This window comes from Salinibacterium sp. UTAS2018 (assembly GCF_004118935.1).
Classification (GTDB): domain Bacteria; phylum Actinomycetota; class Actinomycetes; order Actinomycetales; family Microbacteriaceae; genus Rhodoglobus.
Window position 1 is genome coordinate 458,034 of the sequence record NZ_CP035375.1, and the last position, 55,504, is coordinate 513,537.

Annotated in this window: 60 protein-coding genes, 1 tRNA gene and 1 pseudogene (2 of these 62 only partly in view); 21 read left to right on the forward strand and 41 right to left on the reverse strand. The window is 60.1% G+C overall.

The genetic code is table 11. From position 1 onward, the window contains the following. From glpK to ESZ53_RS02225, 12 genes are all read right to left on the reverse strand, one after another. Positions 1-861, reverse strand: partial view of a glycerol kinase GlpK gene (gene glpK, locus ESZ53_RS02170; RefSeq protein ID WP_129071334.1) — the 5' portion only. 648 nt of this gene lie to the left of the window's left edge; 861 of the gene's 1,509 nt are visible here — the first part of the coding sequence; it begins with the start codon at positions 859-861; its stop codon lies off the left edge, out of view. Between the two features lie 23 nt (positions 862-884). Next, the gene (locus ESZ53_RS02175) at positions 885-1,256 is read right to left on the reverse strand and encodes a YchJ family protein (protein WP_129071335.1); all 372 of its coding nucleotides are present in this window, start codon (positions 1,254-1,256) and stop codon (positions 885-887) included. Between the two features lie 130 nt (positions 1,257-1,386). Further along, positions 1,387-1,833, reverse strand: coding sequence for a pyridoxamine 5'-phosphate oxidase family protein (locus tag ESZ53_RS02180; RefSeq protein WP_129071336.1), 447 nt, complete (start codon positions 1,831-1,833; stop codon positions 1,387-1,389). Beyond that, the gene (locus ESZ53_RS02185; RefSeq protein WP_129071337.1) at positions 1,823-2,896 is read right to left on the reverse strand and encodes a 2,3-butanediol dehydrogenase; all 1,074 of its coding nucleotides are present in this window, start codon (positions 2,894-2,896) and stop codon (positions 1,823-1,825) included. Before ESZ53_RS02185 ends, ESZ53_RS02180 begins: the two co-directional genes overlap by 11 nt. A gap of 65 nt (positions 2,897-2,961) precedes the next feature. Beyond that, entirely contained in the window at positions 2,962-4,383 is a 1,422-nt protein-coding gene (locus ESZ53_RS02190) for an NAD(P)(+) transhydrogenase (Re/Si-specific) subunit beta (RefSeq protein WP_129071338.1), read from the reverse strand. Beyond that, on the reverse strand, positions 4,380-4,706 hold the full coding sequence (locus tag ESZ53_RS02195; RefSeq protein ID WP_129071339.1) for an NAD(P) transhydrogenase subunit alpha: 327 nt from the start codon (positions 4,704-4,706) through the stop codon (positions 4,380-4,382). The genes ESZ53_RS02190 and ESZ53_RS02195 overlap by 4 nt, the downstream gene beginning before the upstream one ends. Continuing rightward, positions 4,703-5,899, reverse strand: a complete 1,197-nt coding sequence (locus tag ESZ53_RS02200) for an NAD(P) transhydrogenase subunit alpha (RefSeq protein WP_129071340.1) — start codon at positions 5,897-5,899, stop codon at positions 4,703-4,705. Before ESZ53_RS02200 ends, ESZ53_RS02195 begins: the two co-directional genes overlap by 4 nt. Before the next feature lie 107 nt (positions 5,900-6,006). Then, the gene (locus tag ESZ53_RS02205; RefSeq protein WP_129071341.1) at positions 6,007-6,747 is read right to left on the reverse strand and encodes a GAF and ANTAR domain-containing protein; all 741 of its coding nucleotides are present in this window, start codon (positions 6,745-6,747) and stop codon (positions 6,007-6,009) included. 29 nt (positions 6,748-6,776) lie between these two features. After that, the gene (locus ESZ53_RS02210; RefSeq protein ID WP_129071342.1) at positions 6,777-7,460 is read right to left on the reverse strand and encodes a GAF and ANTAR domain-containing protein; all 684 of its coding nucleotides are present in this window, start codon (positions 7,458-7,460) and stop codon (positions 6,777-6,779) included. Between the two features lie 113 nt (positions 7,461-7,573). Continuing rightward, positions 7,574-8,209 carry a DUF305 domain-containing protein gene (locus ESZ53_RS02215; protein ID WP_129071343.1) on the reverse strand — a complete coding sequence of 212 codons (636 nt, stop codon included), beginning with the start codon at positions 8,207-8,209 and terminating at the stop codon, positions 7,574-7,576. Continuing rightward, the gene (locus ESZ53_RS02220; protein WP_129071344.1) at positions 8,206-9,132 is read right to left on the reverse strand and encodes a YHYH protein; all 927 of its coding nucleotides are present in this window, start codon (positions 9,130-9,132) and stop codon (positions 8,206-8,208) included. The genes ESZ53_RS02215 and ESZ53_RS02220 overlap by 4 nt, the downstream gene beginning before the upstream one ends. Positions 9,133-9,185: 53 nt before the next feature. Further along, positions 9,186-9,572 (reverse strand): DUF805 domain-containing protein, encoded by a 387-nt coding sequence (locus tag ESZ53_RS02225; protein WP_129071345.1) that lies wholly within the window; start codon positions 9,570-9,572, stop codon positions 9,186-9,188. A gap of 237 nt (positions 9,573-9,809) precedes the next feature. Here ESZ53_RS02225 and ESZ53_RS02230 point away from each other — a divergent pair, with 237 nt between their 5' ends. Next, positions 9,810-10,214 carry a VOC family protein gene (locus tag ESZ53_RS02230; RefSeq protein WP_129071346.1) on the forward strand — a complete coding sequence of 135 codons (405 nt, stop codon included), beginning with the start codon at positions 9,810-9,812 and terminating at the stop codon, positions 10,212-10,214. A gap of 53 nt (positions 10,215-10,267) precedes the next feature. Here ESZ53_RS02230 and ESZ53_RS02235 read toward each other — a convergent pair. The 4 genes and pseudogenes from ESZ53_RS02235 to ESZ53_RS02250 all read right to left on the reverse strand — a co-directional run bounded on the left by ESZ53_RS02235 (position 10,268) and on the right by ESZ53_RS02250 (position 14,364). Further along, a pseudogene (locus ESZ53_RS02235) lies at positions 10,268-12,657 on the reverse strand (ATP-binding cassette domain-containing protein). A 114-nt stretch (positions 12,658-12,771) separates the two neighbouring features. After that, on the reverse strand, positions 12,772-13,068 hold the full coding sequence (locus ESZ53_RS02240; RefSeq protein ID WP_129071347.1) for a transcriptional regulator: 297 nt from the start codon (positions 13,066-13,068) through the stop codon (positions 12,772-12,774). Next, a complete protein-coding gene (locus ESZ53_RS02245; protein WP_129071348.1) occupies positions 13,065-14,027 on the reverse strand; it encodes a hypothetical protein in 963 nt (320 codons plus the stop codon). Before ESZ53_RS02245 ends, ESZ53_RS02240 begins: the two co-directional genes overlap by 4 nt. A gap of 55 nt (positions 14,028-14,082) precedes the next feature. Beyond that, positions 14,083-14,364, reverse strand: a complete 282-nt coding sequence (locus ESZ53_RS02250; RefSeq protein ID WP_129071349.1) for a hypothetical protein — start codon at positions 14,362-14,364, stop codon at positions 14,083-14,085. Positions 14,365-14,479: 115 nt separating this feature from the next. Between ESZ53_RS02250 and ESZ53_RS02255 the strand changes: the two genes are divergently transcribed. The 7 genes from ESZ53_RS02255 (at position 14,480) to ESZ53_RS02285 (ending at position 22,735) form a co-directional block, all read left to right on the forward strand. Next, on the forward strand, positions 14,480-15,355 hold the full coding sequence (locus ESZ53_RS02255; RefSeq protein WP_168187173.1) for a LysR family transcriptional regulator: 876 nt from the start codon (positions 14,480-14,482) through the stop codon (positions 15,353-15,355). A 221-nt stretch (positions 15,356-15,576) separates the two neighbouring features. Next, on the forward strand, positions 15,577-18,528 hold the full coding sequence (locus ESZ53_RS02260) for a lamin tail domain-containing protein (RefSeq protein ID WP_168187174.1): 2,952 nt from the start codon (positions 15,577-15,579) through the stop codon (positions 18,526-18,528). Positions 18,529-18,624: 96 nt separating this feature from the next. Next, the gene (locus ESZ53_RS02265; protein ID WP_129071352.1) at positions 18,625-18,828 is read left to right on the forward strand and encodes a hypothetical protein; all 204 of its coding nucleotides are present in this window, start codon (positions 18,625-18,627) and stop codon (positions 18,826-18,828) included. 272 nt (positions 18,829-19,100) lie between these two features. Then, positions 19,101-19,289: a hypothetical protein gene (locus ESZ53_RS02270; protein WP_129071353.1), complete on the forward strand. Its 189-nt coding sequence runs from the start codon at positions 19,101-19,103 to the stop codon at positions 19,287-19,289. Positions 19,290-19,342: 53 nt separating this feature from the next. Then, a complete protein-coding gene (locus tag ESZ53_RS02275; RefSeq protein ID WP_129071354.1) occupies positions 19,343-20,734 on the forward strand; it encodes an NAD-dependent succinate-semialdehyde dehydrogenase in 1,392 nt (463 codons plus the stop codon). 107 nt (positions 20,735-20,841) lie between these two features. Continuing rightward, positions 20,842-21,840: a zinc-dependent alcohol dehydrogenase family protein gene (locus ESZ53_RS02280; RefSeq protein ID WP_371683542.1), complete on the forward strand. Its 999-nt coding sequence runs from the start codon at positions 20,842-20,844 to the stop codon at positions 21,838-21,840. A gap of 112 nt (positions 21,841-21,952) precedes the next feature. Next, positions 21,953-22,735, forward strand: coding sequence for an SDR family oxidoreductase (locus ESZ53_RS02285; protein WP_129071355.1), 783 nt, complete (start codon positions 21,953-21,955; stop codon positions 22,733-22,735). A 63-nt stretch (positions 22,736-22,798) separates the two neighbouring features. Here the strand turns inward: ESZ53_RS02285 and ESZ53_RS14275 are convergent, their stop codons facing one another. From ESZ53_RS14275 to ESZ53_RS02295, 3 genes are all read right to left on the reverse strand, one after another. After that, positions 22,799-22,936 carry a hypothetical protein gene (locus ESZ53_RS14275; protein WP_168187175.1) on the reverse strand — a complete coding sequence of 46 codons (138 nt, stop codon included), beginning with the start codon at positions 22,934-22,936 and terminating at the stop codon, positions 22,799-22,801. 131 nt (positions 22,937-23,067) lie between these two features. Further along, positions 23,068-23,397: a hypothetical protein gene (locus tag ESZ53_RS02290; protein ID WP_129071356.1), complete on the reverse strand. Its 330-nt coding sequence runs from the start codon at positions 23,395-23,397 to the stop codon at positions 23,068-23,070. A 304-nt stretch (positions 23,398-23,701) separates the two neighbouring features. Further along, positions 23,702-24,187, reverse strand: coding sequence for a heme-degrading domain-containing protein (locus ESZ53_RS02295; RefSeq protein ID WP_129071357.1), 486 nt, complete (start codon positions 24,185-24,187; stop codon positions 23,702-23,704). 73 nt (positions 24,188-24,260) lie between these two features. Between ESZ53_RS02295 and ESZ53_RS02300 the strand changes: the two genes are divergently transcribed. After that, complete coding sequence (locus tag ESZ53_RS02300) at positions 24,261-25,256, forward strand: D-glucuronyl C5-epimerase family protein (protein ID WP_129071358.1); 996 nt, start codon at positions 24,261-24,263, stop codon at positions 25,254-25,256. A gap of 20 nt (positions 25,257-25,276) precedes the next feature. Here the strand turns inward: ESZ53_RS02300 and ESZ53_RS02305 are convergent, their stop codons facing one another. Both ESZ53_RS02305 and ESZ53_RS02310 read right to left on the reverse strand, forming a co-directional pair. Continuing rightward, complete coding sequence (locus ESZ53_RS02305; protein WP_129071359.1) at positions 25,277-25,723, reverse strand: NUDIX hydrolase; 447 nt, start codon at positions 25,721-25,723, stop codon at positions 25,277-25,279. Between the two features lie 10 nt (positions 25,724-25,733). Further along, a complete protein-coding gene (locus tag ESZ53_RS02310; protein WP_129071360.1) occupies positions 25,734-26,510 on the reverse strand; it encodes an SDR family oxidoreductase in 777 nt (258 codons plus the stop codon). A gap of 101 nt (positions 26,511-26,611) precedes the next feature. Here ESZ53_RS02310 and ESZ53_RS02315 point away from each other — a divergent pair, with 101 nt between their 5' ends. The 4 genes from ESZ53_RS02315 (at position 26,612) to ESZ53_RS02330 (ending at position 29,314) form a co-directional block, all read left to right on the forward strand. Next, positions 26,612-27,136, forward strand: coding sequence for an NfeD family protein (locus ESZ53_RS02315; RefSeq protein WP_129071361.1), 525 nt, complete (start codon positions 26,612-26,614; stop codon positions 27,134-27,136). Beyond that, positions 27,133-28,047 (forward strand): SPFH domain-containing protein, encoded by a 915-nt coding sequence (locus ESZ53_RS02320; RefSeq protein ID WP_129071362.1) that lies wholly within the window; start codon positions 27,133-27,135, stop codon positions 28,045-28,047. The genes ESZ53_RS02315 and ESZ53_RS02320 overlap by 4 nt, the downstream gene beginning before the upstream one ends. Further along, complete coding sequence (locus ESZ53_RS02325; RefSeq protein WP_129071363.1) at positions 28,022-28,804, forward strand: glycerophosphodiester phosphodiesterase family protein; 783 nt, start codon at positions 28,022-28,024, stop codon at positions 28,802-28,804. Before ESZ53_RS02320 ends, ESZ53_RS02325 begins: the two co-directional genes overlap by 26 nt. A 144-nt stretch (positions 28,805-28,948) precedes the next feature. Continuing rightward, positions 28,949-29,314 (forward strand): RNA polymerase-binding protein RbpA, encoded by a 366-nt coding sequence (locus ESZ53_RS02330; RefSeq protein ID WP_129071364.1) that lies wholly within the window; start codon positions 28,949-28,951, stop codon positions 29,312-29,314. On the opposite strand, the gene ESZ53_RS02335 is transcribed toward ESZ53_RS02330, so the two are convergent. From ESZ53_RS02335 to ESZ53_RS02390, 12 genes are all read right to left on the reverse strand, one after another. Continuing rightward, complete coding sequence (locus ESZ53_RS02335; RefSeq protein WP_129071365.1) at positions 29,311-30,036, reverse strand: polyprenol monophosphomannose synthase; 726 nt, start codon at positions 30,034-30,036, stop codon at positions 29,311-29,313. The two genes, ESZ53_RS02330 and ESZ53_RS02335, sit on opposite strands and share 4 nt — an antisense overlap. Then, positions 30,029-31,594 carry an apolipoprotein N-acyltransferase gene (lnt, locus tag ESZ53_RS02340; RefSeq protein WP_129073461.1) on the reverse strand — a complete coding sequence of 522 codons (1,566 nt, stop codon included), beginning with the start codon at positions 31,592-31,594 and terminating at the stop codon, positions 30,029-30,031. The genes ESZ53_RS02335 and lnt overlap by 8 nt, the downstream gene beginning before the upstream one ends. A 12-nt stretch (positions 31,595-31,606) precedes the next feature. After that, positions 31,607-34,039, reverse strand: a complete 2,433-nt coding sequence (locus tag ESZ53_RS02345; RefSeq protein WP_129071366.1) for an RNA helicase — start codon at positions 34,037-34,039, stop codon at positions 31,607-31,609. 25 nt (positions 34,040-34,064) lie between these two features. Next, the gene (tatC, locus tag ESZ53_RS02350) at positions 34,065-34,823 is read right to left on the reverse strand and encodes a twin-arginine translocase subunit TatC (RefSeq protein ID WP_129071367.1); all 759 of its coding nucleotides are present in this window, start codon (positions 34,821-34,823) and stop codon (positions 34,065-34,067) included. A gap of 50 nt (positions 34,824-34,873) precedes the next feature. After that, entirely contained in the window at positions 34,874-35,089 is a 216-nt protein-coding gene (tatA, locus tag ESZ53_RS02355; protein ID WP_129071368.1) for a Sec-independent protein translocase subunit TatA, read from the reverse strand. Positions 35,090-35,178: 89 nt separating this feature from the next. Beyond that, complete coding sequence (locus ESZ53_RS02360) at positions 35,179-35,538, reverse strand: hypothetical protein (protein ID WP_129071369.1); 360 nt, start codon at positions 35,536-35,538, stop codon at positions 35,179-35,181. Then, complete coding sequence (locus ESZ53_RS02365) at positions 35,539-35,886, reverse strand: hypothetical protein (RefSeq protein ID WP_129071370.1); 348 nt, start codon at positions 35,884-35,886, stop codon at positions 35,539-35,541. 8 nt (positions 35,887-35,894) lie between these two features. After that, entirely contained in the window at positions 35,895-36,878 is a 984-nt protein-coding gene (locus ESZ53_RS02370) for a YafY family protein (RefSeq protein WP_129071371.1), read from the reverse strand. After that, positions 36,871-37,854, reverse strand: a complete 984-nt coding sequence (locus ESZ53_RS02375) for a YafY family protein (RefSeq protein WP_129071372.1) — start codon at positions 37,852-37,854, stop codon at positions 36,871-36,873. Before ESZ53_RS02375 ends, ESZ53_RS02370 begins: the two co-directional genes overlap by 8 nt. A 47-nt stretch (positions 37,855-37,901) precedes the next feature. Then, positions 37,902-38,903, reverse strand: a complete 1,002-nt coding sequence (locus ESZ53_RS02380) for an FKBP-type peptidyl-prolyl cis-trans isomerase (RefSeq protein ID WP_246837357.1) — start codon at positions 38,901-38,903, stop codon at positions 37,902-37,904. A 10-nt stretch (positions 38,904-38,913) separates the two neighbouring features. Further along, entirely contained in the window at positions 38,914-39,900 is a 987-nt protein-coding gene (locus tag ESZ53_RS02385) for a tRNA (adenine-N1)-methyltransferase (protein WP_129071373.1), read from the reverse strand. After that, positions 39,897-40,568: an HAD family phosphatase gene (locus ESZ53_RS02390; protein ID WP_246837358.1), complete on the reverse strand. Its 672-nt coding sequence runs from the start codon at positions 40,566-40,568 to the stop codon at positions 39,897-39,899. Before ESZ53_RS02390 ends, ESZ53_RS02385 begins: the two co-directional genes overlap by 4 nt. A 64-nt stretch (positions 40,569-40,632) precedes the next feature. On the opposite strand from ESZ53_RS02390, the gene ESZ53_RS02395 reads away from it, so the two are divergent. Continuing rightward, positions 40,633-41,568, forward strand: coding sequence for a proteasome assembly chaperone family protein (locus ESZ53_RS02395; RefSeq protein WP_129071374.1), 936 nt, complete (start codon positions 40,633-40,635; stop codon positions 41,566-41,568). 51 nt (positions 41,569-41,619) lie between these two features. Here the strand turns inward: ESZ53_RS02395 and ESZ53_RS02400 are convergent, their stop codons facing one another. Together ESZ53_RS02400 and ESZ53_RS02405 are read right to left on the reverse strand one after the other, a co-directional pair. Next, positions 41,620-42,471 carry an undecaprenyl-diphosphate phosphatase gene (locus ESZ53_RS02400; protein WP_129071375.1) on the reverse strand — a complete coding sequence of 284 codons (852 nt, stop codon included), beginning with the start codon at positions 42,469-42,471 and terminating at the stop codon, positions 41,620-41,622. 24 nt (positions 42,472-42,495) lie between these two features. Then, positions 42,496-43,827, reverse strand: coding sequence for a M20/M25/M40 family metallo-hydrolase (locus ESZ53_RS02405; protein WP_129071376.1), 1,332 nt, complete (start codon positions 43,825-43,827; stop codon positions 42,496-42,498). 152 nt (positions 43,828-43,979) lie between these two features. Between ESZ53_RS02405 and ESZ53_RS02410 the strand changes: the two genes are divergently transcribed. The 4 genes from ESZ53_RS02410 to ESZ53_RS02425 all read left to right on the forward strand — a co-directional run bounded on the left by ESZ53_RS02410 (position 43,980) and on the right by ESZ53_RS02425 (position 48,381). Next, a tRNA-Leu gene (locus tag ESZ53_RS02410) sits at positions 43,980-44,063 on the forward strand. A gap of 252 nt (positions 44,064-44,315) precedes the next feature. Beyond that, entirely contained in the window at positions 44,316-44,882 is a 567-nt protein-coding gene (locus ESZ53_RS02415; protein WP_129071377.1) for a PadR family transcriptional regulator, read from the forward strand. A 36-nt stretch (positions 44,883-44,918) separates the two neighbouring features. Next, positions 44,919-46,619: an AarF/ABC1/UbiB kinase family protein gene (locus tag ESZ53_RS02420; protein WP_129071378.1), complete on the forward strand. Its 1,701-nt coding sequence runs from the start codon at positions 44,919-44,921 to the stop codon at positions 46,617-46,619. A gap of 244 nt (positions 46,620-46,863) precedes the next feature. Next, positions 46,864-48,381, forward strand: coding sequence for a SulP family inorganic anion transporter (locus ESZ53_RS02425; protein ID WP_129071379.1), 1,518 nt, complete (start codon positions 46,864-46,866; stop codon positions 48,379-48,381). A 64-nt stretch (positions 48,382-48,445) separates the two neighbouring features. On the opposite strand, the gene ESZ53_RS02430 is transcribed toward ESZ53_RS02425, so the two are convergent. From ESZ53_RS02430 to ESZ53_RS02440, 3 genes are all read right to left on the reverse strand, one after another. Beyond that, positions 48,446-49,165, reverse strand: coding sequence for an endonuclease/exonuclease/phosphatase family protein (locus ESZ53_RS02430; protein ID WP_129073464.1), 720 nt, complete (start codon positions 49,163-49,165; stop codon positions 48,446-48,448). Positions 49,166-49,203: 38 nt separating this feature from the next. After that, positions 49,204-50,481 (reverse strand): APC family permease, encoded by a 1,278-nt coding sequence (locus ESZ53_RS02435; RefSeq protein WP_129071380.1) that lies wholly within the window; start codon positions 50,479-50,481, stop codon positions 49,204-49,206. Between the two features lie 93 nt (positions 50,482-50,574). Further along, positions 50,575-51,513, reverse strand: coding sequence for a DnaJ domain-containing protein (locus ESZ53_RS02440; RefSeq protein WP_129071381.1), 939 nt, complete (start codon positions 51,511-51,513; stop codon positions 50,575-50,577). A 121-nt stretch (positions 51,514-51,634) separates the two neighbouring features. On the opposite strand from ESZ53_RS02440, the gene ESZ53_RS02445 reads away from it, so the two are divergent. Together ESZ53_RS02445 and ESZ53_RS02450 are read left to right on the forward strand one after the other, a co-directional pair. Then, positions 51,635-52,120: a glutathione peroxidase gene (locus ESZ53_RS02445; RefSeq protein ID WP_129071382.1), complete on the forward strand. Its 486-nt coding sequence runs from the start codon at positions 51,635-51,637 to the stop codon at positions 52,118-52,120. A gap of 11 nt (positions 52,121-52,131) precedes the next feature. Further along, positions 52,132-52,416: a GNAT family N-acetyltransferase gene (locus ESZ53_RS02450; protein WP_129071383.1), complete on the forward strand. Its 285-nt coding sequence runs from the start codon at positions 52,132-52,134 to the stop codon at positions 52,414-52,416. A 34-nt stretch (positions 52,417-52,450) separates the two neighbouring features. Here the strand turns inward: ESZ53_RS02450 and ESZ53_RS02455 are convergent, their stop codons facing one another. Together ESZ53_RS02455 and ESZ53_RS02460 are read right to left on the reverse strand one after the other, a co-directional pair. Then, a complete protein-coding gene (locus ESZ53_RS02455) occupies positions 52,451-54,022 on the reverse strand; it encodes a transporter (RefSeq protein ID WP_129071384.1) in 1,572 nt (523 codons plus the stop codon). After that, a complete protein-coding gene (locus ESZ53_RS02460; protein ID WP_129071385.1) occupies positions 54,004-54,777 on the reverse strand; it encodes an ABC transporter ATP-binding protein in 774 nt (257 codons plus the stop codon). Before ESZ53_RS02460 ends, ESZ53_RS02455 begins: the two co-directional genes overlap by 19 nt. A gap of 123 nt (positions 54,778-54,900) precedes the next feature. Here ESZ53_RS02460 and ESZ53_RS02465 point away from each other — a divergent pair, with 123 nt between their 5' ends. Beyond that, positions 54,901-55,422 (forward strand): RNase H family protein, encoded by a 522-nt coding sequence (locus ESZ53_RS02465; RefSeq protein WP_129071386.1) that lies wholly within the window; start codon positions 54,901-54,903, stop codon positions 55,420-55,422. A gap of 71 nt (positions 55,423-55,493) precedes the next feature. On the opposite strand, the gene ESZ53_RS02470 is transcribed toward ESZ53_RS02465, so the two are convergent. Further along, a protein-coding gene (locus tag ESZ53_RS02470) for a M18 family aminopeptidase (protein ID WP_129071387.1) crosses the window boundary here: on the reverse strand, positions 55,494-55,504 show its end. The gene runs 1,288 nt beyond the window's last position; the window shows 11 of its 1,299 coding nt (coding positions 1,289-1,299); its start codon lies off the right edge, out of view; its stop codon occupies positions 55,494-55,496.

A 55,504-nucleotide genomic window follows, 5' to 3' on the forward strand; every position in this document is an offset into this window, starting at 1 on the left:
CGTGATGAGTCCGTTGTCGGAGTGCACGATATCGGTGCCCGTGTTGGTGAGGAGGAAGTTTCCGGTGCCATAGGTGTTTTTCGATTCGCCGGCGTCGAAGGCAGCTTGACCGAATGTCGCAGCCTGCTGATCACCCAAGATCCCTGCGACCGGTACTTCGCGCAACAGACTCGAGCTCGACACAGTGCCGTAGACCTCAGACGAGCTGCGGATGTCGGGCATGAGCGAGGCGGGAATGCCCAGTTCGGCGAGAATGTCTTCGCTCCACGTGCGCGACTCGAGATCCATCAGCAGCGTGCGGCTCGCGTTCGTGACGTCAGTGGCGTGCACTCCGCCGTCGGGGCCGCCGGTGAGATTCCAGAGCACCCAGGTATCGGGGGTTCCGAAAGCGAGCTCGCCCGCCTCGGCCCGCTCGCGCACTCCCTCGACGTTGTCGAGCATCCAGACGATCTTGGAAGCTGAGAAATACGTCGCTAGGGGAAGCCCGGTGATTTTCTTGAACTTGTCGGTGTCGCCATCGGCGATGCGGTCGATGATGGCTTGAGTGCGAGTGTCTTGCCAGACGATGGCGTTGTAGACGGGCTCACCGGTGGCCCGATCCCAGATGATGGCCGTTTCGCGCTGGTTGGTGATGCCGACCGCGGCGATGCTGTGCCGCGTGATGTTTGCCTTGGAGAGCGCTTGACCGATGACCTCGCGCGTGTTGTTCCAGATTTGGGTGGCGTTGTGCTCGACCCAACCCGCCCTGGGGAAAATCTGATCGTGCTCCAGCTGGCCCGAGGTGACCGGCTTGCCATCGTGATCGAAAATGATCGCACGGGTACTCGTGGTGCCCTGATCAATCGAGAGTATGTAGTTCACCGGTTCTCCTTGGTTCTCACTCATTAGACAGCATCGACGTAGAGCCAGGCGCCATTTTCGCGCACGAAACTGCTGTTTTCGTGTTGCTGGCCAGCGATGCCGTCGCTGCGATAGTGAGCTCGAAATTCGACCGTGCCCCGCGAATCGAACATGCTGCCGCCGGTGCGCGCGACGATATCGAGGCGGAACCAGCGCACGTTCGTATCGAGTTCGAGCGTTACCGGGCGCGTAGACGGATGCCACGTCTTCAGCAGGTACTCGGTCTCACCGAGAGCGTAGGCGCTGTAGCGGGACCGCATCAGCCGTTCAGCGGTGGGTGCAAGTGCCTCGCCGCGGTGAAAGCGGCTGCAGCAATCGTCGTAGGTTTCCAACGACTGACAGGGGCATGCTTTCATCCCCCCAGCGTAACCAGTTGTGGAGTGCCGTGCGTTTAGTCGTTCTCGTCGGCCTCACCGTCGCCGGACGTGGGAGTGGTGAGCTCACAAGTGCCGTTGTGGTCCACGCAGAAGAGCAATTCTGTTGCCATTAGCTGTGTCCTATCGGTAGGCGGCGCTCAAAGAGGCGGCCGCGGATGGATTCTGGTTCGATCAGGATGTAGACGAAGGACTCGATCGGCACCCAATCGGGCAGCGTCTTGAGAGCTTGAGCCGTTACCTGCGAGGCGTCATCGAGTACTGTCGCCAGCCCTCGAACTACGACGCTCCACACGTCATCCGGAGTCTTCACGTCAACTTCGAACGCGACATGCATGTTCTCAGTAAGTTCGTGAAGTTTTGAGCCCGATGCGGTGCGAAACAGGATTGTTTTCTTGTCGCAGTAATAGTTGACCGGGAAGATATCCGGACGCCCCTCATTGCTGAGAGCGAGATGGCCGAAGCTCTTGCTGGCAAGCAGATCCAGGCTTGCCTGATCGGACAACTCGATGACGGGCCCCTGCGGGGACCAGCCGGCTTCACTCATGTCATGAGACATTGCTGACCTCCGGGCGAACGATGATTTTGACGGCAGTTTCTTTGTGATCTATCAACGTCATGAAACCCTCGTCGATGAGTTTGTCGAGGTGGATCCGACCCGTGATGAACGGCTCCAGATTGACCTTGCCGTCTTGAACGAGCTTGATGGTTGCAGGGTGATCGTGCGCGTAGGCAATGGTTCCGCGCAGATCGATCTCCTTGAGCACCAGTTTTTGCATATCGAGCTGTGCCGGGTGACCCCAGATGGAGACGTTGACAATCACTCCAGTGGGCTTCACCGCATCGAAGAGCTGATCGAGCACCGCGTTGATGCTCGAGCACTCGAATGCGACGTCGGCGCCCACTCCGTTGGTCAGTTCCATGACCTTGGCTACGGCATCCTCAACACTGGGATCGATCACGTGATCGGCGACCCCCGTAGAGAGCGCCATTTCGCGGCGCGCTGTGCCTGGCTCAGACATGATGACGGTGATTCCCTCGGCGGAGAGCACGGCGGCGAGCAGGAGACCGATCGGGCCACCGCCACCGATAAAAGCAGTATCTCCGGCTTTCGCGCCACTGCGAACGAACGCGTGATGGCCGACAGCAAGGGGTTCAATGAGCGCGGCCTGATCGAGGGGGATGTCTCCGATGGGGTGAACCCAGCGACGTTCGACGACGATCTTTTCGCTCAAACCGCCGCCTCCGCCAGCCAGCCCGATGAAGCCCATTTTCGTGCAGAGATTATAGTTACCGGCGCGACAGGGGGCGCACTCGCCGCACACAAAGTACGGTTCAACGACAACGTTCTCTCCGACTGTGAGATCGGTGACTCCTTCGCCAAGAGCCGTGATTGTTCCTGAGAATTCGTGGCCCATGGTCACGGGAACTTCTTCGTGAGTCAGCGGGTGCGGATGCCCAGCCGCCGGGATGAAGATTGGGCCTTCGAGATACTCGTGAAGGTCGGTGCCGCAGATGCCGCACCATGCGACATCGATAGCGACTGCGCCGGGGCGAAGCTCTGGTTCCGGAATGTCATCGATGCGGATGTCTTTGCGTCCGTGGAAACGTGCTGCCTTCATGGTTTTCTTCTTTCTGTACGGAGAGCGGATGGAGACAAAACGAAGCCGGGCGGCTCCTGCTCGGTTTAGGCCGAGACATACTCTTTGACAGCGACGGTGATGTCCTTGAGCGCCTTCTTAGCGTCAGCAAAGAGCATCCCCGTCTTGGGATCGGTGAACAGCGGGTTCGTGATGCCCGCATAGCCAGGCCGCATCGAGCGCTTGATGACGACAACGGCTTTGGCATGATCGGCGTCGAGAATGGGCATTCCGGAGACGGCATTGCCCGGCTTGCGAGCATCCGGGTTGCAGACGTCGTTGGCGCCGATTACAAGAGCGACATCGCAGTTGTCGAACGCTGCATTTGCCTCGTCGAGCTGGAGCATTTGTTCGTAGGGCACGTTGGCTTCGGCCAGCAGCACATTCATGTGGCCTGGCATACGGCCGGCAACTGGGTGAATCGCATACTTGACGTCGATGTTGTGCGCCATGAGCAGGGCGGCGAGTTCCGCAACTTCGTGTTGGGCTTGGGCGGCGGCGAGTCCGTAGCCGGGAACGATCAGCACGTGTTGCGCATAGGCGAGCTGAATCGCGACATCATCGGAGGTGAGGCTCCTCACATTGGTGAGATCCTCATCCGCGGGACCTGCCGTCGCCGTAGTCTCGCCGGTGCCGAAGCCTCCGACGATGATCGAGAGTACGGAACGATTCATCGCTTGCGCCATTTGCAGCGTCAGGATGGTGCCCGCTGCGCCGACCAAGGCACCCGCGATGATGAGCGCCTGATTGTCGATCGCAAAGCCAGCCATGGCCACGGCGAGGCCGGTCAGGGCGTTGAGGAGCGAAACGACGACGGGAGCATCGGCGCCACCAATCGCCAGCACCATAAGAATGCCGAGGATGAGTGCGGTCACGAGCACGACCAAGAGCAACAGCGTGTTGTGGGGAAGCATCACTGCCGCGACGCTCGCACCGAGCGCGATCAACGCGACCAGCGCATTGAGCAGACGTGAGCCGGGGAATGTGACGGGATTACCGGGGATGATGCCCTGGAGCTTTCCCGCCGCGATCAGCGAGCCGGAGAAAGTAATCGAGCCGATCAGGACATCGAGAACAACAGGGATAGAGACCGTCAATTCAAGAGGATCTGAACTCGTCGCGAGAATGAACGCGGCGAAGGCGATTGCGGCAGCCGCGCTACCTCCGACGGCGTTGAACACGCTCACGAGCTGAGGGACATCGGTCATTTTGACGGTACGAGCGCGATAGACCCCGAACACTGCACCGACGAGCACGCCTGCGGTGAGGGCAACCCACGCAATCCATTCGCCGCCGTCGACAACGAGGGCGAGCACAATCGTCGCGAGGACCGCAATAACCATGCCGATAGCAGAGATGCGGTTACCGTTTCGGGCAGTCGCGGGCGCCCGCATCATGTGGAGCCCCACGACGAAGAGCGATGCCGAAAGTAGATAGAGAATTCCGACGAGGAACTGGAAACCGGTCATGATGCGTCCTCCGTTGTGGTGGTGTCAGCTTTTTTAGGAGGTGTGGGCCGTGTGAACATTTTCAGAATCCGGTCAGTGACGACATAGCCTCCGAATACGTTCGCGGCAGCGAAGGCGCCCGCAATGAAGGTCAGGATGTAGCCGGTAGGGGAGTCAGCGAGCGATGCCGTGACAACCGCACCAGCGATTACGACCCCGTGGATGGCGTTAGATCCCGACATCATCGGGGTGTGCAGGGTCGAGGGAATCTTGCCGATCACTTCGACGCCCACGAGAAGCGCGAGTACGAAGATCGCGAGGTTGCTGTACAAGGTTTCCATCAGTTGGCCTGAGCTTTCACAGTTTCGGTGGAGTCGAGGGAATCAAGGTTGAGGGCTGTGCGTACCGCCGCATTCGTCACATCTCCCGCATGGCAAACGACGATGGCTTTGTGCACGTCGTCAGCCGGATCGATCGCGATGGTGCCCGCGGGGGCGAGTGCTTCGACGACAGCGGTGATGTTGCGGCCATACATTAGCGAGGACGAGGCAGGAAGATCGGCGGCGAGGTTGCCACCGCCGACCACGACGACACCGTTCGCCGTCGTGAAAGTCTCCCCATCGATTGAGCCGAAGACATTTCCACCCTTGTCGCTCGCACCGAGGTCGACGCAGACGGTACCGGGCTTCAACTCGGCGAGAGTGTCTTGCGAGACCAGCAGCGGGGGAGTGCGGCCCGGCACTTTTGCGGTCGTGATGATGATGTCGAAGGCGACGAGAGCATCCGCAAGTTCTTTCTGTTGGATCGCTTGCTCTTCGGCGGTCATTGCGCGGGCGTAGCCGCCTTCACCAGCGCCGGCCGCAACGGACGACGTGAGGAACTTGGCGCCGAGCGATTCAACTTCGGTGTGGGAGGCTGCGCGAACGTCGTAGCCGGTGACCACGGCACCGAGGCGTTTGGTCGTGGCAATGGCCTGGAGCCCAGCAACACCGGTACCAATCACGATCGCCTTCGCAGGAGTCGCGGTTCCGGATGCTGTAATCATCATGGGCAAGTAGCGACCGAATTTTTCGGCGGCCACGATGCCCGCTCGATATCCTGCCGCGCTCGACTGAGAGCTGAGCGCATCCATCGACTGGGCACGACTCAGAGTCCGGGGAAGCAATCCGAGCGCCACGAGCGTGAGCCCTTGAGCCGCCAACGTAGAGACTCGGTCGAGGTTATTGAGAGGGTCAAGAAGCCCAATGACAGCGCTGCCCGACGAAAGAGCGTTAGTGACGTCTGACGCGGGGAGGGATAGGGCGGCGAGTGCATCGCACGACGCGATGATCTCAGATCGCGCGGCGAGAGTGGCCCCGGCGGAGAGGTAGCTCTCATCGGTAAAGCTCGCGTCTGAACCGCACCCGGCTTCAATAAGCACCGAGAACCCTGCCTGAACGAGCTGCTTGGTGGCGCTCGGGTCGAGAGCGACGCGGTGCTCACGCGAGGTTTTTTCGGAGAGAACCCCGATGGTCAGGCTTGTATCTGAGTTGGCCATTGCCATCCTTGGTCGAAACGGAACAAATTCCGCTGCCAAGGTCTGGAGCAACTAGTTAAAGCGTACACCCGGGTTCGCCGCCCGAATCTGAATAGATGCTGAGAGGGTTAGCCTCTGGTCGCCGCGGCGACAATGTGTTGCACCGTGATCTCGCGTCGGCTCACCATCTCTGACGCCGCCCGTAGCGTGAGATTGCAGTCCCGGGAGTATTTGCGGAGGAGAACGAACGCGTCATCCATGCTGAGCGATAGCCCATTCGCGATTACTCCCTTGGCCTGCTCAATGGCAATTCGACTGTTCAGAGCGTTCTGCAACTGCTCTTCGACGACCTGCGCTTGGTGAAGGGCTCGCTCGTGAGTGATTCCGATTGTCGCAACGTCGGCGAGGGCCTGAGCCACAGCCGCATCGCGTGAACTGACCGCTTCACTCGCCGCACGAAAGAGGTTCATCGTGCCGATAACCCTGCCGTGAACTTTCATTGGGATCGACAACAGCGAATTGAACCCCTGATCAACGGCATTAGCACAAAATTCGGGCCACGCCACTGACGTAGAAATATCGTTGATGGCGACCGCTTCTCCTGTGCGAAAACACTCGATGCATGGGCCTGCTGCGTCAGCGAGCTGCATACTCTCCAGCATCATCGCCGCTTCGCTTGTCGACGTCATGAGTTGGAGATCATCAGCATCATCGACCATCACTAGGCCGCCGGCATCCATGCGCACAATCTCTGCGCACCGTTCCACAAAGGTGTGGAGAACATCCACCATGTCGTGTTCGGCGGTAAGCGTTTCTGCAACGGTAACGAACGCTGCACTGATCTGGGCCTCGCGCGTTGTGCCGTCCATCTGATCCTTCTTTCCTGCGGGGGAGGTGATTATTCGGTGACGGGATCGAACTCAAGCACGCGCGTAACTATGTCACGTGCTACATCATCGACGGGGCGACCAGTAGAGAATGCATGGGCTTGCAGCCGGGCAAAGGCATCCGGAGCGGAGAGACCTAACTGCGAAATAATGATGCCCGTGGCCTGATGGACTTCGCGCCGAAGGGCTGGTGCTTGTTCAGTCTCTGGCGAACTGTGTCGTTGAGCAGCGTGAAGTGCCCATTCAGCGGCCGTGAGCGCTACATTATTCGCCATGCTTTGAGCATTCGAAACGAAATCGGCATCGGCCGAGCGAGGCGTGGTTGTGCTCAAGTTGACTGCTCCGACGACGGCGTTGCCGAGCACGAGCGGAAAACTGAAAACTCCGCGGACACCGAGCTCGCGCGCGGCATTCTGGAAAACGGGCCATCCTGTCTCAGAGTCCTGCTCGAGATCAGGCCACAACACGGGGGAGCGGCTAGAAAGTACTTGCCGCGCTGGTCCCTCACCAAGCTCAAATTGAAGAGCATCCAATCGTGCAGCAAGGCGGCCATTGACGGAGACGGTCAATTGGTTTCCGTATTCATCGATGACTGAAATTGCCACGCCGGTGACGTTGAGCGTCGTTGCGAAAGGCGAGCAGAGGCAATCGTCAGCTGGCGCCGGTGTTGCTGAAACTTCTGGATTCGAAAGCATAATGGCCTTCAACGAGATGGTCACTCAATCAAGAACTCAGGCAGGGTGTGGACGAGTTGGGAAAGTGCTTACCTTCCGGGTGAGAGTTTATCACCGCGAAAGAGAACGCCCGGCTAAAGATAGGTAGTTGAGAGTAGCTGATCGATGATGCCGATTTCATAGGTTTGGATGACCTGCATGCGTTCAGCAGTTGCTCGCACAGTGCTCACGGCGGCGTGTTCGTTCGCATAAGCGGCCATGTGAACGCCGCCGACGTGGTGGGCGCGCATGAGGTTTAGAAACAGTCGGCCCTGCGCCATCCCTGTGGTGGTGGAAAGGGAGGTCATTTGCTCGTCGGTCGCGAGCCCGGTCATATCGGCAGCCGGCATTTCCATCCCCATCCATGCCATCACTGTCTCGGGAGGCGCAGTGCTCTCGCCCCACACGGTAAGCCAGGTGTGCATCACTCCTCGCTCGAACGATTGATTTTGCAGGATGTCGGCGGCCAGTGCTTGAACAGAGTCGCCATTGTCGCGTCCGATCACGCGCTGGCACATGGCGAGGGCCTGCTCATGGTGCAACGCCATGTCTTTAAAGAAGCCGATATCAGTGTCGCTGGGCGTGTCTTCGGCGGCGCTTGCGTCCTCGGTAGCGGTAGAGGTCGCGCAGGCGGCGAGTGCTGAGCCGGCTGCGGCGAGTATCCCGAACGCGAGAAAGCTGCGGCGGGCGGGATTCACCGCACCTGCCACACGCTCTGTCGCCGGGATCATGCCGGGCCACCACCGGGAGCGGCGGCGTTGTTACCGCTCAGAGCGTCATCCGCAACATCACCGTGGTAGCAACCGAGGAAGTACGGGAACGTAGGGGTGGCGTAGTAACGGTACTGTCCGTCGCTGTCGACACGTCCGTTGCATTCGTCGAGGTCGCCAGAGCCTTCGACATAGCTGTGGGCGGCCCAGGTGTCGGTGGCGAATTGTGATTCGTCGGTGAGTTCCCAACTGCTCGTGAGCTGAGTCGTTTTACTGCACTCGTCATCCGAGCACACGATGCCGGACATGATGGGGTAGCCGTCAGCGGCCCAGCCCACGACGAGTGATTCACCGGTTTCTACCTCGTCAGCGTCATAGAGACAATCGACACCATCCGCGTAGCCAAACCAATGGATGTGGAAGTCGGTTGGACCGCTGTGGCTGCCGCAGACCGAAAGGGCACCCTCGAGGGACTGCACATCTCCGCCGGTGCCTTCTGTAGGCCCGTAGATCGGTACTCCGTTGACCGCAACGCCGAGGGCACCAAGATAGGGCACAGCGCTTGGCTCGTCTGCTTCGGTAGGGGTGACCGGGATGGTCATGGTCAATTCGGAAACTTTGGGCGATCCTGGTGTGGTCGCGATGTAGAGATAGTCGGGGATGCTGTTGCTGGTGATCGTGAGGGTGTCGCCATCGCAGACTGCCGCGAGTTCCGGGTCAACCAGATCAGGATTAGCGCTCTCGACGTCACGCAGCGTCGCTGCCATCGCGTCACAGTCACCGTTCGACGCGGCAAAAGTTGCCGTGTTTGCGGTCGTGGCGCTCTCGGTTGCCTCGACCGTAGGCGTGCTGGTTTCAGCGTCAGTGCTCTCGGCAGCCGTACAGCCGGCGAGAGCAAGGAGCAGCACGCTCGCCGCGGCCAGTGTGGAAAGTCGTCGTCCCATGGTTTCTCCTAATCGTGAGGAGAATCATGGTGGCGATGGTTCCTATGAAAAGCTTATGGAGCGGCTGGGGGCTGGGGGTGAACGCTCGGTTGTTGCTGCCACGCGATGCCTGGCTGGGACAGTAAGACAATAAGAACCACGAGACCAGCAACCGGCACGAGGATCCAGAAGATATTGCCCCAGTGGCGGCCGGTATCGCGGAGTCGGCGCACCGTGACAGCAAGCTGCGGCAGCAGCAGTGCGAGAGACCAGGCGCTGCTCAAGCCCATCGAGAATCCGACATTGGCCATGTCGGTTCCGGCAAAAGGATCGAGCGAACCGGCGATTGCCGTTGTGATGAACGAAAACAGAGCGAACCACCAGTATTCGGGACGACCGGCGACGCCACCGAACTCCGCGTACTTGCGAAAGACGGTGGTGATGGATTCGAAGAATGTCATGGATGCTCCAGCGTGATGGCGGTTAGCGGCAAGCTTACGGCGTCGGTTCGGCGGCGCACTAGAGATACTGATGGGAGACCTGGCGGGGTGCCTCTTCCTGAGGAGTTGATGAAGACAGCAGCGGTCGGCGGACCGGAGGCGTAGCCTTGCACTCGAACGGCTTACTGGCGTTCGTTGAAGTCGCCAGAGGGGTTCGCCAAACGGCCGTCCCCTGCCGACGTTCGGCGAGGAGCTATCGTGCGTCTCTCATCTGCAGTCACTTTTGTTTCGGACCTCGATCGATCTGTTGCGTTCTATTGCGAGCTGCTGCAGGTGACGTGCACTATCCGCAGCGAATCGGCGGCGCTGTTGGTTGGCCCCGATAACTATGAGTTGTACTTGCGCGGTAAACACGCCCAACCGAGCCGGGTACTCGGATCGGTCGGCATCCAGTATCTAATCTGGAGCGCCGACAGCATGGATGAACTTCAGCGCTGTGAAGATGTCTTGCGGAGGGAGTCCACCCACGTGCGCCGTGAACGGTTGGACGACTACGACGTAGTTGAGGGGCGCGACCCCGACCATCTAGCGATCATGGTGGTGTTCCCGGGGCCCGATGAATCGGTGCGGCACAGCATCATCCCGAGGATCTACAGCTGGTAGCGCGGCACGCAAAAATGCGGTGTGCTGCGAGCGCGGCGAGCGTTGCGGGCTGGCTAGTCCTCCTGCGCTACGTAGGCCGCGAGGTGCTGTGCCGTGAGCGTTGACTTCGCGGCGACAAGGTCGGCAGGAGTGCCCTCGAAAACGATCGAACCGCCGTCGTTTCCGGCACCGGGGCCGAGGTCGACGATCCAGTCCGCGTGCGCCATGACCGCTTGGTGGTGCTCAACGACAATCACAGACTTTCCCGAATCGACGAGCCGGTCGAGCAGACCGAGCAGCCGCTCGACATCGGCCAGGTGCAGACCGGTGGTTGGTTCATCCAAAACGTAAACGTCACCCTTATCGGCCATTTGGGTGGCGAGCTTGAGGCGTTGGCGTTCGCCGCCCGAGAGCGTGGGGAGCGGCTGGCCTAGCCGCAGGTAGCCGAGCCCAACATCGACGAGTCGGTCGAGAATGGCGTGGGCGGCGGGAGTGCGAGCCTCGCCTTCGCCGAAGAACGCTTCGGCCTCGGCAACGGACATTCCGAGAACTTCACTGATGTCGTGCCCGCCGAGCTTGTACTCGAGCACGGAGGCCAGGAAGCGCTTGCCCTCGCACACCTCACACGGAGTGGAGACGGTCGCCATGACGCCGAGGTCGGTGTAAATCACGCCGGCGCCGTTGCAGTTGGGACAGGCGCCTTCGGAGTTGGCGCTGAACAGCGCAGGTTTCACCCCGTTGGCCTTCGCGAACGCCTTGCGAATGGGCTCGAGTAGCCCGGTGTAGGTAGCGGGGTTGCTGCGGCGTGATCCCTTGATGGCGGCTTGATCGACAGAGACGACTCCGTCGCGGGGTATTACTGATCCGTGGATGAGCGAGCTTTTGCCCGACCCCGCAACCCCCGTCACGACGACGAGGGTGCCGAGCGGGATGTCGATATCGACATTCTTGAGATTGTGGGTGTCGGCGCCACGAATCTTCATGACACCCGTGGGGGAGCGCACCTCACTCTTCACCGAGACCCGGTCGTCGATGTGGTGGCCGGTGACGGTATCGCTCTGGCGCAACTCGGCGAAGCTGCCCTCGAAGCAAATCTGACCGCCCTCCGTGCCCGCGCCTGGTCCGAGGTCGACGATGTGGTCGGCAATCGAGATGGTTTCCGGCTTGTGTTCGACAACGAGCACGGTGTTGCCCTTGTCACGCAGGCGAAACAGGAGTTCGTTCATCCGCTGAATATCGTGCGGGTGGAGGCCAATGGTGGGCTCATCGAAGACGTAGGTGATGTCGGTGAGCGACGAACTGAGGTGGCGGATCATTTTGGTGCGTTGGGCTTCACCGCCCGAGAGCGTGCCGGCGGGCCGGTCGAGCGAGAGGTAACCGAGGCCGATCTCCACGAACGAGTCCAGTGTCTGTTGCAGTGCTTCGAGCAGCGGCGCAACGGAGGGTTCTTTGAGACCACGCACCCACTCGGCGAGGTCGCTGATTTGCATGGCACAGGCATCCGCAATGTTGATGCCGGCGATCTTGGATGCTCGAGCGCCCTCGTTGAGCCGAGTGCCCCGCAGTCGGCGCAGGCCGTGAATGTGACGGCCCGATCGACGAACGCCCGGATGTGCGGCTGCATCGCTTCGCGGTCTTTCGACAGCATCGACTTCTGAATCTTGGGGATCAAACCCTCGTAGGTCATGTTGATCGCCTGCATCTTGACCTTGACCGGCTCTTTGTAGAGAAAATCGTGCAACTCAGTCTTGGTGTACTTCTTGATGGGCTTGTCGGGGTCGAGAAAGCCTGACTCGGTGAAGATGCGCACCATCCAACCATCAGCCGTGTAGTTCGGGATGGTGAGGGCGCCCTCGGCGAGCGATTTGCTGTCGTCGTAGAGCTGGGTGAGATCGATGTCGTTGACGGTGCCGCGACCTTCGCACGTGGGGCACATACCGCCGGTAATGCTGAACTCGCGACGCTCTTTGGTTGTGACGCCGCCCTTCTCGAAGGTGACTGCGCCGGCGCCGGAGATGGATGCCACGTTGAACGAGAATGCCTGCGGTGAGCCCACGTGGGGATCGCCGAGCCGGCTGAACACGATGCGCAGCAGGGCATTGGCATCGGTCGCGGTACCGACAGTGGCGCGAGCGTTCGAGCCCATGCGTTCTTGGTCGACTATGATCGCCGTCGTGAGGCCCTCAAGTACATCGACGTCGGGGCGTGCGAGCGAGGGCATGAACCCCTGCAAAAACGCGCTGTAGGTCTCGTTGATCATGCGCTGCGACTCGGCTGCGATCGTGCCAAAGACGAGCGAACTCTTGCCTGAGCCCGAGACACCAGTGAAGACCGTGAGCCGGCGCTTCGGGATGTCGACGCTCACGTCGGTGAGATTGTTCTCGCGAGCGCCGCGCACCCGTATGAGGTCGTGGCTATCCGCCGCGTGGGCGCTGGGGGAGGCGGGGGTGCTCGTGCTGGCCATGGTGGGTGTCTCCCTGAGGGTGCGGATGTCGCGGCTCTGCGAAATCGCGGATGCTATCGACCATTATGGTGACATCGGGGCCCTCGAATGCGTTGACCTGTGGCAGTTGGTCGACTAATTGGGGGCCGTAATGGCGCGCAACGCCAGTAAATGCCGCTCGTACGATCGGTAGCCAGCTGCTGTCGACGTCACCCAGGTGCGGGGGCGATTACCGACGGTCCCTTTGATCGCTTTCGCGTAGCCTGCATCCACTAGGTAGCTGATCGCTTTGCTGAGGGCGGAGTCTTCAACCTCGAGCAGCGTCTTGAGTGTGGCGAAGTCGATCTCATTGCTGCGCCCGAGCGCTGCCATGAGGGAGAGCCTCACGGGCGTGAGGAACGCGTCATCCAACTGATGGCGGGGATGCTTCATGACGCATCCGGCGCAGGCGCTGGCACTTTGGCTGGCTCTGCGGCGAGGGGCGTTGCGTCGACAGGCTCTTCAATCGCGGCTGCCGGCAGCGCGGCGGCCACGAGCATGATCGCGAATACTGCGATTCCTGACATCACAGAGACTGCGGGGGAGACGGAGACCGACAGCGGGTTGAGCACGGCGAACAGGAAGAGCGTGCTGGTTGCCAGCGCGAATGCTGTCCACTGAATCCAGCCCCATTCGTAGCCGGCACGCGGCAGCGTCCAGGGGGATTCGTTCAGAACGAAGGCGAGCATGATGCCCGCGAGTGCCGCGAGCATCACGAGCATCGAGACGATCACATTGGTGCCGGATGCGACGAGCAACCCAGCAACCGCCCCCATGATTGCCGTAGTAATCTGCACGGGCCTACTGAGGCGCGCGTACGCCGTCGGCGCGTGATTCTGAGGGGTAGGTGCGCGCACCAATTGAACTATCGCTGGGGCAACAAGCGGAATGAGCACGGTCAGGGCCACCAGCACGATGAGCCAACTGGGGTAGAGAACGTCGAACACCGACAGGCCAGAGAGAACGAACATGCCGAGAAGCGCCACACCCAGGGGAATCCAGATGAGGCGCGGCAGCGCTGTGCGGATGCCGAACCGTTCGCGAGCGCCGGTGGCCAAGGCGCTGAAGGCCAGTATGGGCACGATGAGGAGCGACGTCTGCGAAAAATTACCGGGGTTATTCTCGCCTGCCGTGCCGGCATCCGCGGAGAACGCGAACAGAAAGACCGCTATGTAGATCGGAGTCATCAGCCCGGCCCAAAGCTGGAACCACGCGAAGCCGCGTGAGGGGCCCCGCTGCTGAACGGAATCCCGCACGTCGGCGTGCTGCTCAAGCAGTTGAGAAGCGTCTTTGATGGTCGGGGCCAGGCTGGTGTTGGCGATGCTGGGGGAGTCGTGAGATTCACTTTCCATGTGGAAAGCGTAACAGAAATGAGTTTTGCACGAATACGTCGCACGGTCGTGGGGGCTACACCTCGTCGTAAATGCGCACCTCGGGAGCTGCGTCGAGTAACGGACTTAGTTCGCGCACGACATCATTCGTGAACAGCTCGCTCGCGAGGTAAGCGTTGGCGTTTTCGGCAGTGTCGAAGACGTGCAGTACTTGCACGTCTTCGGAGCGGATGAGGAGCTGCTTCGATGTTGCCCCCGCCGCACCGTCGAGAAATTCTTGCTTGTACTTGGCATACACGGCTGCGGCGGCCGCGCGATTCTCGTCAGAGACAACGAGAGTGATCTGTAACTGCGCCATAATAATTCCTTTGATCAGGCGGCTCCCGATGAGGGCTCCGAGCTCGTAGAACCTATGATTGCAAGCAAGCGGGTTCGCGTGAACCCGCAACTTGATCATGGGGGCTATAAAGAAAATGTATGGCGAATCGATCACCGTTGTGCAGCTCGCTTATGTTCGGGCCGCCGCTCACTTCGGTTCCTTCTCGCAGGCGGCACTCTCTCTCGGCGTTACCCAGCCCGCACTGTCGGTGGGGATTGCTACCCTCGAGCGCACGATTGGAACGCAGCTCTTCGATCGCTCACCCAGTGGGGTGGCGGTCACCACGCTGGGACGCACGATTCTGCCTCACGTTCTCCACATGCTCGGCTCAGTGGAAAGCATCGCGCACGAGATTGCGAGTGCTCGCGATAGCGCTCCACCGCTCCGCGTTGGCGTGTCTCCACTCCTCGCGTCGTCGCTCATTGGTCGAGCGCTCGAGGCGGCGAGTCGTGAACAGCTGGGTGCTCTCGTTCTTCGCGAAGACAACATGGTTCCACTTCGAGAAGCCCTTGCGCAACGAGAATTGGACGTTCTGTTCATTCCCTCGGTCGCACCCGCCGGGCAATTCGCAAACCGCGTTCTCGAGAGCGAAGCCCTGCACTACTTGCCGTCGGGCGCCGCTCGGGGCAATGGCGAGGCGATTGAGTTCTCGACGCTCGCCGCTCAGGCGCTCGTCTTGGTCGGTGACGCCTGTGGGCTCACCACATTCACCGAGGCGCTATTCACAGAGTCGAACCGCCCCTTGTCGCGTTACGCCGGAGAGGCTGACAGCTACCGCACGCTGCAGAAGTGGGGCGAGCTTGGGCTGGGAGGGGTTTTGCTTCCGCGATCGCAGTTCTCTCCGGATGCGCGATCCCAGCCGGTGCTCCGGGAGGGAACCCCGTTGCTCATCAGTTACGAAGCAGTCTGGAATCCGCATTCTCCCCGTAGTTCCACTGTGGTGTCGTTGCTCGACGCGATGAGCGACTAACGCGGCTGCGCCAGACGCACGGTCGAGCACCGCGTCGTTAGCTCGCGTTCACCCGCGGTTTACACGGTTCCCCAAGACTGCGCTTGCCTCGCCACCCGGACGGGCATCCATCGACGAAGCCTTGAAGGGCATTCCTCATGCGCAGACGGCCCCTTGCCGCCCTGATCACTTCCCTTGCTCTGGCAGTACCGCTGGTAGCTCTGCCGGCGGTAGGAGCCCCAGTGCCTGCTATCGCAGCGGCAGTGCCGAGCATCCTCATCAACGAAGTCGAGTCGAACGGCGATGACTTCGACTGGGTCGAGCTCATTAACACGGGAACAGAATCAGTGGATGTCTCGGGGTGGGTCCTCAAGGATGACAAAGACGACCGCACACTGACCCTCCCTGTCGACTCTTCGATTCTGGCTGGTGGGTACCTGGCGGTCGACGTGAACGATGACGCTAACCCAGACAACTTCGGACTAGGCAAGGCAGACACCGCGCGGGTTTTTCTTGCCGACGGGGTGACTCTGGTCGATTCGTACGCCTGGGACGGACACGCTACGGTCACCTATGGGCGTTGCGCAAACGGTACCGGGGAGTTCCGCGACACGGTGGCTTCGACCAAGGGCGCGGCGAACGCTTGCGAGATCACTGCGGATGCCGCGGTGCGAATCAATGAGATCGAATCGAGCGGTGAGGCTGCTGATTGGATCGAACTCACGAACATTTCTAACTTCACTGTTGATGTCTCGGGCCTCGTTCTCAAGGACGATAAGGACAGTGGCACCGACGAGATCCCGAGTGGAACGACGATCGAACCAGGCGCTTTCTATGCGTTCGAGCCATCGTTCGGTTTAGGCAGTTCGGATGCCGCGCGCGTCTTCCAGACCGACGGAGCGACGCGGATCGACAGCTACAGCTGGACTACCCATGCGAGCAGCAGCTACGGTCGCTGCCCAGACGGCGTCGGTGAGTTCGCGACGACGAACAGCACCACTCGAGGGGCTGCCAACGATTGTGGTGCGGCTGAACTCCCGGGTGTTCGCATTAACGAAATCGAATCGAACGGTGACGCGACCGACTGGGTCGAACTCGTCAACAGCGGCAGCAGCGCGGTCGACATCTCCGGCTGGATCATTCAGGACAACGACGACAGTCACCTCGCACGCATCCCCGCCGCCACGGTTCTTGCTGCGGGAGACTTCTACGTCTTCGACCAGCCCACCTTGAGCTTCGGGCTCGGTACGGCAGACTCGGTGCGCGTCTTTGCGGCCGACGGCTTCACCGCGATCGACTCGCGTAGCTGGAGTGGCCATTCGCCTACGACGCTTGGAGTGTGCGGCGCGGATTTTGGTGACACGACCAGTGCGACAAAGGGCGCAGCCAACGACTGTAGCCCGCCGATCCGTATCAACGAGGTCGAGTCCAGTGGCGATTCCAGCGACTGGATCGAACTGAAAAACAACGGTTCTGATGAAGCGGATGTCTCGGGGTTCATCCTCAAGGACAACGACGACAGTCACGTCTTTACTCTTGCTGCCGGCACCACCATTGCCGCGGGCGATTATCTCGTGGTCGAGCCTGACTTTGGGCTCGGCGGGGGAGATTCGGCACGACTTTTCAGCCCTGACGGTGTCACGCTCGTGGATAGCTACGTGTGGACCTCGCACGCCATCACGACCTACGCGCGCTGCCCCGACGGAACGGGCGACTTCGAGACGTCGAAGGCATCGACCAAGGGTGCTGCGAACAGTTGCGTTGGCGAACTCGAAACCGCGCCGTGGCCGGGCGGCTCGACCGTCACTGCGGTCAACGAGCTAGACGAGTTCAGCGACAATATGAGCGGGCTCGCTTTCGAAGCCGCGCCTTCTGGAGACGTGTTGTGGGCTGCCAAGAACGGGCCAGGCTCGCTCTACAAGCTCGTCTTTGACGGCGCTAACTGGGTGCCTGCGACGAGCGACTCGTGGAGCGATAGCAAGCGCCTGCACTACTCCGATGGATCCGGCGATGTGGATGCCGAAGGCGTCGCGTTGACGGCGGCGGGAGCATCCGAGGGGGTTTTCATCGCCAGCGAGCGCGACAACTCCAACAGTGGTGTTAGCCGCCCAACGATTCTTCGCTACGACGTCTCGGGTTCCGCCTCGGAGCTGACGGCTAGCCAGGAATGGAACCTCACGGCCGACCTGCCGGTTACTGCAGCAAACTCGGGGCTCGAGGGCATCGCGTGGATTCCCGACAGCTACCTCGTGGCTGAAGGATTCATCGACGAGAGTACTAACGCTCTCTATAGCCCCGCGACGTACGCAGATCACGGCGACGGACTCTTCTTCGTTGGTCTCGAAGCCAACGGCGCGATCTACGCCTACGCGCTGGACCAAACCTCCGGCTCGTATCAGCGCGTTGCGACGATCGAGAGTGGTTTCGTTGGCGTGATGGAGCTCGAGTTCGATGCCGCGCTGGGTGCACTTTGGGCCGTCTGCGACGACACGTGTGAGGGACGCAGCGCACTGCTCGAGATCGTCCAGGATGGTGCCGCCAAGGGCTTGTTCGAAGTCGCCACCGTCTTTGAGCGTCCCTCTGGCATGCTGAATCTCAACAACGAGGGCTTCGCTGTGGTGCCGCACTCGGAGTGTGTCTCCGATTCTACGAACGTTTACTGGTCGGATGACTCGAACACGGGCGGCATCGCGCTGCGGTCAGGCACCGTCGACTGCACCGTGACGACGGATCCCACAGACTCGACCGACCCAACCATTCCGACGACTCCCGTTGCAGTACCGGCCGCGAGCCTCGTAGAGGCGAACCGAGGTGCGATCACAGCACCGGCAAGCGCGAAACCCGGAGAAACGATCACGATCACTATGGGCGCGTCACCTGCTGGCACTGTCGTGAACACGTGGATTTACTCCACGCCGACTCTGCTGGGATCGCCCACAGTCAGCGCCGCCGGCACCGTCTCAGCCACCCTTCCATTGGCGCTGTCACCCGGTGCTCACCGGTTGGTAGTGACCGCGACAGATGGCTCGTTAATCGGTTGGGCCGATATCACGATCACTGCACTGGAAGCAGGTTCGCTCGCGTTCACCGGTTCAGGATCACCGTTACCGATTCAGCTGCCGTTGATGATGCTCATCGCTGGATTCGCGATGGTCATGATTCGTCGCCGCGAGGCGGGCGTTTCGCCCCGGTAAAGAATCGCGCTTGTTTCTGGCTCCCTGGCGGCGTTCAATAGACGCAGACGCGCGAGGTCGCTCGCGGGCAATCGCTTTACTGAGGAAGGCCGCACCATGAATTCAGATTCCACCGACTCCGGATTCGAATATCCGAATGACGCAATCGATGCCGATGAGCTGGTGACCAACGATGCCGTCGCTGGCGAACCAGTAGTTCCTTTCGCGAAGGAGGGAGCGCCCGAAGGCTCGGAGCTCCGCGAAGTGTCCCCGGTGTATGACGAGCATGACCTCAATTCGGAGGATGGGCCACGCGACTGAGAAGAGAAGTGGTAGCAAACTAAGCAACTACGGGGTGGGACAGCACCCTGCACGGCCAGGCTCGACGTGAGTCCGTATCCGGGAAACCGGTGCGGCACGCCGAGTCTTTTTTGTGCGCTTTCGCGGCGCCGTAAAGGCGCGGAGAGAACTCAGCACGTATTTTCTGGCAATTTACCGAAACTGGAAAAAGTCGGTGGCGGTGAGGAGTAGCGTTGCTTCTGTTGCTCCAGTCCTCGGCAGCGAATATCTTTCGCTATCGCCAGAGGAATGTTATGACCGCAGCACTCGCCGCCCCAGTTTTAGCGCTTCGCGTAGACCCTCGTATGGAGTCCGCGAAAGCTGATTCGCGGTCCCTTCTCGCCGCGCCGGCGGCCACTCTCGTCCCGACCGAGCTGCTCGGGATGTTCGGCGACGTGCGCGCCGTCTTCCGGTTTCCACCCGTGCTGGTTCCTGCGACCTGATTGGCAGCAGCGTTCCCGCCTCGCAATAAAAAACACACGAAAGGATCCCCATAATGGCGTACCAAACCATTAACCCGTATACGAATGAAGTAGTCGCGACGTTCCCCGATGCAACGGTTCAGGAAGTCGACGAGGCCATCACGGCGGCGCATCAAGCGTTCCTGTCTTGGCGTGAAACTCCGTACTCAACTCGGATGGCGGTGCTCGCCAAAGCCGCGAAGCTTCTGCGGGCAGACAAGCGTCGCTACGCAGAACTGCTCACTCTGGAAATGGGAAAGGTGATCGCCGAGGCCGAGGCTGAGGTGGATCTGTCGGCCGACATCCTCGAGTACTACGCGGAACGTGGTGGCGCATTGCTCGAGACGGAGAAAGTTCCGGTCGCGTATGCCGCGGAAGGTGAAGTCGAGATTGTGAATGAGCCGCTTGGTGTTCTCCTTACCGTCGAGCCCTGGAACTTCCCGTACTACCAAGTTGTTCGTGTTGCGGCACCGCAGTTAGTGGCAGGCAACACGATCTTGCTCAAACACGCGAGCAACGTTCCTCAGTCAGCGGCGATGTTCGATGACCTGTTTGCGCGCGCCGGACTTCCTGCCGGCGGATTCAAGAACCTTTTTCTTCCGCACAACCTCACTGAGCACGTGATCGCTGACCCTCGCGTTCGCGGCGTAGCGCTCACGGGGAGCGAAGAAGCGGGCTCGATTATCGCCGCCTACGCGGCGAAAGCAGTCAAGAAGAGCACCCTCGAGCTCGGTGGCTCCGACGCATTTGTTGTTCTTGAGGACGCTGATATGGAGAAGACAGTCGAGTGGGCCGTGTTCGGTCGCCACTGGAACGCCGGTCAGGTCTGTGTTTCGGCGAAGCGAATGATCGTGGTCGATGCGGTCTTCGATGAGTTCCTTGAGAAGTATCGTGCCGGTGTTGCAGCGTTGAAGGCAGGCGACCCGATGGACCCGACAACGGCGCTTGCACCGTTGTCATCTCAGGCTGCTGCCGACAAGCTCGCAGGGCAGGTGAAGGACGCGATCGCTGGGGGAGCGAAGGCCGAAACCCTCGGTGCCCCCGTGCCATCGACCGGAGCGTTCTACCAGCCGACGATCCTCACCGAGATGGACTCGAAGAACCCGTGCTACTACCAAGAGTTCTTCGGACCGGTATCCATCGTTATCCGAGTTAAGGATGAAGCCGAGGCGATCGCTGTCGCCAACGATTCGCCCTTTGGCTTAGGAGGTTCCGTCTTCACGAAGGACACCGTTAACGGTGAAAAGGTCGCCAGGAAGATCGACACGGGCATGGTCTACGTCAACCACCCGACAATGGTGAAGGCCGACATTCCCTTCGGTGGTGTCAAGCACTCCGGCTACGGTCACGAACTGACCAACCTCGGTATTCAAGAATTCGTAAACAAAAAGGTCATCGACGTCGTGGACATTAACGCGGCGTTCTGATCCCTACCTCGGGTGGCCAGCTCCGGTCCGTGGGCTGGCCGTCCGGTCAAACGAGTGGGAACTCGTGTGCGCGCGTCCCACTCTGAATCGCGAAGTGGGAGCATCCGATGGAACAGATGAAGGCGTGGAGCACAGGAGCGTCGCCAGGAGCCATCAGTCTTGGTTCGAAGGCGAAACCTCTCCCTCATCCCGATGAAGTCGTCGTGCGAGTGATCGTGTGCGGGCTCTGCCGCACTGATCTTCATGTGGTCGACCAAGAACTTCAACCCCACGCGCCTCACGTAACGCCGGGTCACCAGATAGTGGGTACGGTGGTTGCCCTTGGTGACCAAGTGAAACAACTGAATGTCGGCGATACCGTGGGCGTTGCTTGGCTGCGACGCACGTGTGGCGTGTGTGAGTGGTGCCGGAGTGGGCGCGAGAATCTCTGCCCGCACTCTGAATACACCGGGTGGGATGCCGATGGTGGTTTTGCTGAATACGCCACTGTTCCTGAAGCGTTCGCCTACCTTCTTCCTGCCAACGTCAATGCGATTGAGGTCGCACCGTTACTCTGTGCCGGCATCATTGGCTACCGGGCGCTCTCCCGGGCGGCATTGCCCGATGGCGGAAAGCTCGGAATTTATGGCTATGGTTCGAGCGGCCATATCACCGCCCAGATTGCTCAGGCCGCCGGCGCGACGATCTACGCGATGACTCGTGGGGTAGCAAACCAGGACTTGGCGCGAAGTATCGGCTCGGCCTTCGTCGGTGACGAAACCGAAGCACCGCCAGACGAACTGGATGCCGCAATCGTGTTTGCACCGGTGGGGGAGTTCGTACCGGTAGCGCTAGCCGCGACGAAACGTGGCGGAACAGTGGTGCTAGCGGGCATCCATATGACTGACATTCCTGCCATGAACTATCAGGCTGTCCTCTTTAACGAGCGAGATTTGCGCACGGTGACCGCCAATACCCGTGCCGATGGCGCCGCTTTCCTCACTCTTGCCCACAACTTAGCAATCCGCCCGACGGTCACTACGTATCCGTTCGAGAACGTCGACACAGCGATTTCAGATCTCCGCAGCGGCCACGCATCGGGCTCCATCGTCATAACGATGGCGTAGGTCCAGACCCTGATTTGCTCACGGCATCATTGTCATCCGTTGAGCCGGCGCTCAGCTTCGAACCGTATAGTCAAACTTGTATAAAGATTAGTCTCCACTCGAAAGGTTACTCATGAATCGCTTCTCAGATCGCGTCATTCTCATCACTGGTGGGGGATCCGGCCTCGGCCGTGCCGCTGCCGTTCGTCTTGCTTCGGAAGGCGCGAAACTGTCGCTCGTCGACATCTCGGAGGCTGGCCTGGCTGACTCAGTGAAAGCAGTGGCTGAAGCTGCTCCTGACGCCGAGGTGCTGACAGTCGTTGCTGACGTTTCCGAGGAAGCGGATGTAGACCGCTACGTAGCAGAGACGATCGCTCGCTTTGAGCGCATCGATGGCTTCTTCAACAACGCTGGCATCGAAGGCAAGCAGAACCTCACGGAGAACTTCTCCGCAGAGGAGTTCGACAAGGTCGTCGCCATCAATCTGCGCGGCGTGTTCTTGGGTCTCGAGAAAGTTCTCAAGATCATGCGTGAACAGGGATCCGGCATGGTCGTGAACACGGCCAGCGTCGGTGGCATCCGTGGAATCGGAAACCAGTCCGGTTACGCCGCGGCCAAGCACGGCGTTGTGGGGCTCACCCGCAACTCGGGTATTGAATACGCTGAGCACGGCATCCGGATCAACGCCATTGCTCCAGGTGCCATCTGGACGCCCATGGTCGAAAACTCGATGAAGCAGCTGGATGCTGAGAACCCGCGTGGAGCCGCCGAGCAGTTCATCCAGGGCAACCCAACGAAGCGCTTCGGTGAAGCTCCCGAGATCGCTGCAGTCGTGGCGTTCCTGCTGAGCGATGACGCGAGTTACGTCAACGCGACCGTTCTGCCCATCGATGGCGGTCAGTCATATAAGTACTAAAAGGGCAGGGGAGTGGGCGGTTCGGTGAGCCGCCTGCTCCCTTTTCGGCAGCAAGCATGAGAACTATTCAGTACTAGCTATGTCGTCCGATTCACGTTCTTCGGCGGCCAGCAAAATGCCGTCGCGAACGGCGCTGCGGATGACACCGTGGAGCACGTACAGGAACACGCCGATAAGAACGACGGCGATAACGAAATCCATTCTGGGTTCTTTTCGTTGGCTTCTCCGCCAGCTGTTCACGCTGGCGGTGCGAGGAGCCAGTTTTTCGCTAAGCTGACATAATGTGCATTATCGGATACTGATGTAGTCCGGCCCGAGCGGGGCGAATCCCATCATTCTGGCGGCAGTTCAGTGACGGTAACCGCCCACGGCTGATTCTCCGTCAACGAGACGGAAACCGAATAGCTCGTCGACGCGTCGACGACTAAGTCATCTTTGTGGGCGGCATCCTCAGCGTTCGTTCTGCACACGCGCGATGTTTCGATGTCGTCGTCGAGGGCAATCGTGATTCTTCCGAATCCGATGCAGTCGGAATAAATGGCGATGCGCCCCGTCGTTGGGGTGAAGGCCGAGGTGTCGATGAATTCGTTCTCGTTGGAGCTCTGGGCCAATACGCGCTCACCGTCCACATCGAACTCGATCAGCATGAGATTTTCTGACATAACGTGAGGTGTATCGCCGTCGCCCGTGTTCGCTCCCGCCTCCGCGTCTGTGCTCGACTTCGAGCTCGTGCCGGATGGTTCAGGGCTGTCAGTAGTGCTGAGATCGTCGGTTGAGGTGCAGCCAGCGAGGGTAACGAAAGCCAGCAGTGCCAGCGCAGCGACGGCTCCCCTGCGCGCAGAGCTCGTGCCGCTCCCCTGGCTCGAGATGGTGCACCTCGGGCCGCGGGGAGAGGTTCGAGGTTCGCTCACAAATACAAGCCTACCCAGAAATAAAGACAATATCTCGCATTGAGGGGCGAGCGGCCTAAGAGGTCAGTTTCCGGCTATCCAAAAAGCGAGCGAGTGCTTCCGCTGCCGCCTGGTGATCGAGTACGTCCGGCTCCCCCGACATCGTGAGCGTGCCGACGACCGTGCCGTCCACGCGCAACGGAATCGAACCTCCGTGTGCCTTGAATGTCTCATGGTCGACGTCGCTGCGGTCTTCGAACGCGGCACCAGCGGCCAGATGGCGGAGTTTCACCAGCAGTGACGGCTCCTCAAACCTCACCGCAACCGCAGCCTTGCCAGTGAGCCAAGGGTCATTGTCCGGGTTAGTGTCCTTGAGCTTTGCCTTGAAAACGACATCGCCGTCGAGCACGATCTCTACGGCGAGATTGAGTTCCCGCTCTTTGATGACCTGAACGGCGAATAGCCCTAACGCCACGGCATCGTCGTTCGAGAGACGAATGCAATCGACGAGGTTCAGGTACTCGAGATCGGCCACGGTGTAGTGAGGCAGGGAGCGGGTCATTTCTCAAGTGTAGGAGTCGAAAGCAGTGCACAGTCCTCCGGCGGGATAGTGAGGAAACCTGTATTCTTAGCGTATGACCCGAAAGCGTCGAGCACCTCGTGCGCTTCTTGGTACTTCGTTCGCCCTCGCTCTCCTCGTTCTCGCCGGCTGTTCAGCCGTGCCCACACCGACAGACACCGCGGCACTAACCCCGCCCTCAGTCGAAGAATGGTCGTGGGCCACCACTGGCTGGTCGCTCAATACTGAAGCCGATGCACCGTACATGGATCGGCCCCCGGCAAATCTCACGTCTCGTGATCTCGATGACACCGGGCTCGCTATCTATTACGAACGCAACTCCGACAAGGTGCGGGCGGATCATCCTGTGGTCTACGCGCAGTATGGAATATCTGCGTTAATCGAATACGAGCGTACGGGGCAAAAACAGTGGCTCGAGCGGGCGGCCCGGCAGGCGGAGCAGCTCGTTACGATGCATACCGAGCGTGGTGACGGCTGGTGGTATCCGTACTCATTCGACTGGACCTACGACGACCGAACTCTCACCGCTCCGTGGTGGTCCGGAATGGCGCAAGGCCAGGCGTTGAGCTTGTTCTCGCGACTCGCACAGGTGACGGGCGACGAGCAATGGGCAACCGCTGCAGATCACACCTGGGCTAGCTTTCGGCAGGAGCCATCGGCATCCGAACCGTGGTCAACCTTCATCGATGATGAGCATCTCTGGTTCGAAGAATACGCGGGAGACCAACCCCCGCTCATGGTGCTTAACGGGCAGATTTTCGCAATTTTTGGTCTCTACGACTACTGGCGCTTAACCCAAGATCCCGAAGTTGCCCGATACGTAGACGGTGGAGCGACTACGGTGCTGAGCATCATGCCGGAGATCCGTAACGCCGGAGATATTTCCTACTACTGCGTGCAAGTCGACTTTTGTGCGCGCGCGCGTTGGCAGGATCAGAAGTACCACGCGATCCATTCATGGCAGCTGAACACGCTAGCGAAGCTCACGGGTGACCCGCAGTTCAGCGAGTGGGCAGATCAGCTCGAATCTGACTGGCAGCCCGCGGCGTAGCCACGCAGCTGGCGACAGCCTCAGGCTCCCAGCCGCATACGTATCAGTTGCTCGAGCTCGGCAGGCTCGTAGCGATCGGATGTCGATCTCAATTCGTCGCGAGTCCACCAGCGATACTCGAGCACGTCGACACGCTCGTCGTCTGTCCACAACTCCTGTGACGGCACGAAGGCATCGACTTCAGCCTCGTAAAACACGGCGTGACCGGTGTCATGGTTCGCCCTGTCCCACTCGGTGACGAAATCGTGCGTCCACACGGGCTCGCCAAGATCGCCGATCTCGAGACCTGTCTCTTCCCGAAGTTCCCGCACGGCGGCGTCGTGATGCGACTCCCCCGCGTCTACTCCTCCGCCCGGTGTTAGCCAGCGCGCAATACCGCTCGTGTCGGGTGCCTTCGTCAGAAACAGCAGGAATCGCTGCTCACGGTCGAACAGCAGCACGCGGCTGGTGGCCCGGTTCACCGGCATCCGAAGACCGCTACTTGTTGAGAAAGTCGGAGACGTTGCCGACGTAGCGGGTGTTGTTCTCTGGAACGGGGTCAACGGCGGCAGAAGCGACCTCTGCCGCGAATTCGCTCACGTTGTACAGGCGGCCGGCGGCCTCCTTGCGTGCCTCGATCGCGCCGGGGTTCGCACGCTGTAGCAGGGTTGCCGTGATGGTGCCTTCGATCATGTCGCCTGAGACGACAACGAAACCGATGCCCTGTGCTTCGAGTTCGGGGATCAATTCGCGCAGTGCATCTTCGCCAGCACGCTTGCTCAGTGCGACCGGAACATACTCGGGCATGGTTTCCACAGTGCGGATGAAGTGGGCCTGATGGCTCGTCACAAATACGACGCGCGAACCCTCGTGCAGCAGCGGCATCATGGTCTTCAAGAAGTTGACCTGGGCGTCACGGTTGAGCTGCATGGCGTAGTCCTCAGCCATACCGCCCTCCATGCCGCCGGATGCGTTGAGCACCAGAATCTCGAGGCCCCCGAACTCTTCCTTGACGGTCGCGAAAAGGGCAGAGACAGTCTCGGGGTCGGTGAGGTCAGCACCGATAGCAATGCCGGAACCGTCGGTTTCGTTGAGCTGGGTTACTAGCTTGAGGGCTCGAGACTCTTTGTTGCGGTAGTTCACGGCAACGCGAGCACCCGCCTGCGCAAAGTAGGCGGCAGTGTCGGCGCCGATCCCCCGCGAAGATCCAGTGATGAGCGCGCGAGCGCCATCGAGCGAGTGAGCGGCCAGAGGATTCGAATTATCGCTATTCACGCTTCGACTTTAGCGGTCGAAGGAGCGCTCTGCAGTGATCTAAGTGCTAGCGTCGTGAATGAAGATTTGTTGAACAGCGCAACGATGAAGGGCGCCAGCTAATGCTCGTAGACCTCACCCAATATTTGTGGATTCTGTGGCTGGCGCTTGTTGTGCTCTTCATCGTCATCGAAGTGCTGACTCTCGAGTTCACTTTCCTCATGATCGCGGCCGGCTCGCTCATCGGCGGTCTCGGCTCCAATCTCTTGGGGTGGCCGTGGTACGTGCAGATCGCGTTGGCGGCTGCCATTGCGGGCCTCCTGATTTTCACGATCAGGCCTGTGTTGCTGATGAACCTCGAAAAGGGCGCCGATCCGGCGAAGAGCAATGTCGAGGCGCTGTACGAACTCGGTGGCTTTGTCACCGCGTCTTTCACGAAGGGCATCGGCGAAGTCAAGCTCGACAACGGCGAGACTTGGACCGCGCGCATCGGTGACGGTGCTGCTCCCTCCACAATGCCCGTAGGAAAGCGAATTTCTGTGCTGGCAATCGAAGGTGCCATTGCGGTCGTCGTTCTTGAGAAAACCCACCCCAGCACCACCAAGCCTCGAGCGACTACGCAGCCGCCGAGAAAGGAAGAAAAGTGACTGATCCCGCTAGCTTCGTAGGCCAGATATTCGTGGTGATTCTGCTCGTTATTCTTGCCATTTTCGTTATCGTTACGCTGTTCCGCGCGATTCGCATTGTGCCGCAGGCGCGCGCCGGCGTAGTTGAGCGCCTGGGAAAGTACCGCAAAACGCTGTTGCCGGGGCTCAATATCCTCGTACCTTTTATCGATCGGATGTTGCCTCTCATCGATTTGCGTGAGCAGGTCGTCTCGTTCCCTCCGCAGCCGGTCATCACCGAAGACAACCTCGTTGTCTCGATCGACACCGTGGTGTTCTTCCAAGTGACGGATGCGCGCGCTGCGACGTACGAGATCGGTAACTACCTTGGAGCCGTCGAACAGCTGACGACCACGACGTTGCGAAACGTAGTGGGTGGCCTCAATCTCGAGCAGGCGCTCACGAGTCGCGACAACATCAACTCGCAGCTGCGAGTCGTTCTCGACGAAGCCACCGGCAAGTGGGGCATTCGTGTTGGACGTGTTGAGCTCAAGGCCATCGACCCGCCCCTCTCGATTCAAGACTCGATGGAAAAGCAAATGCGAGCCGAGCGTGACCGCCGTGCGCAGATTTTGACCGCTGAAGGAACCAAGCAGGCCGCCATTCTCGAAGCAGAGGGCTCGCGTCAGGCCGCCATTCTCGAGGCTGAGGGTGAAGCCAAAGCTGCGGTGCTCCGCGCCGACGGTGAAGCTGCCGCAATCAAAACTGTCTTCGCGGCGATTCACGAAGGCGATCCCGACCCGAAGCTGTTGGCGTACGAGTACCTCCAGACGCTGCCTAAGATTGCAGAAGGTGACTCCAACAAGATGTGGATCATCCCGTCAGAACTGACGGAAGCGCTCAAGGGCATTGGTGAAGGATTCTTTAGTGGCAAGGGACCAGTCGCGCGCTAGCGCCAACTCGTCGTATCTCTCCCCCGCAGGCCCCCGCGTTTTTGCACATCGGGGGCTTGCGCTCGACGCACCCGAAAATACGATGCTTGCCTTCGCGAAAGCGGTCGCTGCAGGGGTGCAGTTCGTCGAGACGGATGTTCACGTCAGTTTCGACGGAGTAGCCGTCGTGGCGCACGACCCCAGTCTCAGTCGCGTCGCCGGCCGCGCTATCAAAGTCGAACAACTCACGATGGCGGAGCTGCGGCGCATCGACCTGGGTGATGGCCAAGGTTTTTGCGCCCTCGCCGACGCGCTCGACGCATTTCCCGAAACGCGCTTCAACGTCGACGTCAAGATTAAGGGCGCTGTCCTACCCGTCTCGCGTGCAATTCGTGACCTCAAGGCGGTAGATCGGGTTCTCGTCACCTCGTTCGACGAAGCCCGCCGTGCCGCGACGGTCGAGCAATTACCGGGAATCGCGAGCTCAGCATCAGCCCGACGCTTCCTGATGGCACTCGTCAGCGCGAAGGCGGGCATCTCGCCTGCCATGAGGCGCGCACTTTCTGGGCTCGTTGCCATCCAAGTGCCAGAGAAAGCGCTAGGGTTGCGGGTGACCACTCAGCGGATGATTTCACGCGTGCACGATCTCGGACTAGAGATGCATGTCTGGACTATCAATGAACCGCAGCGAATGCGTCACCTGCTCGACCTCGGCGTCGATGGAATCGTCACCGATCGAGCAGACCTCGCCCTCGAAGTTGTGAAATCGCGCGCCTAGCAAGACCGCGCACATTTCGCTTCATGGCAGCGGGAATTGTTAGTAAATGCTGACAACTCGCTGTGAAGACTGCACGCTTGGAAGCATACGTTCAGCAAGAGGGTTTATTACTTGTAGAAACCGCGAATTGAAGGAGGCCACACGATGGCAGATCGCAGCTTGCGCGGCATGAGACTTGGTACCCAGAGCCTACAGAGCGAAGAGGGTGTCGAGTTTTCCCCGCGGAAAAAGAGCGTGTACAAGGCGGTCGACGGCAACACTTTTGAAGTGATGTTCTCGTCTGACGCTGAAGTTCCCCAGCAGTGGCTTGACGCCAAGACGGGTCAAGAGGGAACACTCCTCGATGACAACGGCGAGCTGGTAGAACTCGACGAGGTCGACGTGAAGGTTCCCCGTAGCCACTGGGACATGCTTCTCGAGCGACGCACTCGCCCAGAACTCGAAGAGCTTCTTCAAGAACGCCTCGACTTCTTGCGCGCCCGTCGCGGTCAGCAGAAGATCGGCGCCTAACGACGTACTGAACTCAGGGTCGCCGCTATTCCCCAGCCGGTGACCCTGAGTAGTGCTTCTGCAACAATCCCTGCATGCATTTTTGACCGGCCCGTTGAGCGCTCAACGAAGGTGATCGGATGCTCCGCCACTCGGTAGCCCGCACGTTCGAAGTTCCAGGCCAGCTCTACTTGAAAGCAGTATCCCTGCGACGAAACACCGTCGAGGCCAAGCTCTCTCAACGCGCTCGCACGAAACACTCGAAAGCCGGCGGTGAGATCTCGGATGTCGGAGTGAAGGACGCGCCGCGCATAGCTATTTCCTGCCTGCGAAATGCTGTGGCGATACCAGGGCCAGTTCTTGACTGATCCGCCAAGCACCCAGCGGGATCCTATGACAAGGTCGTTGCCCGCTTTAGCCAGTGCAATCATCGCGGGTAGCTCCACCGGGTCATGAGAGCCGTCGGCATCTATTTCGACGATGTAGTCGTACCCGCGTTCGAGGGCGAGCGCGAAACCGGCAAGGTAGGCCGTTCCCAGTCCGTCTTTAGCGGGGCGGTGAAGCACCGAAACGCCCGGATCGGCAGCCGCAAGCTCCTCAGCCCGCTCGCCCGTGCCGTCGGGGCTGGAGTCGTCCACCACGAGAACGTGCGCACGCGGCACAGCCTGACGTAGACGGCCGACGATCGAGGAAATGTTCTCGATCTCGTTATAGGTGGGAACCACCACAATGACGTTAGGCATTCTCTCTCCGACCGGCCAACCTTGCGACGATAAGGGCGCCGAGTGCGAGCCCAGACACGAGCCATTCAATTTCTCGACCCCACACAACTGCGGGAGTGATACTCGTGGAGAGCGGTACATCCTCGACCATCGTGGCCGCGGTGTACCACGGCACCTCAGCGATTGTCGTTCCATCCGGTGCGATGATCGCGCTGAGTCCCACCGTGGAAATGTTGACAACGCTGCGGCCCAGCTCGAGTGCGCGGATACGGGCCATAGCCAATTGCTGAGCGCTCTCGTCCGTCATACCGAAGTCAGCGTTGTTCGATGACGCGATGATCACTTGGGCGCCCTGCTCTACCGACTCAGTCAGAATCTGATCGTCAACAATATCGAAGCAAATGTTTACGCCGACCGTGACTCCGTTGACGTCAAACACCATGTCGGTCGTGCCGATGGAGTAATCACGGCCGATCAGGCCGATGAGATCTGGCGCGAACTGCGCCCAGAAATCACGATTCGGCACATACTCGCCGAACGGAATGGGGTGGCGTTTGTCGTAGATGTCCACCACGCCCTCCCCCGGCATCCACAACAGCTGACTGTTGAAGATCTCGCCGTCACGTTCGGTGATGTCACCAGAAATCAGCGGTGCGTCGGCTTGTTCGACGACGTAGCCGAATGCTGCCGCCGCGTAGGAGTTGCTGAGTGGTGACACATCGGTGCCGCCCTCCGGCCAGACGACGAGGTCAAGATCTTGGCCGTAGAGGGACTCGGTCGCGGTGAGCTGAGCGGTGAGAAGATCGCCGCGCTCTCGCTCGTCGAAGTAGGCGGCCTTGCCGTTGCCCTGTACGGCGCCGACGCGAAGCGTTCCGTCGAGCGTTGACTGCCAGGTAGGAACGTTGAGCATGAGGGCGAAGACAGCGACCGGCACGAATACCGTGCGGAGCGCCCGCGAGACGTGCTGAGCGCGGGCATCCAGAGGCAACTCGCGGTAGTGACGCCACGAGTATTCGACCGCCGCAAGGGCTAGCGCAACGACGAGCACGATCGTGAAGCTCACGCCGGAAACCCCGATCCAGGGGAAGAGCGGTGCGAGAGGGCTCTCGGCTTGTGAGAGCGCTACACGCCCCCAAGAGAAGCCTCCGTAGGGCCACACGCTCATCCACGCTTCACGGGCTGTCCAGAGACCGGCCACGACGAAAGCTAATCCGAGCGTCGCTACCCAGCCGGCACCGAAGGCTCGGGGAATCCACCGGTACGCAAGCGCGATGGCGAGGCCGCCGAGCGCCACAAAGAGAGATTCTAAGAACGAGAGCGCCAGCATCGGTACAGGGCCCAAGAAGAGCGATGCCCAAGAGATGTGTGTGAGATAAAACGCAACCCCGCCGAGGAAACCGACGAGAAACGCGGCCCACGAGCGTCGACCGCGAAGTGCGACAAGCATGAGAGCGATGCCCACAAAGGTCATCGGCCAGACGCTCTTATCGGGGAACCCGGCATCCATGATTGGGCCGGAGGCCAGTGCTGTCACGATCGCCGCCCATAAGGGCAGCACAGCAACAGGTTTATCGGGCATCACGAGTCGAGCCTAAGCGACAGAACTGTAGGCAACGATTCCACGCCGGATGTCATCCAGTGCCTTGCGGGCGGTGCGTCCGACATCGCCGTCGGCCACGACAGACAACTGGTCGAGCAGGTCGATGACCTGCTTAGTGACGCGCACAAAGTCGCCTGCGGCCATATCGGCGAGGTCGAGAACCGAGTCGAGACTTGCGCCATTCGCCCAGCGATACATTGACAGAGCAAGGCCCTTAGCGAGCGGTTGGCTACCGGGAAGACGGTTATCTCGCTCGAGATCGTCGAGTTGAGCCCACAGCGTGGATGTCTTGTCGAAAGCCTCGCGGAATGCACCGCGCGGAAGATAGCGGTCGCCAAGATCTCCCTCGTCTCGACGCGGTTCGTAAACCAGAGTGGTTGCCATCGCCGCAAGGGAGGCAGCATCCAGACTGTTCCAGAAGCCTTGGCGTAGAGATTCCGCGACGAGCAGGTCGCGTTCGCCGTAAATGCGACGCAGAACACGACCGTGTTCGTTGAGCGTCATGTCGCCGTTCTTGCCCGGCTCGATGTACTTGAGCTGAGTGAGAACGTCGGTGACGCGATCGAAAATCTTGGCGACGGCGCCCGTGCGGTTCTGAATCTGACGGCTGAGCTGATCGGTTTCCCGCTTGAGGCGCCACCAGCGTTCTGCCCAGCGAGCGTGAGATTCACGTTCGGGGCAGGCGTGACAATCGTGCTTACGCATCTGGTTGCGCAGCTCGCCAAGCTTGCGCTGGCGACGCTCACGCTCACCACGGTGACCAGCGTCCCCTCGGGGCTGAGCCTTTTTCTCAAGATCGTTGAGTTCGCGGCGGATGCGAGAATACTCCGCGAAGTCGCCGACGTGGCATTCCATCGACTTGGCGTAGCCATCGAGAGAATTCTTCTGCGAACGAACCTTGCGAGCGAGATCGACCACGGCGCGATCTGCTTGAAACTGCGCGAAACTCGACTCGAGAATCTCCCGAGTGTGTTCGCGGCCAAAGAGCTCGATGAGGTTGACAGCCATGTTGTAGGTCGGTTTAAAACTGGAATTCAGCGGATAAGTGCGGCGCGACGCGAGCGAAGCCACGGCCTGCGGGTCGAGACCATCAACCCACTGGATGACCGAGTGGCCCTCGATATCGATGCCGCGGCGACCAGCGCGACCCGTGAGCTGCGTGTACTCCCCCGGCGTGATGGGAACGCGAGCTTCACCGTTGAACTTCTCGAGCTTCTCGAGCACAACCGTGCGGGCCGGCATGTTGATGCCAAGAGCCAAAGTTTCGGTCGCGAACACCGCTTTGACGAGCTTCTTTTGGAAGAGTTCTTCTACGACCTCTTTAAAAGCGGGTAGCAGACCGGCGTGGTGAGCGGCAACGCCGCGCTCGAGACCACTGAGCCAATCCCAGTACCCCAGAACGGCGAGATCCTCGTCGAGGAGGGTGCGACAGCGCGCTTCGACGATTTCGCGAATTTCATCGCGCTCCTCGGATGTCGTGAGGCGCACACCGGCACGCAAGACTTGATTCACTGCCTGGTCGCAGCCCATGCGACTGAAAATGAAGAAGATGGCGGGAACGAGGTTTTTGGATGACAGCATCGCCACGACATCCGCGCGATCCATGCGAGAGCGGCCCTGGCCACCACGGTACGAGTTCTGGCGACTGCTCTTGCGGCGGTTGCCCACAGATTGGCTTCGCCCGCCGAAACGCGCCATTTGCGCGAGCTCAGGGTTGACTCTGTTGGTCGCGGCAAGACCCGATGAGTCGAAGAGATCAATGAGCTTCGTGCCCACCAGGACGTGCTGCTCCAGAGGCACTGGGCGCTCTTCAGAGACGATTACTTCGGTGTCGCCTCGAACGACCTGTAACCAGTCGCCAAACTCTTCAGCGTTCGACACGGTGGCGCTGAGAGACACCATCCGCACGTCTTCGGGAAGATGGATGATGACCTCTTCCCACACGGCGCCGCGGAAGCGGTCACCGAGGAAGTGAACTTCATCCATCACCACGGTGCTGAGGTTCTTCAAAAGATCGGACTTCGCATAGAGCATGTTGCGAAGAACCTCGGTCGTCATCACGACGATGCGGGCACCAGCATTCACGTTGGTGTCGCCGGTGAGAAGTCCGACAGCTTCGGGGCCGTATTCAGCAACGAGTTCTTGGAATTTTTGGTTACTCAGCGCCTTCATCGGCGCGGTGTAGAAGACCTTAGGGCCATCCAGTTGCATCGCACGGTAGATGGCGAACTCGGCAATGATCGTCTTGCCGGCACCGGTGGGGGCCGCGACCAGAACACTCTTGTCGGACTCGACGACTTCGCAGGCCGAAATCTGAAAAGCATCGAGGTCAAAGCGCTGGCTCGCGCGGAAGGATTCGAGTACGGGGTAGCCCCGACGCTTCTTCGCCGCGGCGTACCGTTCGGCGGGAGACAGTTCACTCATTGACTACAGCCTAAGCGCTCGGAGTCTAGAGTTCGCTGCTCACGTCGGGGTCGATGAGCGCGGCGCGTTTCGCGACACGGCGATCGTGGATCCAGGCGATGAAAGCGGCGACGAAATACAGAATGATCATCGGGATGGCAAGTAAGAACATCGAGATCACATCCGCTGCCGGAGTAGCGATCGCTGTAAACACGCAAATGGTCAAGATGGCGATACGCCAGCCCTTGAGAATCGCCGCGGCCGACAGTACGCCGACGAGGTTCAGAAGAACGACGAATACGGGTAGAACAAAGGCGATGCCGACCGATAACAGGAGCTTGACGATGAAGTCGTAGTAGTACTTAGCGTTCAAATTGGAGAGATCTTGATCGCCCGCAAAGCCGAGCATCAACGTAATGATGTTCGGCATGACGTACCAGCCGGCGGCGCAGCCCGCGAGAAAGAGCGGAATCGCTGTACTCAAAAAACCGATGGCGTATTGCTTCTCTTTGCGCACAAGCCCGGGGACCAAGAACGCCCAGACTTGGTACAGCCACACAGGACTGGCAGCGACGATAGCGACCGTAAAAGCGATCTGCATTCGAATGTCGAACGCCTGAGTCACCGCGTCATAGTTGAGCGCAGCCCCACGCCCGGAGGACTCCGCGATGCCGGTGATGGGGGCACGCAAGGCGTCAATAAAGAAATCCGCAAAAATGAAGCCGGCGATTGCGGTCACAAGAATTGCGATCGCCGAAATGAATAGCCGCTTCTTGAGCTCTACGAGATGCGCGCCGAGTGACATGCGTTCTTCACTCTTTGAACGCCACCTGTCGGCGCGAACTGCCATAGGGGCTACGGCTTAGGAGGAGTGTCGCTGCTCGAATCCGACGACGAGTCGGTCGACGCTTCAGAGCTGTTTTCATCCTTCATGGTCTTGACCTCGCTGCGGAAAATACGCATTGACTGGCCAACACTACGAGCGAGCCCGGGAAGCTTCGGTGCACCAAAAAGCAGGAGGATGACGACCAAAAGAATGACGAGGTGCCAACCGCTGAGATTGCCGAGCATGGAGAACTTCCTTAAACATTGAAGGCTGCGTAGGCCAATCATACCTAGGTTGGTTGAGATTGGGCACACTGTGGAGAGTTAGCGCGGGGCTAATTCTTTCGGCTGAACTCACCGGAAAACCATCGTCTCGGCTGTGTCCCAAAGCCGATCAAGACATAGTCCGAACGGCTGCGATGTTTTGGGTGATAGAGCACGAGAGCGGGTTTCTGGAGCAATTGCTCATCCCCCGCGCTCACGATCGTCTTGATGATGACGTGCTCCGAGCCCGTATCGTCGGTGTAGCGAACGGCGATCCGCGGTAGCCGTCGGCCGCGACGGTGGAGGCTACTCGATCCGGTCGTTTGCGCACCGGTCGTGAGCAGCAATGCGCGAATGGTTCGTCGTCGAAGCCACGTTGAGAACCAGAGCAGCGCGATCAGAATGAAGCCAGCGGCAAAGACCCAGCCCATTTAGGACCAGCCCTCCGGCCACTGCATGCGCGACGCATCGCGCCTAGTGATTTTTTTGCCGCGCTCGAGTCGCCGTTCGCGCCGCGCCGCTGTGAGCCCAAGGCGCCGTTCACGCTGGGCCTCATGCCGATCCCTGATCTGCGCCATCTCGGCGAGAATAGCGATCTGTGGCTTCGATATTTTCTCTGTCTCGACATCGAGAATCGCGGTCTTGTCTACGACATCCGACAGGTCTTTCATCAGCACCATCGCTTTGCGGAACAGCACCCACGCAACCACAGCAAGCATGATGAGGAGAGCGAGCACCAGGCCCACCCAGATCAGTAGCCAACCCCACCACGCAATCACGTCATCACCTACTGTTCTTCGGCGTACTGCTCGGCGCCAGCCTGTGCCCACCGGGCGACAGCTTCACGAGCCTCGGGCGGTGAGACAACGGTGACGACGCCCGGCAGCCCAGAAATGAGTCGCTTGAGCCCATGGAAGTGGGGCACGCGAACCGTGGTGCGCACGCGGTCGCCAGAGGCAACCCTGGGTGCATCATCCGCGACGTAATCCCCCAGCAAGCCGATTGCGCTGGGTGCGAGTTCAATGCTCACTTCGATGTCTTTGTCAGAGGTGTCGAAGAGCGTCTCGGGAAGGTTCACGTCGCCCGCGGTGTGAGTGATCGCCTCCGACGTAATTGCAGGCTTCGAAATGCGGTCGAGACGGAACGTACGGACGTCTTCGCGAGAATGGCACCAGCCGCGCACGTACCAGTCGGCATCGACGGACTCAACGCGTAACGGATCGATACGACGTCGTTCGGACTCACCTCGTGAATTGCGATAGTCGAATTCGATCTGAGTGCCGGCTGCAACGGACTCGCGGATGAGGGCGAGCGTTTCATCGAGCGCGCTCGACTCGACGGCTACTGCTGTCGGGGCCGCGGAGGCACCTCGGGAGAGCTTTGACGTCAGCGTCGCGATGGCTTCACGATCCGCGTGCTCCGGCAGGCTAGAAAGATACTGCAGCCCGGCGATCAATGCCGATGCTTCGCGAGCGGAGAATCGCGGAGAATCGTCAATCGCCACCAAGTGGGTGAGGACAATTTGATTATTGTCTTCAAAATCGTCCCAGGCGATATCGAACAGATCGCCTGCCTGGTACGTGGCCGTCTCTCCTGGAATTCCGGACACGGCGATTAGTCGAACGGCATCCCGTATCTGCTGTTCGGGAACACCGAAGTGCTGAGCAGCCTCGGCCACGCTTACGCGGTCGCGGTCCATCAAGTACGGTACGAGAGCGAGCAGAAACACCAGTTTGTCTTGCGCACGCAGCGGCGGAATCTTGTTAGCCATGGTCTGCCACCGTTCGTGTGAGGCGTTCGATCACTGCGGAGCGCAAGGCAGGAGGTGAGATCGCCTCTACCTCAGGCCCGAAGCTTGCAAGTTCATCGGCAAAGATGTTGAGATCGGTGAAATTCACTTCGAGCTGACAATCCGGGTGCATTACCGCGCCCCGGCGCTTACCGAGACGGGTTGCTGCATCGGTTCCTGGCTCAACGCGCACGACAGCAACATTCGACTCCCAGACGTCGCTCAGCCCAGCAAGCGCTTGCGCTGCGGCATCGTCGGTCGGATAGTCAAAGCTTTTCTTGCTGCGCTGGATGCTGCTGACAATGCGACGCAGTAAGAAGGTTTTGAACGTGTCAGTTGCGGGATCCTTCGCGTACAAGTGCCAGCGGCCCTGATGCTGAACGAGGGCGAGCGGAGCCACGAGGCGAGTCGTCGATGATTGCTCCCCTGGCTTGAGGTACTCGAAACTCACGAGAACCCGGCGATCCATGGCTTCGCGCAGCGGCTCAAATGATTCATCGCGCACGCGAACCTGAGGGGCGTAGCTCAGAACGGGCTCGGCAGTCTCAATGCCCAGCGACCGTAGCTTCACGATTGCCCGACGCGAGCCCTCGGAGAGGGAACCTTCGCGCCACACCATTGCAGCGAGACCGAGCAGTGTCGATTCTTCAGCCGAAAAAGCGATGTCTTCGGGCAACTCATAATCGACTCGAGGTATGCGGTATCTCAGGTTCTGGTTGTTCCCCGCTTGTTCGGGCGGCTCGATGGTCTCGAGGGGCACCCCGAGTTCGCGAATATCGTCTTTGTCGCGCTCGAATTGCCGTTCGAGATTGGCGTTATCTCCCGAGTGCACGAATCGTTGGCGATAACCCTGCACGGTCGACAAAATTTCGCTCTTCGTAAGCCCGCTCTCGGTAGAGAGTAAAGCCAAGACGAGGCTGAAGAGCCGCTCTTCGTTAGGAACTTTCGGTACTGGCACGAGTCAAATCCTTTTGTCTCTGACACCCGGCCGTGTCGTGGGTAACGTTACTGCGCTTGAATTCCGAGGATGTCGAACACGAAGACCAGAGTCGACCCGCTCGTAACGCCCGTGGGCTCTGTGCCCGGCGCGAAGCCGACATCCGGCGTCAGCACCACGAGCACCTGCGAACCAACCGTTTGACCGATGAGCGCTTCAGCGAGCCCCGGAGGCAATCCGCCATCGGCAGTTTCGGTGCTTTCGACAACGAAGGTTCCGGGGACGCCCGATTCTTCCCAGCTGTTCGTGAATGTGGAGTCTGCGCCCCACTCGATGCCACTCACGTGCATAACAGCAGCGTCCCCCGACGAAAGCGCTTCGCCAGAACCGACTTTCAACGCGGCAAACTGCAGTTCGCTCGGAGCATCTCCAGCAGGAAAAGTGAACCCGGGCTGACCGTTAGGGGCCAGAACGATCGCGGGGAATCCCGAGGGTGCAGGTTGGCTGACGCCATCTGCCTTGCCGGGGTAGCGCGACTCGACGTCGCTCACCATGACAATGGCGTCGTCTTCGGCTAGGGCGAGCTGGTTCTGCGCAATGTTCTCTGCACCGAGGATGTCACCAGCGGCACCAACGGTAACGATGCGAGAACCAACCGTGGCGCACTGCGCGATATCGCCGAAGTGCGGCTCGCGTTCGGTAACCGACACCCGTAACCCGGCGGTGTCGTGCCCCGTGGAGATCAATGGCGCACCCGTTGCAGCGTCGTAGATGGTGATCTGAAGTGTGGCGATATCGCCCGCATCGAGCTCCTCGCCGGAGCCCTCGATGGTGATCGAGTTTTCGACGTCAGTTGCGATGATCGGAGTGGGGAAATTCGCTTCGGGGTCGGCACTGAATTCGCCAGAGGTCGATACCAAAGCCGTATTGGGGCCCGAGGAGTACATCGGCGCGCAGTCCGCGAAGGTCAAAGGACCATTAGCGCAACCGGCTAACGAAACAACAACTCCGGCACTCACGGCCACTACTGCAAGCTTGCGCACAAACACTCTTTTCATCGACACAGACATCGCCAACACTCTACCGGTCAGTCGTAGCGGCATCGGCCGCCTTCTTCGCTTCGCGCGCCGTCTTACGGAGGCGTTTCGCGCTGGAGTTACGGTCTCCGAGAGCACCGGGGGTCCAGGCTTCGACATCCTCGTCTTTGAAGTCCGACTTGGAGGCGCGACGCTTCAGCTCAGGAAGAACTGAACCTGGTGCGAGACGGCGGGCTGTCATGAGGAACCCGGTGTGGGCGACCATGCGGTGGTCGGGGCGAACAGCCAAGCCTTCGACGTGCCAGCCACGAACCATTGTTTCGTTGGAATCGGGCTCAGTGAAGAGTCCCGTGGAACGAATCGCTTCAGCAACGCGCGACAGTTGAGTCACGGTAGCGATATAACAGAGCAGCACTCCACCGGGGGTAAGCGCCTCGGCGCACTCCTCGATGCACTCCCACGGAGCGAGCATGTCAAGCACAACGCGGTCGACAGACCCCGGTTCTACTGAGGCAGGCAGCTGTTCTTGAAGGTCACCGACGGTCACCGACCAGTTGTCAGGCTGCGCGCCCAAGAACGCCTGAACGTTCGACTGGGCGATCTCGGAAAATTCTTCGCGACGCTCGAACGAACTCAACTGGCCGCTCGGCCCGATGGCGCGGAGCAGCCACAGTGACAGCGCACCCGAACCCACTCCCGCTTCAACTACGTGAGCGCCGGGGAAGATGTCGGCTTGCCCGAGGATTTGAGCGGCGTCCTTCGGGTAGATGATGGCGGCACCGCGCGGCATCGACATAACAAAGTCGGTGAGCAGGGGGCGCATCGCCAGATATTCGATGTCGTTGGTGCTGACAACGACACTGGCATCGGGCTGTCCGATGATCAGATCGTGACTCAGCACGCCGCGGTGCGTGTGGAACGCTCCCCCGACTTCGAGCGTCACGGTGTTGAGGCGGCCCTTGGGCCCAGTGAGTTGAACGCGGTCGCCCTCGCGAAAGGGTCCGCTCTGTCGTCGGAATACGTCGCTCATCGCGTGGTTACCTTTGCGTGAAGTTCGGAGATGTGGTCAAGAGTTCGGCCGTCGAGAGTCGGCCAGAGTGCATGGGTCTTCTCTTCGGGGATGTCAACCATAAAGGGCACCCCGATGACCGTGGCACCCGCGGCGAAGGCGGATGACGCGCCGGGAGGCGAATCTTCAATGGCGACACAGTCAGCAATGTCGACCCCGAGCGCAGCGGCGCCTTGGTGATACGGCTGCGGATGAGGCTTAGCGTGCTCGACATCGTCGCCCGTGACGACCGCATCGAAGCCGCGGAATCCGAGGTTCTCGACAACGTGCTGAGCCATGCGGCCAATCGACATTGTGACGAGCGCGGTGGGAATACCCGCTTCACGCAGCTCCGTGAGAAGTTCGCGCGCGCCCGGCCGCCACGGAATCCCTGACTCCTTGAGCTGGGCCATCACGCTGTCGGTGAGCTGGTCAACGATGTCCTGTGCGTCAAGGGTCACGCCCTTGGCCTGCATGACGCGGGCAGACTCGAGAAGACCGTTACCGACACAGGACATGGCGTCTTCGTGAGTCCACTCTCCGCCGAAGGACTCAACGACCTTAATTTCGGCCGAGATCCAGTACGGTTCTGAGTTGATGAGCGTGCCGTCCATGTCCCACAGGACGGCCGCTGGAGTGGAGTGAGTCACAACGCACCATCGTAGTTCTATCCTTGACTAAGCGACATTCGTGGCACTCACCTCAAGGAGACCTGTGACTATCACCCCATTTGCGAACGGACGGCTCCTCGTCGTTGCCTTCGAGGGGTGGAATGACGCCGGAGAAGCTGCCAGCGGCGCAGTGCGATCGCTCAAAGAACAGCTCGACGTTTATCCCATCTCTGAAGTCGACCCCGAAGAGTATTTCGATTACCAGTTCAACCGCCCCGTACTTTCCTACGACGACGACGGCGACCGTGTTCTGACGTGGCCCTCAGTCACCATGTATGGCCCGACACGGCCCAACGCTGGGCGACCGGAAAGCATCGCAGCGGATGCAGAACTGCAGTTGAGCGCCAACAACCAGTCGAACATCTACCTCTTGCTCGGCACCGAACCGTCGCGCTCGTGGAAAGCTTTCGCGCGCGACGTGCTTGAAACTGTTGTTGATAACGGAATCACCTCGATCGTCTTTCTCGGCGCCATGCTTGCCGATGTGCCACACACTCGGCCAATTTCTGTATTCACCTCGAGCGAGAACACTGCCGTTCGCACGGCTCTGGGGATTGAGCGCAGCACCTACGAAGGGCCGGTCGGCATACTGTCGATATTGGGTCAGGCGGCGGAGGCTAGTGGCATCAGCACGATGTCGATCTGGGCGTCCGTACCGCACTACGTGCACAACGCGCCTTCTCCTAAGGCCACGCTTGCACTCATCGACAAGCTGGAAGAAATCGTGGATGTTGTCATCCCCCGCGGAGAACTCGTGAGCGAGGCAGCAGACTGGGAAACCGGCATCGATGCTCTTGCGGGCGAAGACGAAGACATGACTTCTTACATCGAGCAGCTCGAGAAAGCGCGCGACACCGTTGACTCGCCCGAGGCGAGCGGCGAAGCGATCGCTCAGGAGTTCGAGAAGTATCTTCGCCGTGGTGACGATAAGCCCGATCAGGGTGCCGCTGGCGATGAACCGTGGCGAGGCAAGGACTAACGCGGCGCGAGCGTTCTGCGCCTGAACCGGCCAGACTTGCTGCGTCTGTGACTAGACGGGCTGAATAACGCCCAGTGACAACAGCACGAAAAGCGTGACGCCGAGCACGACGCGGTAGATCACGAACGGCAAGAATGACCGCTTTTCGATGTAGCGCATGAGGGCCGCAATCACGACGTAGCCGACAACGAATGCGATCACCGTGGCAACTGCGGTTTCGGCATAGGTGAATACCTGAGCGGGCTCACCGAAGCTATGCACGAGTTCGTACAGTCCGCTGCCGAACACCGCCGGAATGGCCAGAAGGAATCCGAACCGAGCTGCCGCTGGCCGCGTGTAACCGAGGGCCAGGCCCGCTGTCATCGTGGATCCTGAGCGTGACACTCCCGGAACGAGCGCGAGCATCTGGGCGAGCCCGATGGTAATGCCGTGACCGTAGGTCATATCCTCGAGCGCTCGAGTTCGTTTTCCGAGGTAGTCCGCGATTCCTAAGATGATGCCGAACACGATCAATACTGTGGCAACAAGCCAGAGCGAGCGGAACGTTGAACGGATGTACTCCTGGGCGAAGTAGCCCACCAGCACGATCGGTAGTGTGCCGATGATGACAAGCCACCCGAGTCGGACATCCGGATGATTCTTGTCGATCTTCTCGCCGTGGGAGCCGTGGGGCTTCTGAAACTGCTGAAACCATCGGCTCAAGATGCGCGCGATATCTTTGCGAAAGTAGAGGATGACGGCGAGCTCGGTACCCAACTGGGTGATCGCCGTGAAGGTTGCTCCGGGGTCACTCGCCGAGGGCAGAAACTCGCCCATGATGCGCAAATGGGCGCTCGATGAGATCGGAAGAAACTCCGTGAGGCCCTGAACAAGCCCGAGAATAATGGCCTCGATAAAACCCATGGAACGCTCCCGATCAGGTGAAAACTAGTACTTGAGAAGCAGGTCTCCCAAGACCTGCCTGCCAAAGACTAGTGCGTCTAGCGGCACCCGCTCATCAACTCCGTGGAACATCCCCGGGAAGTCGATTTCCGGCGGCAGCTGGAGGGGCGCGAAACCGTAGCCCGTGATGTCGAGCAGCTTGAGTGCTTTGTTGTCGGTGCCACCCGACATCAAATACGGCAGCACTGGGGCTCCAGGGTCGAAGACTCCCAAGCTGGCGACCATCGCGTCGACCAGAGGGCCGTCGAAACTTGTCTCGAGCCCGATGTCGCGGTGCATCATCTCGATCTCGATCTCAGCGGGCAGCAGCGCGCGCACCTGGGCAAGCACCTCATCCTCCTCGCCAGGAAGCGTGCGGATGTCGACGAGCGCTTCCGCAACGTCGGGAATCACGTTGTGCTTGTAGCCAGCATTCAGCAGCGTGGGGTTGCTGGTCGTGCGCAACGTGGCCTGCAAGAAGCCGGAGGCCGTGCCGGTCGCGAGGATGAGCTGGTCGGGGCCGACCTCTTCGGGATCAATGTTCAGAATCCGCGATAGCTCAGAGATAAGGAGCGTCGTGGTGTCGGTGAGGCGAACAGGCCATTCCTGTCGGCCAATGATCGCGATTGCTTCGGCGAGCTTGGTGACCGCGTTGTCGCTGATCACCCGCGAACCGTGAGCAGCCATGCCGCGCGCGGTCAGCTTGATCCACATGAGCGCCTTTTCTCCTGTCTGGAGGAGATAAGCGCGCTGACCTTGGAGATCGACCGAATAGCCGCCGACTTCACTGATGGCTTCTGTCGCGCCCGCAAAAACTTCAGGGTGCTTCTGGACCATGAAGTGGGAACCATATTCGCCGCCGTTTTCTTCGTCGGCGAAGAAGGCGATCGTGAGGTCGCGAGCGGGGCGCTTGCCGGCTCCCAGAATGTCGCCGAGGGCAGTGACGATCATGGCATCCATGTTCTTCATGTCGACCGCGCCACGGCCCCACAGAAGGCCGTCTTGAATGACTCCCCCGAAAGGGTCAACGGACCAGTTCTTGGGATCTGCGGGCACCACATCGGTGTGGCCGTGCAGAATCAAGCCGGGGCGCTCGGCGGCGTGAGGGGCTGACGACTCAGTCTCGTAGCTTCCCTCTACCTTGGCGATCACCGTGGTGCGCCCCTCAGCAGCATTGAAGTATTGGGTAGTGAGACCCATGTCTTCGAGCAGCGCGCCCAAATATTCGGCGGCTACCGTTTCGCCGTTCGATCGACCCTCCCCGTAGTTGGAAGTATCGAATCGGATGAGATCTTGCGCGATGCGCGCGGTGCGCTCAAGTTCTGGCTCAGAAGTCATAAGGCCACGCTAGCCGTCTCGCCAGCAAAAATCTGCATGCCACGGCAGGGCAAAAAGGGCGTCATCGGGGTCGTGGAAGCGATGTGTGTTTTGGTACTCAAAAAGGGTGCTATTCTCTTATCTCGGCGGTGCTCCTAGAGCGTCGCAGATGCGCGCGGATGGCGGAATTGGTAGACGCGCTAGCTTGAGGTGCTAGTGCCTGTAAAGGCGTGGGGGTTCAAGTCCCCCTTCGCGCACAGCGAATGATTCGGACTCCGAATCAGTAGGAAAAGTAAAGGCCGGCAATCAGATAAATCTGATTGCCGGCCTTTACTTGTTTAAGGCGTTAGTCGCTCTCCTCAGCGGGTGAGGGTGGGTTCCTCGCCGCCAGCTTGCGGCCTCTGTGTCTGCCAGTTCGCTGGGATCCTCGGGTTGGAGATAGTCAACGATGTATCGTTAACTATCGGCAGGGCCACGTGTGCCCCGCATCCACCGACAGGAGGATCAGCATGAACAATTCATTCGGAACCAGCGGCCACAACTCGCGCCGCTCCTTTTCTGACGCTTTTGACACCGCGGGCCAAGGCCTGTGGGACGCACTAGACAACGTGCGATCAGAATTCGAGCGCCGGGTAACTCCGCGCATGGGGCGTGGAGACGTGCGCGTCGCCATCCTCTCTCTGCTTGCCGAAGAATCAATGCACGGCTACCAGATCATCCGCGAGATTGACAAGCGCAGTAAGGGCTCCTGGAAGCCCAGCCCGGGCTCCGTCTATCCGACGCTTCAGCTGTTGGCTGACGAGGGCTTGATTGAGGCTCATGAGGCTGAAGGCAAAAAGACCTACACCCTCACCGAAAAGGGGCACGAAGAGGCCCAAGCTGCGCGTCCTGCTCCGTGGAAAGACTCGGACAGCCACGAGACAACGCGGCCAACTGCTTTGCCCCGCTCGGCGGCCAAACTGGCTGAAGCCGTTGTGCCCATCATGCGTACTGGCACCCCGGAGCAAATCGACGACGCCATCGCGATCATCGATGATGCGAGACGTAAGCTATACGCAATTCTCGCCCAGGACTGATCGCATCCGCCGCACCGTCGGCTCAAGGGAGATTCAATGACCGACACCCGACAGCTGCGCGCCCGCTATCGGCGGATTCTGCGCTTCGCTGCCCGGTACATGGTTCTCGAGTGGTGGTTCGAGCTCGTGCTTCCGCGCTTCGGGCTCGAGAGAATCGCCGCCCGACGCCGTTTAGCTCGTGCCGCTCACATCGCCCGCAATTTTCACGGGCTGGCTGTCGATCTCGGCGGTCTCATGATCAAGGTGGGGCAGTTTATGTCGTCGCGCCTCGACGTGCTGCCGGGTGAAATTACTCGTGAACTCGAGGGGCTTCAGGACGAAGTACCCGCGGTCGATTTTCAACTCATCAAGGAGAGCGCTGAGCGCGAGCTCGGCATCCCGCTCGGACGCGCCTTCGCCCACTTCGATCCCGTTCCCGTAGCTGCGGCATCCTTCGGCCAGGTACACCGTGCTCGACTGACGGGTGCCGAGGCGAGTGACGTCGGCTTCGCAGATGTCGTCGTGAAGGTGCAACGCCCCGGCATTGCGGACATCATCGAAGTCGATCTTGCCGCGCTGCGTCGCGTTGCCGCGTGGCTCAGCCGCGTTCGCTTTGTGTCAAGTCGCGTCGATCTACCGGCGCTCCTCGAAGAGTTCGCCATCATTAGTCTGCGCGAGATCGACTACCTCAACGAAGGCAGTAACGCGGAACGTTTCGCCGAGAACTTCGCCGATGATGCGCGAGTAGAGGCGCCTGAAGTGGTGTGGGAGCGTTCAACCCGCCGCATCCTGACCCTCGCTGATGCGACCGCGATCAAGATCAACGATCACGAACGTCTGCGTGCGGCAGGGATCGACCCGGCAGAAGTCGCCGATGAGTTATCGCGGGCCATGTTTGAACAGCTCTTCATGCACCGGTTCTTTCACGCTGATCCCCATCCGGGCAATATCTTTGTGACACCGGCCGATCCCCAGCGCGCCGATTCGTCGACGCCCGAGTGGACGCTCACGTTCATTGATTTCGGGATGATGGGTGAGGTTCCAGAAAACCTCAGCCGCGGCCTTCAACGTCTCATCATCGCGGCGGCAGCGCGAGATGCCCCGGGGCTGGTCGCGAGCGTGCGAGACATGGGAATCTTGCTACGCACGGCAGAGACGGCGCCTCTCGAGCGCGCGATGGGTGAACTGTTTGATCGTTTCGGAGGAATGGGCTTCACCGAGTTGCAACAGGTCGACCCTCAAGAGTTTCGAACCTTTGGCAATGAGTTCAGCGAAGTCGTGCGCACCATGCCTTTCCAGCTGCCGGAAAACTTCTTGCTGATCATCCGGGCTATCTCGGTGACGTCCGGCGTTGCAAGCGATCTCAACCCGGGTTACAACGTGTGGACGGCCATCGAGCCCTTCGCGGCGCGTTTGGCCCGAGACGAGGGCGGCGGCACCGTACGGGAGTTCGCGAAGCAAGCCCTCTCCTCAGCCGGCCTACTTCTTAGGCTGCCGCAACAGCTCGAGAGTGTCGCGACGCTCATGCAGCGCGGGCAACTTGCCGTCGAGACTCCCAGCGCCGATAAGCGACTGCGAGCGATTGAACAGCTCGTGCGCCGGGTGCTGTCGGCGGTCTTATTCACGGCGCTGCTGCTTGGAGGCATCTTGCTGCGAAGCACGGACCCCACGCTCGGGCTAGTTCTGATGATTGGCTCCGCGCTACCGCTGGCCCACGCTCTCTTTGCGGGAGTGCTCAATCGAAACCGCCTGTTCTAACGTCGATTGGATGTTGTTCGCCAGCGCTTCGCTCAGGCTGGGAGTAGCCCATGAATCTGTGTGATCGGCTATCGTGGGAAAAGGTTTGCGCTTTCGTGCTGCCAACCACCCTTGTCTAGTCGGATAACAGCCGACTCGTAGTCGGCAGTGTTGCTGGCGTTTAGCCGTGCCGGATAACCAGGTGCGCGGCTCACATTACATCGTCAGTCGCGTATTTCTGCGGCTCCTCTAGTTGGAGAACCTCATGGCCATCACGCAAGCAAACCGTGCCGACCGTTATCGGGCGGAACCGTCCGTCATGACGGCGCTGCGAACTCCCCGCATCCTGACCCGTGAAGTTCTCGCCGGCCTCGTCGTCGCCCTTGCGCTGATCCCCGAGGCAATCTCTTTCTCGATCATCGCCGGAGTCGACCCCCGGGTTGGCTTGTTCTCCTCGTTCGTGATGGCCATCTCCATCGCGTTCCTCGGCGGTCGTCCGGCCATGATCACCGCCGCCACGGGAGCCATCGCTCTTGTAGTGGCCCCAGTAGCCCGCGAGTTCGGCATGGACTACCTCATCGCCACCGTGATCTTGGGCGGGCTGCTTCAAATCTTGCTGGGCGTACTGGGTGTCGCAAAGCTCATGCGATTCATCCCCCGTAGCGTGATGTTGGGCTTCGTTAACTCGCTCGCCATCCTGATCTTTATGGCCCAGCTAGAGCATCTCATCGACGTGCCGTGGATGGTGTACCCGCTGGTTGCCGTTGGTCTCGTCATCATGGTGGTGATGCCACGTTTCACCAAGGTGATTCCCGCGCCTCTCGTTGCCATCGTGCTCTTGACCGTTGTCACCGTGACGTTCGCCATCGCGGTACCTACCGTCGGTGATCAGGGCGAACTCCCCCGCAGTTTGCCTGAGCTGTTCATCCCGAATGTGCCGTTGACCTGGGAAACGCTACAGATCATTGGCCCCTTCGCCATCGCGATGGCCCTCGTCGGTCTCCTTGAATCGTTGCTGACGGCCAAGCTAGTCGACGACATCACCGACACTCATTCGCGCAAAACCCGCGAAGCCTGGGGCCAAGGTGTTGCCAACGTACTCTCCGGCCTCTTCGGCGGAATGGGTGGGTGCGCAATGATCGGCCAGACGATGATCAACGTGAAGGCATCGGGCGCTCGCACACGAATTTCGACTTTCCTCGCGGGCGTCTTCCTGCTCATCCTCGTCGTAGTTCTCGGGGATATCGTCGCGATTATCCCCATGGCTGCCCTCGTAGCCGTGATGGTCATCGTGGCCGTCTCGACCTTCAACTGGCACAGCGTCAGCTGGTCCACCCTCAAGCGCATGCCCAAGAGCGAAACGACCGTGATGGTCGCGACCGTGATTGTTGTCGTCGCTACCGAGAACCTCGCTATCGGCGTACTCGTCGGCGTTGTCGTAGCCATGGTGGCCTTCGCGCGTCGTGTGGCGCACTTCGCCACTGTGGAGCGCACGCTCCCTGAAGACGAAGCAGTGCCGACCGCGTACTACCGCGTTAACGGTGAACTCTTCTTTGCCTCGAGCAACGACCTCACCACCCAGTTCGAATACACGGACGACCCCGACCGCGTGATCATCGACATGTCAAACTCACACATCTGGGACGCCTCGACGGTGGCCGCGCTCGATGCGATTACCACGAAATACGAGCGGCTAGAAAAGCGCGTGGTGCTGATTGGTATGAACGAAGCCAGCCAGTACATGCACGAGCGTCTGGCGGGCAACCTCGGAGGCGAAGGCTAGCTCTGATCAGGCCACAGGCCCATGCCAACGAAGAGGGGCGCAGCTTTCGCTGCGCCCCTCTTCGTTAGTTAGAGAAGGTTTCGGCGGGTGACACCGTGGACTTGTGCGTATTCGTGGAGCCGTAGGACGCGGTCACCAAAATCGGCAAATGGTCTGATGAACCGCGTGGCAGTGTCTCGACGCCTTCGATAGTGAAGCCTTGTGACGTCACAAAGTCGAAGTGGCCACGAAAGAATTTGTAATTGGTATAGGTCGTGCTGTCGCTCAGCGAGAGGTCGTAGCCCGTCTTATTGACGCGCTGCGTGAGCCCATCTTTGAAGAGCGGATAGTTGTAGTCGCCGAGCATCAGCATCGGCGCCCCCGCTCCCAGCTCTGTGAGCATGCCGTGGGCAGCCTTGATCTGATTGCGGCGGAGCGAGTTCAGGGCCGTCAGCGGCGCGGCATGAAAGGACGCGACCACGAGTTCTTTGCCGTTTTCGCGATCGACGAGTTGAGAGCCGACAAGGCGTTCCGTCGTGGGGGTAAATACTCGATCGTGAAGTGACTTCTTGAGTTCGAACGCCTGGCTCTTGCGGTGTTCATAGCGATCTCGACGGTAATAAACCGCGAGCCCCAGCCGGTTGTTCTTCGTAGAGTCAGCCAAGTGCAGGTTGCCGATTTCTTCAGGCAGCTGCGACGAGATGGCTTCTTGGAGACACAGCACGTCTAGGTCGGGGGTTTGAGCGAGAGCATCGAGCTCTGACGCCGCCTTGTGCTTGCGGAGGTTGTAACTAATTGCGCGAATCACGAACCGATAACCCTCTTTCTTAAGAGAAAACCAGCCTATGTTCCACGGGTGAAAACTGGCCGAGACTGGCGATGAGAAAGCAAACGTACAGGAATCCCCGTCGCCACAACAATGACTCCGACGATGATTCCGACGGGCGGAACGGTGGCAACCAGCAATAAACATGCTGTCGCGCCCACGATGTTCACGGCGCGTGGTACCCGTCGCTGCGCCGCCGGTTGGGTAAATGCAGCGACATTTGCCACGAAGTAATACAGCAACACTCCGAATGATGAGAAAGCGATTGCCCCACGCACGTCGGCGATCAGAACGATGACGATAACCAGCGCTGCAACGACGAGTTCTGCACGATGAGGCACCGAGAATCTCGGATGCACGGCATCCAGCCACCGCGGCAAGTCTCGTGTGCGCGCCATGGCAAGCGTGGTGCGTCCGATCCCGGCCATCAGCGCGAGTAGCGCTCCCAGCGAGGCGAGGGCGGCCGTGCCCGCTACGAGCGGCGATGCGTCGCCCCAACCTGCCGCAGAAAGTAGATCGCTTATAGGGGCCCGAGACATTCCGAGCTCGTGAGGACCGAGAACTGTCAGAAGGGTTGCTCCGATCGCCGCATAGAGAACCACTGCAATAGCGAGGGCCCCCATAATGGCGCGCGGGATGGAACGCTGGGGATCGCGCACTTCCTCCCCCAGAGTGGCGATGCGCGCATAGCCCGCGAATGCGAAAAAGAGGATGCCTGCCGATTGCAGGATCCCATAGGCGTTCGGCGCCGCGGGTTCCGTCTGCACGGCTAACCAGGTCGTCGAGGAATTGGCGGCTACCAGGGCCAGCACCATGACGCCGATCAGAACGGCGACGACGATCATGACGATCACCTTGGTCGCTGCCGCGGTGCGGCTTATCCCGCTCAGGTTGACGACGGTCACGACAACGACCGCTAGAACTGCGACGAGCTTCTCGAAGCCCGCGGGCGCGATGTACGCGGCACAGATCAACGCCATGGCCGCACAGCTCGCCGTTTTACCAACGACGAACGACCAGCCTGCGAAGAAACCCCACCAGGGCCCTAGACGTTCGCGCCCGTAAACATACGTGCCACCGGCGAACGGATACACCGCCGCGAGTTGCGCACTCGCTGAGGCGTTGAGCCACGCCACTAGCGCCGCGATCGCGAGCCCGATGAGTAATCCCGAGCCTGCAGCGAGAGCGGCCGGAGCAAAGGCTGCGAACACGCCGGCGCCGACCATCGACCCTATTCCGATCACGGTCGCGTCGAAGACGCTGAGCCGTCGTGCCAGCGGGGCGGTGGTCGTCACGTGCTCACCCTACTCTCCGCGGTAAACGACGAGAGGGCGGCAGCGACCGAGAAAGATGAACCTCGAGCGGCTGCGGGGTGAACCGGAGGATCGCTACTCGACGAAGCGGATGCCGCTGGTGAGTCTCGTGCGCACATCAAAGAGTTCGTTACCACCGATGTCGCGCCCGCGGCCCAGCTCGGGGCCGGTGCGGAGCAGGTGCGCCAGCACACTCTGACGCACGACAACGGCGGGTTGCCCCTTCACTGTTCCTAGTGAAATCTGAGGCTGAGCGAGCGCATCATCGGGCACGACAATGACGTAGCAGGTGAAATTGACTTTCAATTGTCGGCTAATTGACTTCGCGCGTGCGGCAAGCTCGTGCATAGGTTTTTCTGGCGCCACGGCGGGTCCGATGAGTTCGCCGCGGCGCACCTTTACGTCGCCGCCGAAATCTTCCGAGAGCATCGCGAACAGGCCGGTAGGGCCCAGCACAATGTGATCGAGCTTGCGCTCGGGCGGTCCAGTCGAAACATCGTGCCAAATCGTGTAGCCAATGCCGAGATCGCTCACCGTGCGAGCAGTGGCTTCCTCCGCCAGCGCGTCCGCGAGGGTGCGGCGAATTTCACGAGGAGCGCTGCGAACAAGGGCGGGGTCGTAGGGGTCATCGAGAGCAACGCCACGGCCTACCCACTCACGCATACTGTCGAGAAAACGTTCGCGACGCCATCCACCGGGATGACCGTGCGTACGTGCGCGCGGACGGGAATCTTCGCGCCCTGCGGTAGACGGTCGCGCCGAAAAAGGTGAGGACGCGGCCGTGGAGCTATGCGTGCGTGAGCGTGCCCCAGCATCGTAGTGGCGTCGCTTCTCGGGGGTTCCGACGCGATCCCAAGCGTCCTGAACTGCAGCAAACCGCGTCGGGTCTCCCCCAGTGTCGGGATGCGTTTCACGAAGCGCGCGACGGAAGGCCTTCTTGAGCTCGGCTTCGGTCGCCGATGCCTGAACACCAAGTACGTCATACGCACTCGCTGACATGGGGCTATCAGGCATGAACTCACTCTCGGTGTACCGCTCGAAGCGGCAGTAAGGAAACTCCTACTTTAGCGAACGCCGCTGGCAACCTTCGGGATGTCGTGGGCGGGCGTTCAGACTGCGGGCGTAGTTTTAAAGCGTGACCGACCTCCGAAATATTCCCCTCACCACTATCGACGGCAGTGAAACGACGCTGGCCGAGTATCAAGACAAAGTGGTGCTCATCGTCAACGTGGCATCACGCTGCGGCCTCTCGCCGCAGTATGAGCAACTCGAACAGCTCCAGAAGACTTATGGTGACCGCGGCTTCACCGTTCTGGGATTTCCCAGTAACCAGTTCTTGCAAGAGCTCGGCTCTGAAGATGCCATCAAGGAATACTGCACAATGACGTGGGGTGTGACGTTCCCGATGTTCGAGAAGGTCAAGCTCAATGGCAAGTCCGCTCACCCCCTGTACGCCGAGCTGAAGAAAACTGCTGACGGCGGCGGTAAAGCGGGTCGCGTGTCCTGGAACTTCGAGAAATTCTTGGTCACGCCCGGCGACGAGGTAAAGCGTTTTCGCCCGACGGTCGTTCCGGATGATCCAGCTATTGTCGGTGCAATCGAAGCTGCTCTTCCCGCCTAGGCTAGAGAGTTATGGCTACAGACTTTATTCACGAGAAGGATGCCGACCGTTACGTCATGAACGTCGACGGGTTGCTTGTCGCAGTCGCGGACTACCGCACGAGCGACACCGCCATTTCGTTCAACCACACGTACACTCAGCCCGCACATCGCGGGAAAGGGTATGCCGCCCAGCTCATGAAGTTTGCCGTCGACGACGTCGAGTCCACGACGTCGCTGAAGATCGTGCCGATGTGCTGGTACGTTGCCGAGTGGTTCGATCGCAACCCGGAGCGCGCTGAGCTTCTGACCCGCTAGCTCCGAGCTCGGGAATGCGGCATCCCCGCATCCGCTATTTCTGGCGTTGCAGTTGAACGAGTAGTTCCGGGCCGCGTTCGTCGAGAATTCTTCCGCCGACGCGAACACCTACAACCAGTAGTGCGGTGCTTAGCGCCAGTCCGACCGCCAGTGCAACCCAACCGAGAGTCTCGTTGAAGGTTGCAAAGCCGATGATGGCGATCACCATCTCGGGCAGAGCGAGAACAGCCAACGCGGTCCACGATGCAAACATCGACAGCATGAGGGTAAAACCACCACCGGGGCGAGACTTGAACGGATTATCGCCAGGGGCAGGGACCGAGAATGCGAATCGTCCGGACACGAGAGACGACAGTGCGAGCCCGGTGATGAGTAACCCCAGTGAGATTCCGAGCATGCCGACCAGCCGATCGCCGCTATCGCTGATCCAAACGCTGGCCACTGTCAAGATGATCGTCGTGGGAACCGCGAACACGCTGACCGCGATAACTCGCCCCCATCGATCAGCTCGACCGCTCACTGCCGTCTGAAGGTGCAGGCTGAAGGCGGTGTTGTCGTACGACACGTCTGTGTAGATCGACATGCCGAGCAACACCGCAACAATCGGCCCGACGAAGAGTAGCCCGGTCAGATCCCCACTAGTGCCCGAATAGAAGAAAACGATCGCGGGAACAAGCGGGATGCTGATGAGCGACTGAGCGTAGCGTGGATCGCGCAGCCAATAAGTGAGCGAGCGTGCAGCGACTGCACCGGTGGGTGTGCCGGAAAATACCGCGAACAAACCCAACCCTCGTGAAGAGGGGGCGGTTGTGGTCGCCCCAGCGGGTCGCTCAAGCGAACGATCAAGCGCCCACCGCCACACCCCGGTAGCAGCGACCAGAGTTGCGAGACCGATGAGCGCGTGGAGCGCAGCGGCTCCGGGATGTCCTGTTGCGAGATCGCCGGGAACCGCCCAGATCGCGCCAAACGGCGTCCAGGCGATGACATCAGAAATGACGGGCAGAATCTCTCTCAGATCTCGGAAGAGTCGAGAAAGAGCAAAAACGGCAGGACCGAGCAACAGCAGGGGAATCAGCACGAGCACAGTCTTAGCCTCGCGCGCTCGACGCCCCGACGAAATACGCACGGTCAGCGCCGCGAGCATCCGTGATCCTACGACGCAGGTCAGTGCTCCGATCGCACCGCAGAAAACTGCAACCAGTGCGATCATCGGCGTCTGCCACCACACCAGACTCGTTGCAAAGGCTGCCAGCGTTGTGATGATCCCTGGCACACCGAGCACGCCGCTTGCGGCAAGGGCAATGAGCAGCGTCGTGACGGGGATGGGGAATGTCGCGAGCTTCGCTGGCTCGACAGTCTCATCAATTCCCGAACTTAATAGCGGTAGGAATGTCCAGCCGAGGATAAGAATCGCGCCGCCGATTACCGTGACAGTTCTGCCAAGGTCTGCGGGAGCCGAGCTGAGAAACACAAGGCCGACCACAGCCAGCAGCAGTGTGAACAAGCCATAGAAGGTACCGAGAATGACGGCTACTGCTTGCCACGGGCTGCGAGTCAGCGCATTGGCGAGAAGGCGAAAGCGCAGCCTTACGAGATGCGCAACCATTCCGGGCCCTTTCCCTGGCGGCGGCCACCGACAAGTTCCACGAAGCGATCCTCGAGAGTCGACGACCCGCGCACTTCATCGGTCGTTCCCGATGCCAGCACGCGGCCATCTGCAATAACTGCGACGTGGTCGCACATACGTTGCACGAGGTCCATCGCGTGGCTCGAGACGATCACAGTGCCTCCCGATTCAACAAACCCATTCAAGATGTCGCGGATGTTGGCGCCGGAGACCGGGTCGACCGATTCGAAAGGTTCGTCGAGCACGAGCAGCTGAGGGGCGTGAATCAGGGCGCAAGCTAAAGCAATTTTCTTCGTCATGCCCGCCGAGTAGTCGACAACGAGCGTTCCGCTCACGGCGTCGAGGTCGAACAGCTCGAGAAGGTCAGCGGCGCGCTCAGCAACGACTGAGCGCTCCATCCCGCTCAATAGTCCAGCGTAGGTAACGAGCTGCAGCCCGGTGAGACGATCAAAAAGCCGAACGCCGTCGCTCAACACGCCAATTCTCTTCTTGGCTTCGACGAGATTGCTCCACACGTCGAGGCCGTGAACGGCGATTGACCCTTGATCCGGCCGAAGAAGTCCCGTGGCCATCGATAAGGTGGTCGTCTTCCCCGCACCGTTGGGGCCGACGAGGCCAAAAAATGAACCGCGCGGCACGCTGAGATCGACGGAGTTGACGGCAACTTTCTCGCCAAACCGTTTAGTAAGTCCGATGATTTCGAGCGCGGGGAGATGAGTCGGGTTTTCGGGCACAGGTCTACCCTAAAACCGAACGACGCTCAGTGAAGCAATCGCCGCACAATCTCGGACGATAACCAGCAACTAGAGTCGAGGGGACGCAGTTTTCTGACGTCGCAAGCTTCTCGAAAGGGTGTCATGACGATTACTGCTGCTGCTGACGGCTCCGCGCTCGGCAACCCGGGTCCTGCCGGCTGGGCCTGGTATGTCGACGACAATACGTGGGCTGCCGGTGGCTGGGATCACGCCACCAACAATCAGGGCGAGCTCATGGCGGTGCTCCAGCTTTTTCGCGCGACGGCTCATATCGACGATGACCTGCTCATCTTGTGCGATAGCCAATACGTCATCAACTCGGTAACGAAGTGGATGCCCGGCTGGAAGAAAAAGGGATGGCGCAAGGGCGACGGCAAGCCCGTGATGAATGTCGATCTGATCAAGCAGATCGATGAAGCAATCATTGGCCGTCGCTATCGCTTCGAGTGGGTGCGAGGCCACGTGGGTCATCCCCTCAATGAAGCAGCAGATGTACGCGCCCGAGGAGCTGCCGAAGCTTTTCAGCGCAAAGCGGTATGTCCCGTCGGTCCCGGTTACCCCGGTGCTTCGGCGACGGATGCGAGTCTGCCCGGCGCAACAGACGAGATCGCTCCGCTGTTTTAGGTTGCGGTGCTGCCGCGGGCGAGTGCCCGCGGCAGAACCGAGCCAGACGACCCGGTCGCCTAGCTCGTGGCCTATTCCGGAG

Bases quoted from the DNA above. Each gene is read 5' to 3' on its own strand.
- ESZ53_RS02240 (WP_129071347.1), bottom strand. From the start codon at position 13,068: ATGAAGCATCCCCGCCATCAGTTGGATGACGCGTTCCTCACGCCCGTG.
- ESZ53_RS02200 (WP_129071340.1), bottom strand. From the start codon at position 5,899: ATGGCCAACTCAGATACAAGCCTGACCATCGGGGTTCTCTCCGAAAAA.
- ESZ53_RS02185 (WP_129071337.1), bottom strand. From the start codon at position 2,896: ATGAAGGCAGCACGTTTCCACGGACGCAAAGACATCCGCATCGATGAC.
- ESZ53_RS02440 (WP_129071381.1), bottom strand. From the start codon at position 51,513: ATGCCTGATAGCCCCATGTCAGCGAGTGCGTATGACGTACTTGGTGTT.
- ESZ53_RS02405 (WP_129071376.1), bottom strand. From the start codon at position 43,827: ATGACTTCTGAGCCAGAACTTGAGCGCACCGCGCGCATCGCGCAAGAT.
- ESZ53_RS02265 (WP_129071352.1), top strand. From the start codon at position 18,625: ATGAATTCAGATTCCACCGACTCCGGATTCGAATATCCGAATGACGCA.
- ESZ53_RS02345 (WP_129071366.1), bottom strand. From the start codon at position 34,039: ATGAGTGAACTGTCTCCCGCCGAACGGTACGCCGCGGCGAAGAAGCGT.
- ESZ53_RS02180 (WP_129071336.1), bottom strand. From the start codon at position 1,833: ATGTCTCATGACATGAGTGAAGCCGGCTGGTCCCCGCAGGGGCCCGTC.
- ESZ53_RS02360 (WP_129071369.1), bottom strand. From the start codon at position 35,538: ATGGGCTGGGTCTTTGCCGCTGGCTTCATTCTGATCGCGCTGCTCTGG.
- ESZ53_RS02305 (WP_129071359.1), bottom strand. From the start codon at position 25,723: ATGCCGGTGAACCGGGCCACCAGCCGCGTGCTGCTGTTCGACCGTGAG.
- ESZ53_RS02450 (WP_129071383.1), top strand. From the start codon at position 52,132: ATGGCTACAGACTTTATTCACGAGAAGGATGCCGACCGTTACGTCATG.
- ESZ53_RS02270 (WP_129071353.1), top strand. From the start codon at position 19,101: ATGACCGCAGCACTCGCCGCCCCAGTTTTAGCGCTTCGCGTAGACCCT.
- ESZ53_RS02385 (WP_129071373.1), bottom strand. From the start codon at position 39,900: ATGAGCGACGTATTCCGACGACAGAGCGGACCCTTTCGCGAGGGCGAC.
- ESZ53_RS02210 (WP_129071342.1), bottom strand. From the start codon at position 7,460: ATGCTTTCGAATCCAGAAGTTTCAGCAACACCGGCGCCAGCTGACGAT.
- ESZ53_RS02370 (WP_129071371.1), bottom strand. From the start codon at position 36,878: ATGGCTAACAAGATTCCGCCGCTGCGTGCGCAAGACAAACTGGTGTTT.
- ESZ53_RS02330 (WP_129071364.1), top strand. From the start codon at position 28,949: ATGGCAGATCGCAGCTTGCGCGGCATGAGACTTGGTACCCAGAGCCTA.
- ESZ53_RS02245 (WP_129071348.1), bottom strand. From the start codon at position 14,027: ATGGAAAGTGAATCTCACGACTCCCCCAGCATCGCCAACACCAGCCTG.
- ESZ53_RS02380 (WP_246837357.1), bottom strand. From the start codon at position 38,903: ATGTCTGTGTCGATGAAAAGAGTGTTTGTGCGCAAGCTTGCAGTAGTG.
- ESZ53_RS02215 (WP_129071343.1), bottom strand. From the start codon at position 8,209: ATGATCCCGGCGACAGAGCGTGTGGCAGGTGCGGTGAATCCCGCCCGC.
- ESZ53_RS02295 (WP_129071357.1), bottom strand. From the start codon at position 24,187: ATGACCCGCTCCCTGCCTCACTACACCGTGGCCGATCTCGAGTACCTG.
- ESZ53_RS02455 (WP_129071384.1), bottom strand. From the start codon at position 54,022: ATGGTTGCGCATCTCGTAAGGCTGCGCTTTCGCCTTCTCGCCAATGCG.
- ESZ53_RS02280 (WP_371683542.1), top strand. From the start codon at position 20,842: ATGGAACAGATGAAGGCGTGGAGCACAGGAGCGTCGCCAGGAGCCATC.
- ESZ53_RS02285 (WP_129071355.1), top strand. From the start codon at position 21,953: ATGAATCGCTTCTCAGATCGCGTCATTCTCATCACTGGTGGGGGATCC.
- ESZ53_RS02225 (WP_129071345.1), bottom strand. From the start codon at position 9,572: ATGACATTCTTCGAATCCATCACCACCGTCTTTCGCAAGTACGCGGAG.
- ESZ53_RS02255 (WP_168187173.1), top strand. From the start codon at position 14,480: ATGTATGGCGAATCGATCACCGTTGTGCAGCTCGCTTATGTTCGGGCC.
- ESZ53_RS02220 (WP_129071344.1), bottom strand. From the start codon at position 9,132: ATGGGACGACGACTTTCCACACTGGCCGCGGCGAGCGTGCTGCTCCTT.
- tatA (WP_129071368.1), bottom strand. From the start codon at position 35,089: ATGCTCGGCAATCTCAGCGGTTGGCACCTCGTCATTCTTTTGGTCGTC.
- ESZ53_RS02250 (WP_129071349.1), bottom strand. From the start codon at position 14,364: ATGGCGCAGTTACAGATCACTCTCGTTGTCTCTGACGAGAATCGCGCG.
- ESZ53_RS02465 (WP_129071386.1), top strand. From the start codon at position 54,901: ATGACGATTACTGCTGCTGCTGACGGCTCCGCGCTCGGCAACCCGGGT.
- ESZ53_RS02420 (WP_129071378.1), top strand. From the start codon at position 44,919: ATGACCGACACCCGACAGCTGCGCGCCCGCTATCGGCGGATTCTGCGC.
- ESZ53_RS02275 (WP_129071354.1), top strand. From the start codon at position 19,343: ATGGCGTACCAAACCATTAACCCGTATACGAATGAAGTAGTCGCGACG.
- ESZ53_RS02290 (WP_129071356.1), bottom strand. From the start codon at position 23,397: ATGTCAGAAAATCTCATGCTGATCGAGTTCGATGTGGACGGTGAGCGC.
- ESZ53_RS02415 (WP_129071377.1), top strand. From the start codon at position 44,316: ATGAACAATTCATTCGGAACCAGCGGCCACAACTCGCGCCGCTCCTTT.
- tatC (WP_129071367.1), bottom strand. From the start codon at position 34,823: ATGTCACTCGGCGCGCATCTCGTAGAGCTCAAGAAGCGGCTATTCATT.
- ESZ53_RS14275 (WP_168187175.1), bottom strand. From the start codon at position 22,936: ATGGATTTCGTTATCGCCGTCGTTCTTATCGGCGTGTTCCTGTACGTG.
- lnt (WP_129073461.1), bottom strand. From the start codon at position 31,594: ATGCCCGATAAACCTGTTGCTGTGCTGCCCTTATGGGCGGCGATCGTG.
- ESZ53_RS02315 (WP_129071361.1), top strand. From the start codon at position 26,612: ATGCTCGTAGACCTCACCCAATATTTGTGGATTCTGTGGCTGGCGCTT.
- ESZ53_RS02205 (WP_129071341.1), bottom strand. From the start codon at position 6,747: ATGGACGGCACAACGCGCGAGGCCCAGATCAGTGCAGCGTTCGTTACC.
- ESZ53_RS02190 (WP_129071338.1), bottom strand. From the start codon at position 4,383: ATGACCGGTTTCCAGTTCCTCGTCGGAATTCTCTATCTACTTTCGGCA.
- ESZ53_RS02400 (WP_129071375.1), bottom strand. From the start codon at position 42,471: ATGGGTTTTATCGAGGCCATTATTCTCGGGCTTGTTCAGGGCCTCACG.
- ESZ53_RS02300 (WP_129071358.1), top strand. From the start codon at position 24,261: ATGACCCGAAAGCGTCGAGCACCTCGTGCGCTTCTTGGTACTTCGTTC.
- ESZ53_RS02335 (WP_129071365.1), bottom strand. From the start codon at position 30,036: ATGCCTAACGTCATTGTGGTGGTTCCCACCTATAACGAGATCGAGAAC.
- ESZ53_RS02175 (WP_129071335.1), bottom strand. From the start codon at position 1,256: ATGAAAGCATGCCCCTGTCAGTCGTTGGAAACCTACGACGATTGCTGC.
- ESZ53_RS02425 (WP_129071379.1), top strand. From the start codon at position 46,864: ATGGCCATCACGCAAGCAAACCGTGCCGACCGTTATCGGGCGGAACCG.